General features: G+C 57.4%; 58 protein-coding genes, 2 pseudogenes and 1 riboswitch (2 of these 61 running past the window's edge). Of the genes and pseudogenes, 28 read left to right on the top strand and 32 right to left on the bottom strand.

Annotated features, from left to right (window positions below):
• From nhaB to DTA24_RS11150, 3 genes are all read left to right on the top strand, one after another.
• A protein-coding gene (gene nhaB / locus DTA24_RS11160; RefSeq protein ID WP_012541276.1) for a sodium/proton antiporter NhaB crosses the window boundary here: on the top strand, nt 1–387 show its end. 1164 nt of this gene lie to the left of the window's left edge; 387 of the gene's 1551 nt are visible here — the last part of the coding sequence; the start codon falls outside the window, past its left edge; it ends in the stop codon at nt 385–387.
• 128 nt (nt 388–515) lie between these two features.
• The gene (gene dsbB / locus DTA24_RS11155) at nt 516–1046 is read left to right on the top strand and encodes a disulfide bond formation protein DsbB (protein WP_008804305.1); all 531 of its coding nucleotides are present in this window, start codon (nt 516–518) and stop codon (nt 1044–1046) included.
• A gap of 150 nt (nt 1047–1196) precedes the next feature.
• The gene (locus DTA24_RS11150) at nt 1197–1541 is read left to right on the top strand and encodes a DUF1971 domain-containing protein (protein ID WP_012541275.1); all 345 of its coding nucleotides are present in this window, start codon (nt 1197–1199) and stop codon (nt 1539–1541) included.
• Nucleotides 1542–1549: 8 nt separating this feature from the next.
• Here DTA24_RS11150 and DTA24_RS11145 read toward each other — a convergent pair whose 3' ends face one another.
• The 3 genes from DTA24_RS11145 to DTA24_RS11135 form a co-directional block, all read right to left on the bottom strand.
• Nucleotides 1550–1996, bottom strand: coding sequence for a YcgN family cysteine cluster protein (locus tag DTA24_RS11145; RefSeq protein WP_008804304.1), 447 nt, complete (start codon nt 1994–1996; stop codon nt 1550–1552).
• 94 nt (nt 1997–2090) lie between these two features.
• Nucleotides 2091–2750 carry a fumarylacetoacetate hydrolase family protein gene (locus DTA24_RS11140; protein WP_012967776.1) on the bottom strand — a complete coding sequence of 220 codons (660 nt, stop codon included), beginning with the start codon at nt 2748–2750 and terminating at the stop codon, nt 2091–2093.
• Between the two features lie 16 nt (nt 2751–2766).
• The gene (locus tag DTA24_RS11135) at nt 2767–3048 is read right to left on the bottom strand and encodes a YcgL domain-containing protein (RefSeq protein ID WP_004203320.1); all 282 of its coding nucleotides are present in this window, start codon (nt 3046–3048) and stop codon (nt 2767–2769) included.
• Between the two features lie 126 nt (nt 3049–3174).
• Here DTA24_RS11135 and minC point away from each other — a divergent pair, with 126 nt between their 5' ends.
• Genes minC through minE form a run of 3 tightly spaced genes read left to right on the top strand, consistent with a single transcriptional unit; the run spans nt 3175 to nt 4985 of the window.
• Nucleotides 3175–3876 carry a septum site-determining protein MinC gene (gene minC / locus DTA24_RS11130; protein ID WP_008804301.1) on the top strand — a complete coding sequence of 234 codons (702 nt, stop codon included), beginning with the start codon at nt 3175–3177 and terminating at the stop codon, nt 3874–3876.
• Nucleotides 3877–3899: 23 nt separating this feature from the next.
• Nucleotides 3900–4712 carry a septum site-determining protein MinD gene (gene minD / locus DTA24_RS11125; RefSeq protein WP_008804300.1) on the top strand — a complete coding sequence of 271 codons (813 nt, stop codon included), beginning with the start codon at nt 3900–3902 and terminating at the stop codon, nt 4710–4712.
• 3 nt (nt 4713–4715) lie between these two features.
• Nucleotides 4716–4985, top strand: a complete 270-nt coding sequence (gene minE / locus DTA24_RS11120) for a cell division topological specificity factor MinE (protein WP_004103270.1) — start codon at nt 4716–4718, stop codon at nt 4983–4985.
• A gap of 77 nt (nt 4986–5062) precedes the next feature.
• Here minE and rnd read toward each other — a convergent pair whose 3' ends face one another.
• The 5 genes from rnd to DTA24_RS11095 all read right to left on the bottom strand — a co-directional run bounded on the left by rnd (nt 5063) and on the right by DTA24_RS11095 (nt 11522).
• Nucleotides 5063–6178, bottom strand: a complete 1116-nt coding sequence (gene rnd / locus DTA24_RS11115) for a ribonuclease D (RefSeq protein WP_023340393.1) — start codon at nt 6176–6178, stop codon at nt 5063–5065.
• Between the two features lie 81 nt (nt 6179–6259).
• On the bottom strand, nt 6260–7945 hold the full coding sequence (gene fadD / locus DTA24_RS11110; protein ID WP_123836824.1) for a long-chain-fatty-acid--CoA ligase FadD: 1686 nt from the start codon (nt 7943–7945) through the stop codon (nt 6260–6262).
• Between the two features lie 205 nt (nt 7946–8150).
• Nucleotides 8151–8732, bottom strand: coding sequence for a Slp family lipoprotein (locus tag DTA24_RS11105; protein ID WP_008804297.1), 582 nt, complete (start codon nt 8730–8732; stop codon nt 8151–8153).
• 38 nt (nt 8733–8770) lie between these two features.
• Nucleotides 8771–9466: a tRNA (adenosine(37)-N6)-threonylcarbamoyltransferase complex dimerization subunit type 1 TsaB gene (gene tsaB, locus DTA24_RS11100; protein WP_023340395.1), complete on the bottom strand. Its 696-nt coding sequence runs from the start codon at nt 9464–9466 to the stop codon at nt 8771–8773.
• A 145-nt stretch (nt 9467–9611) separates the two neighbouring features.
• On the bottom strand, nt 9612–11522 hold the full coding sequence (locus DTA24_RS11095; RefSeq protein WP_008804295.1) for an ATP-dependent DNA helicase: 1911 nt from the start codon (nt 11520–11522) through the stop codon (nt 9612–9614).
• 131 nt (nt 11523–11653) lie between these two features.
• Here DTA24_RS11095 and DTA24_RS11090 point away from each other — a divergent pair, with 131 nt between their 5' ends.
• Nucleotides 11654–11998, top strand: coding sequence for a RidA family protein (locus tag DTA24_RS11090; RefSeq protein ID WP_002910910.1), 345 nt, complete (start codon nt 11654–11656; stop codon nt 11996–11998).
• On the opposite strand, the gene DTA24_RS11085 is transcribed toward DTA24_RS11090, so the two are convergent.
• Nucleotides 11999–12202: a YoaH family protein gene (locus DTA24_RS11085; RefSeq protein WP_008804294.1), complete on the bottom strand. Its 204-nt coding sequence runs from the start codon at nt 12200–12202 to the stop codon at nt 11999–12001. It lies immediately after the preceding gene.
• Between the two features lie 88 nt (nt 12203–12290).
• On the opposite strand from DTA24_RS11085, the gene pabB reads away from it, so the two are divergent.
• From pabB to DTA24_RS11065, 4 genes are all read left to right on the top strand, one after another.
• Nucleotides 12291–13646: an aminodeoxychorismate synthase component 1 gene (pabB, locus tag DTA24_RS11080; protein ID WP_049009285.1), complete on the top strand. Its 1356-nt coding sequence runs from the start codon at nt 12291–12293 to the stop codon at nt 13644–13646.
• 3 nt (nt 13647–13649) lie between these two features.
• Nucleotides 13650–14228, top strand: a complete 579-nt coding sequence (locus DTA24_RS11075) for a CoA pyrophosphatase (protein WP_008804292.1) — start codon at nt 13650–13652, stop codon at nt 14226–14228.
• 162 nt (nt 14229–14390) lie between these two features.
• Complete coding sequence (gene sdaA, locus DTA24_RS11070) at nt 14391–15755, top strand: L-serine ammonia-lyase (protein WP_004151445.1); 1365 nt, start codon at nt 14391–14393, stop codon at nt 15753–15755.
• Between the two features lie 182 nt (nt 15756–15937).
• The gene (locus DTA24_RS11065) at nt 15938–17509 is read left to right on the top strand and encodes an EAL domain-containing protein (protein WP_039103957.1); all 1572 of its coding nucleotides are present in this window, start codon (nt 15938–15940) and stop codon (nt 17507–17509) included.
• Nucleotides 17510–17542: 33 nt separating this feature from the next.
• Here DTA24_RS11065 and yoaE read toward each other — a convergent pair whose 3' ends face one another.
• Nucleotides 17543–19102, bottom strand: a complete 1560-nt coding sequence (gene yoaE, locus DTA24_RS11060; protein WP_123836823.1) for a CNNM family cation transport protein YoaE — start codon at nt 19100–19102, stop codon at nt 17543–17545.
• A gap of 446 nt (nt 19103–19548) precedes the next feature.
• Here yoaE and manX point away from each other — a divergent pair, with 446 nt between their 5' ends.
• The 5 genes from manX to mntP all read left to right on the top strand — a co-directional run bounded on the left by manX (nt 19549) and on the right by mntP (nt 23748).
• Entirely contained in the window at nt 19549–20520 is a 972-nt protein-coding gene (gene manX / locus DTA24_RS11055; RefSeq protein WP_008804289.1) for a PTS mannose transporter subunit IIAB, read from the top strand.
• 56 nt (nt 20521–20576) lie between these two features.
• On the top strand, nt 20577–21377 hold the full coding sequence (locus DTA24_RS11050; protein WP_004203359.1) for a PTS mannose/fructose/sorbose transporter subunit IIC: 801 nt from the start codon (nt 20577–20579) through the stop codon (nt 21375–21377).
• 12 nt (nt 21378–21389) lie between these two features.
• The gene (locus DTA24_RS11045) at nt 21390–22241 is read left to right on the top strand and encodes a PTS mannose transporter subunit IID (protein WP_004145526.1); all 852 of its coding nucleotides are present in this window, start codon (nt 21390–21392) and stop codon (nt 22239–22241) included.
• 62 nt (nt 22242–22303) lie between these two features.
• Entirely contained in the window at nt 22304–22762 is a 459-nt protein-coding gene (locus DTA24_RS11040; RefSeq protein ID WP_008804288.1) for a DUF986 family protein, read from the top strand.
• 199 nt (nt 22763–22961) lie between these two features.
• Nucleotides 22962–23064: riboswitch (yybP-ykoY riboswitch) on the top strand.
• A gap of 117 nt (nt 23065–23181) precedes the next feature.
• On the top strand, nt 23182–23748 hold the full coding sequence (mntP, locus tag DTA24_RS11035) for a manganese efflux pump MntP (RefSeq protein WP_008804287.1): 567 nt from the start codon (nt 23182–23184) through the stop codon (nt 23746–23748).
• Nucleotides 23749–23751: 3 nt separating this feature from the next.
• Here mntP and rlmA read toward each other — a convergent pair whose 3' ends face one another.
• The 7 genes and pseudogenes from rlmA to mgrB form a co-directional block, all read right to left on the bottom strand.
• On the bottom strand, nt 23752–24546 hold the full coding sequence (gene rlmA, locus DTA24_RS11030; RefSeq protein ID WP_023297873.1) for a 23S rRNA (guanine(745)-N(1))-methyltransferase: 795 nt from the start codon (nt 24544–24546) through the stop codon (nt 23752–23754).
• 60 nt (nt 24547–24606) lie between these two features.
• Complete coding sequence (gene ftsI, locus DTA24_RS11025) at nt 24607–26355, bottom strand: peptidoglycan glycosyltransferase FtsI (RefSeq protein WP_008804285.1); 1749 nt, start codon at nt 26353–26355, stop codon at nt 24607–24609.
• Between the two features lie 187 nt (nt 26356–26542).
• Nucleotides 26543–26752, bottom strand: a complete 210-nt coding sequence (gene cspE / locus DTA24_RS11020) for a transcription antiterminator/RNA stability regulator CspE (RefSeq protein WP_001062678.1) — start codon at nt 26750–26752, stop codon at nt 26543–26545.
• An 85-nt stretch (nt 26753–26837) separates the two neighbouring features.
• Nucleotides 26838–26909 (bottom strand): annotated as a pseudogene (locus tag DTA24_RS11015) (DUF2627 domain-containing protein); the annotation flags it as partial.
• 97 nt (nt 26910–27006) lie between these two features.
• Nucleotides 27007–27216 (bottom strand): hypothetical protein, encoded by a 210-nt coding sequence (locus tag DTA24_RS28085; RefSeq protein WP_153242727.1) that lies wholly within the window; start codon nt 27214–27216, stop codon nt 27007–27009.
• A 284-nt stretch (nt 27217–27500) separates the two neighbouring features.
• Complete coding sequence (locus DTA24_RS11000; RefSeq protein ID WP_002911374.1) at nt 27501–27791, bottom strand: YebO family protein; 291 nt, start codon at nt 27789–27791, stop codon at nt 27501–27503.
• Nucleotides 27792–27865: 74 nt separating this feature from the next.
• On the bottom strand, nt 27866–28009 hold the full coding sequence (gene mgrB / locus DTA24_RS10995) for a PhoP/PhoQ regulator MgrB (protein WP_002911375.1): 144 nt from the start codon (nt 28007–28009) through the stop codon (nt 27866–27868).
• Between the two features lie 159 nt (nt 28010–28168).
• On the opposite strand from mgrB, the gene DTA24_RS10990 reads away from it, so the two are divergent.
• Nucleotides 28169–28408 carry a YobH family protein gene (locus DTA24_RS10990; protein ID WP_023322887.1) on the top strand — a complete coding sequence of 80 codons (240 nt, stop codon included), beginning with the start codon at nt 28169–28171 and terminating at the stop codon, nt 28406–28408.
• Between the two features lie 58 nt (nt 28409–28466).
• Here the strand turns inward: DTA24_RS10990 and kdgR are convergent, their stop codons facing one another.
• Nucleotides 28467–29258 (bottom strand): DNA-binding transcriptional regulator KdgR, encoded by a 792-nt coding sequence (gene kdgR / locus DTA24_RS10985; RefSeq protein ID WP_008804282.1) that lies wholly within the window; start codon nt 29256–29258, stop codon nt 28467–28469.
• A gap of 177 nt (nt 29259–29435) precedes the next feature.
• Between kdgR and DTA24_RS10975 the strand changes: the two genes are divergently transcribed.
• Nucleotides 29436–30806 (top strand): MFS transporter, encoded by a 1371-nt coding sequence (locus DTA24_RS10975; protein ID WP_032731027.1) that lies wholly within the window; start codon nt 29436–29438, stop codon nt 30804–30806.
• A 69-nt stretch (nt 30807–30875) separates the two neighbouring features.
• On the opposite strand, the gene htpX is transcribed toward DTA24_RS10975, so the two are convergent.
• From htpX to DTA24_RS10955, 4 genes and pseudogenes are all read right to left on the bottom strand, one after another.
• Nucleotides 30876–31760, bottom strand: a complete 885-nt coding sequence (htpX, locus tag DTA24_RS10970; protein ID WP_008804280.1) for a protease HtpX — start codon at nt 31758–31760, stop codon at nt 30876–30878.
• A 235-nt stretch (nt 31761–31995) separates the two neighbouring features.
• A complete protein-coding gene (prc, locus tag DTA24_RS10965; RefSeq protein WP_008804279.1) occupies nt 31996–34044 on the bottom strand; it encodes a carboxy terminal-processing peptidase in 2049 nt (682 codons plus the stop codon).
• A 19-nt stretch (nt 34045–34063) separates the two neighbouring features.
• Nucleotides 34064–34741, bottom strand: a complete 678-nt coding sequence (gene proQ / locus DTA24_RS10960; protein ID WP_008804278.1) for an RNA chaperone ProQ — start codon at nt 34739–34741, stop codon at nt 34064–34066.
• A gap of 81 nt (nt 34742–34822) precedes the next feature.
• A pseudogene (locus DTA24_RS10955) lies at nt 34823–35336 on the bottom strand (GAF domain-containing protein).
• Between the two features lie 132 nt (nt 35337–35468).
• Between DTA24_RS10955 and yebS the strand changes: the two are divergent.
• From yebS to DTA24_RS10930, 5 genes are all read left to right on the top strand, one after another.
• On the top strand, nt 35469–36752 hold the full coding sequence (gene yebS, locus DTA24_RS10950; protein WP_008804276.1) for a membrane integrity lipid transport subunit YebS: 1284 nt from the start codon (nt 35469–35471) through the stop codon (nt 36750–36752).
• Nucleotides 36721–39354 (top strand): PqiB family protein, encoded by a 2634-nt coding sequence (locus tag DTA24_RS10945; RefSeq protein ID WP_050887357.1) that lies wholly within the window; start codon nt 36721–36723, stop codon nt 39352–39354. The genes yebS and DTA24_RS10945 overlap by 32 nt, the downstream gene beginning before the upstream one ends.
• A 129-nt stretch (nt 39355–39483) precedes the next feature.
• On the top strand, nt 39484–40917 hold the full coding sequence (gene rsmF / locus DTA24_RS10940) for a 16S rRNA (cytosine(1407)-C(5))-methyltransferase RsmF (RefSeq protein ID WP_008804274.1): 1434 nt from the start codon (nt 39484–39486) through the stop codon (nt 40915–40917).
• Nucleotides 40918–41032: 115 nt separating this feature from the next.
• Nucleotides 41033–41272 (top strand): YebV family protein, encoded by a 240-nt coding sequence (locus tag DTA24_RS10935; protein ID WP_002911393.1) that lies wholly within the window; start codon nt 41033–41035, stop codon nt 41270–41272.
• Between the two features lie 97 nt (nt 41273–41369).
• Nucleotides 41370–41561: a YebW family protein gene (locus DTA24_RS10930; protein WP_002911395.1), complete on the top strand. Its 192-nt coding sequence runs from the start codon at nt 41370–41372 to the stop codon at nt 41559–41561.
• On the opposite strand, the gene pphA is transcribed toward DTA24_RS10930, so the two are convergent.
• Complete coding sequence (gene pphA / locus DTA24_RS10925; RefSeq protein WP_022066249.1) at nt 41558–42211, bottom strand: protein-serine/threonine phosphatase; 654 nt, start codon at nt 42209–42211, stop codon at nt 41558–41560. The two genes, DTA24_RS10930 and pphA, sit on opposite strands and share 4 nt — an antisense overlap.
• Before the next feature lie 156 nt (nt 42212–42367).
• Between pphA and DTA24_RS10920 the strand changes: the two genes are divergently transcribed.
• Nucleotides 42368–43336, top strand: coding sequence for a VirK/YbjX family protein (locus tag DTA24_RS10920; protein ID WP_162493241.1), 969 nt, complete (start codon nt 42368–42370; stop codon nt 43334–43336).
• Nucleotides 43337–43439: 103 nt separating this feature from the next.
• On the top strand, nt 43440–43583 hold the full coding sequence (locus DTA24_RS28080; RefSeq protein ID WP_048268691.1) for an Ecr family regulatory small membrane protein: 144 nt from the start codon (nt 43440–43442) through the stop codon (nt 43581–43583).
• Nucleotides 43584–44227: 644 nt separating this feature from the next.
• Here DTA24_RS28080 and DTA24_RS10910 read toward each other — a convergent pair.
• Genes DTA24_RS10910 through yobA form a run of 3 tightly spaced genes read right to left on the bottom strand, consistent with a single transcriptional unit; the run spans nt 44228 to nt 45830 of the window.
• On the bottom strand, nt 44228–44566 hold the full coding sequence (locus tag DTA24_RS10910; protein WP_008804271.1) for a YebY family protein: 339 nt from the start codon (nt 44564–44566) through the stop codon (nt 44228–44230).
• A gap of 16 nt (nt 44567–44582) precedes the next feature.
• Complete coding sequence (gene copD, locus DTA24_RS10905; RefSeq protein ID WP_012541262.1) at nt 44583–45452, bottom strand: copper homeostasis membrane protein CopD; 870 nt, start codon at nt 45450–45452, stop codon at nt 44583–44585.
• A gap of 3 nt (nt 45453–45455) precedes the next feature.
• A complete protein-coding gene (yobA, locus tag DTA24_RS10900; RefSeq protein ID WP_016161388.1) occupies nt 45456–45830 on the bottom strand; it encodes a CopC domain-containing protein YobA in 375 nt (124 codons plus the stop codon).
• A 113-nt stretch (nt 45831–45943) separates the two neighbouring features.
• Between yobA and DTA24_RS10895 the strand changes: the two genes are divergently transcribed.
• Both DTA24_RS10895 and exoX read left to right on the top strand, forming a co-directional pair.
• Nucleotides 45944–46174, top strand: a complete 231-nt coding sequence (locus DTA24_RS10895) for a DNA polymerase III subunit theta (RefSeq protein ID WP_012541260.1) — start codon at nt 45944–45946, stop codon at nt 46172–46174.
• A gap of 78 nt (nt 46175–46252) precedes the next feature.
• Nucleotides 46253–46912, top strand: a complete 660-nt coding sequence (gene exoX / locus DTA24_RS10890; protein WP_012541259.1) for an exodeoxyribonuclease X — start codon at nt 46253–46255, stop codon at nt 46910–46912.
• A 3-nt stretch (nt 46913–46915) separates the two neighbouring features.
• On the opposite strand, the gene ptrB is transcribed toward exoX, so the two are convergent.
• The 3 genes from ptrB to DTA24_RS10875 all read right to left on the bottom strand — a co-directional run bounded on the left by ptrB (nt 46916) and on the right by DTA24_RS10875 (nt 50248).
• Nucleotides 46916–48976, bottom strand: a complete 2061-nt coding sequence (ptrB, locus tag DTA24_RS10885) for an oligopeptidase B (RefSeq protein WP_032746815.1) — start codon at nt 48974–48976, stop codon at nt 46916–46918.
• A gap of 120 nt (nt 48977–49096) precedes the next feature.
• The gene (locus DTA24_RS10880; RefSeq protein WP_048964807.1) at nt 49097–49759 is read right to left on the bottom strand and encodes a tellurite resistance TerB family protein; all 663 of its coding nucleotides are present in this window, start codon (nt 49757–49759) and stop codon (nt 49097–49099) included.
• Between the two features lie 141 nt (nt 49760–49900).
• Entirely contained in the window at nt 49901–50248 is a 348-nt protein-coding gene (locus DTA24_RS10875; RefSeq protein ID WP_048964808.1) for a YebG family protein, read from the bottom strand.
• A gap of 135 nt (nt 50249–50383) precedes the next feature.
• On the opposite strand from DTA24_RS10875, the gene purT reads away from it, so the two are divergent.
• On the top strand, nt 50384–51562 hold the full coding sequence (gene purT / locus DTA24_RS10870; protein WP_012541255.1) for a formate-dependent phosphoribosylglycinamide formyltransferase: 1179 nt from the start codon (nt 50384–50386) through the stop codon (nt 51560–51562).
• A 56-nt stretch (nt 51563–51618) separates the two neighbouring features.
• Here purT and DTA24_RS10865 read toward each other — a convergent pair whose 3' ends face one another.
• The 3 genes from DTA24_RS10865 to zwf all read right to left on the bottom strand — a co-directional run.
• A complete protein-coding gene (locus DTA24_RS10865; protein ID WP_002911423.1) occupies nt 51619–52260 on the bottom strand; it encodes a bifunctional 4-hydroxy-2-oxoglutarate aldolase/2-dehydro-3-deoxy-phosphogluconate aldolase in 642 nt (213 codons plus the stop codon).
• A gap of 38 nt (nt 52261–52298) precedes the next feature.
• Nucleotides 52299–54110 (bottom strand): phosphogluconate dehydratase, encoded by a 1812-nt coding sequence (edd, locus tag DTA24_RS10860; protein ID WP_123836822.1) that lies wholly within the window; start codon nt 54108–54110, stop codon nt 52299–52301.
• Between the two features lie 222 nt (nt 54111–54332).
• On the bottom strand, nt 54333–55653 hold the 3' portion of the coding sequence (zwf, locus tag DTA24_RS10855) for a glucose-6-phosphate dehydrogenase (RefSeq protein ID WP_008804260.1). It continues 155 nt past the right edge of the window; only the last 1321 of its 1476 coding nucleotides appear in the window; its start codon lies beyond the right edge, outside the window — the gene reads right to left on this strand; it ends in the stop codon at nt 54333–54335.

Here is a 55653-nt window from a genome sequence, read left to right as displayed (position 1 = left end):
CTGTCGCTCTTTTACCTGTTTAACGGCCTGCTGTCGTCCATTTCGGATAACGTTTTTGTCGGCACGGTCTACATTAACGAAGCGAAAACCGCCCTCGAACATGGCGTTATCAGCCTGCCGCAGTTTGAGATGCTGGCGGTGGCGATCAATACCGGCACCAACCTGCCGTCGGTCGCCACGCCCAACGGCCAGGCGGCATTCCTGTTCCTGCTGACCTCCGCGCTGGCGCCGCTTATCCGACTCTCCTATGGCCGCATGGTATGGATGGCGCTGCCCTACACTCTCGTACTGACGCTGGTCGGCCTGCTGTGCGTCGAGTTCACCTTGATGCCGGTCACCAACTGGCTGCTGGCGCACGGCTGGGTGACCACGCCCACGCTGCCCTGACCCGATCCTGGCCCGGATCCATCCGGGCCATTCAATAACCCGTTACGTAATATTTTCTGCCGGGCCGCTGGCGTCGGTTCGGTTTTCGTTTACACTGCCATGATTTAGCATCTTCCAGGGAAATGATTATGTTGCAATATTTAAACCAGTGCTCAAGGGGACGCGGTGCCTGGCTCCTGATGGCATTAACCGCTTTTATTCTCGAACTCGTTGCGCTGTGGTTCCAGCATGTGATGCTGCTGCAGCCGTGTGTGATGTGTATTTACGAACGCTGCGCACTGTTCGGCATCATGGGCGCGGGGCTGGTCGGCGCCATCGCCCCCAAAACGCCGCTGCGCTATGTCGCCATGGTGATCTGGTTGTACAGCGCAATACGTGGACTGCAGCTGGCGTGGGAGCATACGATGATCCAGCTGCACCCTTCGCCGTTCCAGACCTGTGATTTCGCCGCCCGCTTCCCAACCTGGCTGCCGCTGGATAAATGGCTGCCGCAGGTTTTCGTCGCGTCCGGCGACTGTTCAGTGCGTCAGTGGCAATTTCTGTCGCTGGAGATGCCGCAATGGCTGGTCGGTATTTTTGCTGCCTATCTGCTGGTCGCCATCCTGGTGATCATTGCTCAGCCTTTCAAAGCGAAAAAACGCGATCTGTTTGGCCGCTAAGCCGCTGCGAGTACCGCACACAATGAAACGCCCTGCGGGGCGTTTTTTTATGTCTGCTGCGCATCGTTGCATCGTTTCCTGCCTGTGGTTGACCACAGCCCCTAAAAGGTGCATATTAAATACATCTTTTAAAGCCCCACAGGAGCTCACATGTCATCTTTACTGATCCCCGCAGACTGGAAAGTTAAACGCTCCACCCCGTTCTTTACTAAAGAGAACGTGCCCGCCGCCCTGCTGAGCCATCACAACACCGCGGCCGGCGTCTTCGGTCAGCTGTGCGTCATGGAGGGAACGGTCACCTATTACGGTTTTGCCAATGCGCAGGCGACGGAGCCGGAAAAGAAAGTGGTCATTCATGCCGGACAGTTTGCCACCAGTCCGCCGCAGTACTGGCACCGCGTCGAACTCAGTGACGACGCCCGCTTCAATATTCACTTCTGGGTGGCCGAAGAAACCGACGGTGAAAACGGGCTGTTTCACGCGAAGAAAGCGTGATCCGGCGCTTAACGCGCCCTGTCAGGCAGATTGAGGATATGATCCTGCCAGTCGACGACGGTGGACTCGGGCACCGCAATATGGCGAACAGAGATGCGTTCGCCATGCATCGCCGCTTTTGAGCCGGTCAGCAGCGGATGCCAGGCCGGCAGCGATTTGCCCTCCGCCAGCAGGCGATAGGCGCAGGTCGGCGGCAGCCATTCGAAGGTTGGCAGGTTTTCGCGGGTAAGCTTGATGCAGTCTGGCTCGTACTCGAAGCGACGTTCGTAGTTACGGCACTGGCAGGTTTTGATATTAAGCTGACGGCAGGCGACGTTGGTGAAGTAGATCTCATCGGTGTCTTCATCCATCAGCTTGTGCAGGCAACACTGGCCGCAGCCGTCACACAGCGATTCCCACTCCGCGTCGGTCATTTCATCCAGTGTTTTTTGTTGCCAGAAAGGTTGTTCGCTCATCGGAGTGTCCGTCGTTGCCAGTTAAGGGTGCACCTTATAACCAGTCTGGCACGCCGATGCAAGTTTTGCCGCCCCAAAAGGCGGCAAGCAGCGCTTACAGCACGCGGGTGGTGAGCGACAGGCCGTTGAAGCCAACTTCCAGTTCGTCACCGCTGTGCAGCGGCCCCACCCCTTCCGGGGTGCCGGTGAGGATCACATCCCCGGCTTTGAGGGTAAAGAAGCGCGACATATAGGCGATCAGCGGCACAATCTTATGGATCATGTCGGCTGTGGTTCCCTGCTGGCGCACTTCACCGTTAATCTTCAGGCTTAACGGCGTATTCTGTGGGTCGCCGTGGAACTCAGCGGCCGGGATAAAGCCGGAGATTGGACTGGCGTTATCGAAGCCTTTCGCCTTCTCCCACGGTTGCCCGGCCTTTTTCATCTTAGCCTGCAGGTCGCGCAGGGTGAGATCCAGCGCGACGCCATAGCCGGCGATCCCTTTCTGCACATGCTCTTCCGTCGCCTGACGCAGCGTGCTGCCGATCAGCACCGCCAGCTCGACTTCGTGGTGCACTGAGCCCAGCCCTTCAGGAAGCACCAACGGCTGACGGAGATCGCACAGCGCGGTCTCAGGTTTAATAAACAGCACCGGCTCTTCCGGCGTCGCACTGCCCATTTCCTTGATGTGTTTTGCATAATTACTGCCGACGCAAACCACTTTGCTCACTGGATAATCCAGAAGCGCACCCTGCCAGTTATGATGTTGGTACATTATTTTCCCTCGTGGGTTAATCGGATTGTTTCCCCTGTTCCGCCAGGTGTTTCTTTAGTAGATTTTCAGATGGCGGGGGAAGTTGCAGGTAATAGCCCTGCTCGCTCAACGCCTGTTTCACTTTTTCCAGGTCGGCGTTAACCAGCTTTTTGCGCCCATCCAGCGGCAGCAGCATCGCCATTTGCGGCGTGCCGAAGCCGCGCATTAGCTCGTCAGGAACGCGTGAGAAATCGTCTTTTTTTTCGACGTATAAATAGGTTTGTTCACGTTTAGTACTTCGATAGATCACACAAAACATAGTTTTACTCGGAATTAGACCCGTGGTCACTTGCCTCAATATATGAGTGACTATAACATGCCTTTTAGTCTTCGGAATATCACCGCACTTCTGCGGTTGATAAACAGCAAATTGAGTAAGGCCAGGATGTCAAATACGCCAATCGAACTTAAAGGCAGTAGCTTCACGTTATCTGTCGTTCATTTGCACGATGCAAATCCCGAGGTTATTCGTCAGGCGTTAGAAGACAAAATCGCCCAGGCTCCCGCCTTTTTACGCCATGCGCCGGTGGTGGTGAATATCGCCAGCGTGGAGGAGGAGGTCGAATGGCGCGCCATTAACGAGGCCATCGCCGCGACCGGTTTACGCATTATGGGCGTCAGCGGATGCAAAATCCCGCGCCTGAAAACCGAAATCGATCGCGCCGGGATCCCGTTATTAACCGAAGGGAAAGAGAAAGCCCCTCGTCCGGCACCGTCCGAACCCACCCCTCCGCCGCCGCCAGTTGCTAACCAGATCACAAAAACGCGTTTGATTGATCAGCCGGTACGTTCCGGTCAGCGCATTTATGCGCCACACTGTGATCTTATTGTTACAAATCATGTGAGTGCCGGTGCGGAACTTATCGCTGACGGCAATATCCATGTATATGGCATGATGCGAGGACGCGCGCTGGCAGGCGCCGGTGGCGACAGAGACGCCCAGATATTTTGTACCCACCTTGCGGCGGAGCTGGTCTCCATCGCCGGGGAATATTGGCTGAGCGATAACATCCCGGCCGAATTTTATGGCAAAGCGGCACGCCTGCGTTTAGGTGAAAGCGCTTTGACAGTTCAACCGTTGAATTAATCCCTTTTTAACAAGGAATTTCTATGGCACGCATTATTGTTGTGACTTCGGGTAAAGGGGGCGTTGGCAAGACCACCTCCAGCGCGGCCATCGCTACAGGTTTGGCCCAGAAGGGAAAGAAAACCGTCGTTATCGACTTCGACATCGGCCTGCGTAACCTCGATCTGATTATGGGCTGCGAACGTCGCGTCGTTTATGATTTTGTCAACGTCATCCAGGGCGATGCCACGTTGAACCAGGCGCTGATCAAAGATAAGCGCACGGAAAATCTCTACATTCTCCCGGCCTCTCAGACCCGGGATAAAGACGCCCTGACCCGCGAAGGCGTCGACAAAGTTCTCGAAGAACTGAAGAAAATGGACTTCGATTTCATCGTCTGTGATTCACCGGCAGGTATCGAAACCGGTGCGCTGATGGCGCTCTATTTTGCTGATGAAGCCATCATCACCACCAACCCGGAAGTCTCCTCCGTTCGCGACTCCGACCGTATCCTTGGCATTCTCGCTTCGAAATCCCGTCGTGCGGAAAATGGCGAAGAGCCGATCAAAGAGCATTTACTGCTGACCCGCTACAATCCAGGGCGCGTCAATAAAGGCGATATGCTGAGCATGGAAGACGTGCTGGAAATTCTGCGCATCAACCTGGTGGGCGTGATCCCGGAAGACCAGTCAGTTCTGCGCGCATCCAACCAGGGTGAGCCCGTGATTCTGGATGCCGCGTCGGACGCAGGCAAAGCCTATGCCGATACCGTTGAACGTCTGCTCGGAGAAGAACGCCCTTTCCGCTTCATTGAAGAAGAGAAGAAAGGATTCCTCAAACGCCTGTTCGGAGGATAAATTATGGCTTTACTCGACTTTTTTCTCTCGCGAAAAAAGAACACGGCTAATATTGCGAAAGAACGCCTGCAAATCATCGTCGCCGAGCGTCGCCGCGGCGACGCGGAGCCGCACTACCTGCCGCAGTTGCGCAAAGATATTCTGGAAGTGATCTGTAAATACGTGCAGATCGACCCGGAGATGGTCAGCGTGCAGCTGGAGCAGCGGGATGGTGATATTTCGATTCTTGAGCTGAACGTGACCCTACCCGAAACGGAAGAGTCGAAACCCTGACCCTGTTGTTCCGCCCCGAAAAAAACCGGCAACGCCCTGCGCTGCCGGTTTTTTAATGGCCTGAACCAGACCGCCCGCTAGCGCGGATAGTCGTTTAACAGCGACTTCAGCCGCTCGGCCATCAGTTCGCCACGCCAGCCGGAAATCAGCTCAGGCTCACCGGCTTGCGTTTTCAACTGCCAGTGCCAGTTCAGCAACTGGTTGATCTGCCGACGCGAGGCCAGCAGTTCCGCGCTCACGCCCTTGTCGGCGCTCACTTCCTGCACCAGCGCTTTAATATCTTTAAAGGCTTTACGGTATCCCGGCATGTCAATGAGGTTCTGCAGCGGCGCCGGCAGGGCCGATTCCGGCAGCGCCTGGGCTTTCTCGACCAGGCTAATCAACGTTTTGCCGTGGAAGCGAATTTCACTGCCGGACAACCCGAGGCTGTCGAGCTCGCCGAGGCTGGTGGGCATATAGCGCGCCACGCTCCACAGATGCTCTTCCCGCACCACAAAGTTCACAGCCAGGTCGCGCTCACGCGCTTTGCGCAGACGCCACTCTGCCAGCAGCTGCAGGCAGCCCAGCTGGCGGGTACGCAGCTGCCAGGCGTTGCCGATGTCGCGCCAGGCCTCGGCCGGGTCGACCACTTCCTGACGGCGCTGCTGCATCAGACGACATTCGTCCAGCGCCGCCGACAGCCAGCCTGCGCGGTCGGTCTCCGCCATTAATTGGCTGGCGATCGGCAACAGGTACCAGACGTCAGCTGCGGCGTATTCACACTGACGCTCGGTCAGCGGGCGCGCCAGCCAGTCGGTGCGGGATTCACTTTTATCCAGCGCCACTCCGGAATATTCTTCCACCATAGAGGCAAAGCCCCAGGACATCGGGCGGCCGCAGAACGCCGCCAGGATCTGGGTGTCAATCAGCGGCTGCGGCATCAGGCTGAACGCGTTGAGGAAGACTTCTAAATCTTCGCTGCCGGCATGCAGGTATTTAGTCACATCCTGGTTGAGCAGCAGCTCACGCATCGGCGCCCAGTCGCTAATCGTCAAGGGATCGATCAGAGAGACCTGGGTGCCGTCGAACAGCTGCAGCAGGCCCAGCTGCGGATAGTAGGTACGGGTACGGACAAATTCCGTATCCAGAGCGACGGCGGAGGCCGCGCTTGCCGCTTCGCACACAGCGCGCAGGCCATCATCGGTGGTGATCATCTGATAGTTCAAAGCATACTCTCTTAACTTGCGCCCATAAAAAACGCCGGCGTAGCCGGCGTCAGGCGACTCATTCGTTACTTAGCCTTTATTGTCCACTTTAGCGCGCGCTTCGTCACGCAGTTCTCGCCGCAAAATTTTCCCGACGTTGGATTTCGGCAGTTCGTCACGGAATTCCACCAGCTTCGGCACTTTGTAGCCGGTGAGATGGCGGCGGCAGAACGTAATCAGCGCCTCTTCGGTTAATGCGGCCTCTTTCTTGACCACGAAAATCTTCACCGCTTCACCGCTGCTGCCGGACGGCACGCCGATGGCCGCCACTTCGAGGACGCCGCTGTGCTGCATAACCACATCTTCGATTTCATTCGGATAGACGTTAAACCCCGACACCAGGATCATATCTTTTTTCCGGTCAACGATGCGCAGGAATCCCTCTTCATCCATCACCGCGATATCCCCGGTGTGCAACCAGCCGTCTTTGATAATCTCATCCGTCGCGTCAGGACGCTGCCAGTAGCCCAGCATCACCTGCGGCCCCTTGATACAGAGCTCGCCCGGCTGACCCGGCGCCACTTCGTTATCGTCGTCGTCCACCAGTTTGGCTTCAGTGGAAGGCACCGGCAGGCCAATGCTGCCGCTGTGGTAGTCGATATCGTGCGGATTGACGCTGACCAGCGGCGAACACTCGGTCAGGCCGTAGCCCTCCAGCAGATATTGTCCGGTCAGTTTTACCCAGCGCTCGGCCACCGCCTGCTGCACCTGCATCCCACCGCCGGCGGAGAGGTGCAGCGAGGAGAAATCAAGCTGCTGGAACTCTTTGTTGTTCAGCAAGGCGTTGAACAGGGTATTGACCCCGGTCATGGCGGTAAAGGGATATTTCGCCAGCTCCTTCACCAGCCCGGGAATGTCGCGTGGGTTGGTGATCAGCAAATTTTGCCCGCCCAGTTCGATAAACAGCAGGCAGTTCATGGTCAGGGCGAAAATGTGATACAGCGGCAGCGCGGTCACCACGAACTCTTTGCCGCGATGCAGCAGCGGGCCGTAGGTGGCATTGACCTGCTCGAGGTTCGCCAGCATGTTGCGGTGGGTCAGCATCGCCCCTTTGGCCACGCCGGTGGTGCCCCCGGTGTACTGCAGAAACGCCAGATCTTCTGGAACGATCTCCGGCTTCACGTACTGCATGCGGTAGCCATGCTGCAGCGCGCTGCGAAACGAGATGGCATCCGGCAGGTGGTACTTCGGCACCAGGCGCTTGATGTACTTGACCACAAAGTTCACCAGCGTGCCTTTGGCGGTGGAGAGCTGATCGCCCATGCGCGTCAGGATCACGTGCTTAACCTGAGTTTTCGCCACCACTTTTTCCAGGGTATGGGCAAAGTTGGAGACGATGACGATCGCCGCCGCGCCGCTGTCGTTGAGCTGATGCTCCAGTTCACGCGGGGTATACAAGGGGTTGACGTTGACCACGATCATCCCGGCGCGCAGGATGCCAAACAGAGCCACCGGATACTGCAGCAGGTTAGGCATCATCAGGGCCACGCGATCGCCCTTCTGTAATCCTAACCCCTCCTGAAGGTAAGCGGCAAAGGCGCGACTACGCTCTTCCAGCTTACGGTAGGTCATCACTTCACCCATATTGATAAACGCCGGTTGGTCAGCGTAGCGGGTGGTGGCATGCTCAAACAGTTCAACCAGGGATTGATAGCGGTCAGGGTTTATCTCCGCAGGAACATCTGCGGGATAACGGTTTAGCCAAACCTTTTTCACTGCATCACCTCTGAAATAGTTATTCGTCGTCATCACAGCCCCTGGTAAATACATTTTGTTAACATTATATTAACTCAGCGTACCAGTTTATTAATTAGGCAATGAGCAGGTTGCGAAGCGCGTCACTATTTTTTTTCTTATTCGACTGAAAACAAAGAAACAGCGGACCGGCCGCTGTTTCTTTGAACTAACATAAACAACAAAATCATTCGGTTACGACGTTTCTCACCTCAGCAGGGCCGGGGTTGTACCAGCCCCAGCCGCCATAGCCGTAACCCCAGGGGCGCGGACCCAGCATCCACGGATCGATGGGCTGCGGGGGCATCACCACCTGCTGCACCACGTTCCAGCGTTTGTAACCGATGGCGTTCATCAGCATAAATTTATACGGCGTGCTGCCCACTTTGCCGTCGACCACGCCGGCAATCGGCCCGACCACGGTGACCAGCTGGCCGCGGTAGTCGACCGGATCGAGGAAGCCGTTAACGTCGGCATAGATGCGCCCACGAGACGGTTCGCCCAGCACAGGCCGTGCGCCGCTGTCCAGCGGTACGGTGGCGATTTCTAAGCGGGTTTTACCCTGCTGGTTCTGCACATTGACCACTTTGCCGCCAAAGCGTGCTTCCTGGCCAACGTACAGCTGCGGCGCGTTCATCACCCGCACTAAATCCTGCTGCGGCGTAGGGCTGGTGCCTTTGATGGCATCCGGCACTGACACGCAGCCGCTTAGCGCAACGGCAACCGCCGCGGCTAACAGCCAGCGAACGCCCTGTTTTTGACCCGCCATGATGCGACTCCTTTTCTCAGTCTTCTTGTTACTGAGATTCACTCGCGGCCTGGAAGTTTCTTCCACGCCACCTCGTTTCGCAAATAAACCGGCTCCGCTTTCTCCACGGCCACGGTTTTCCCCGCCGCCAGCAGGTAACAGGCTAACGGCAGCATATCCTCCGCCGCCGGCAATTCAATTTCGCCGCTGCTTAAGGTCAGTCCGCTCGCTTTCGCCAGATCCGGCCACGCCTGCCAGCCGGTGCCGACGGTGGCCCATTCGCCGGAAAGCTGTGCCAGCCGTTCGGCTACCGCTTCCGGTTTGAGCACCGCTTCCGTCTCTTCGCCATGCCAGATGCCCTGCTCGTCGCGCTGGTACTCGGCCCAGTAGACTTCGCCCATCCGCGCGTCAATAGCCGCCAGCACGCGGGTGGCGCCAGTTTTGCGCCAGGCGCCCTGCGCCATGGTGGCCAGCGTCGAAACGCCGATCATTGGCAGCTCAGCGCCCAGCGCCAGCCCCTGAGCGATACCGATGCCGATGCGCACGCCGGTAAAGCTACCCGGACCGCGGCCAAAGGCCAGCGCGTCCAGCTCGGTCAGCGTGGCGCCGCTCTCGGTGAGGACCTCCTGCACCAGCGGCAGGATACGTTGGGTATGTTCGCGGGGACAAATTTCGAAATGAGCACTAAGGGTGCCATCATTCCACAGCGCCGCGGAGCAGGCCTCTGTGGCGGTATCGATAGCCAAAATTCGCATGGGTGGTCACGCTCTCGTTACATAGTTCAGGCCTTCAGGCAGCCTGTTTTCCGGCAAACGGCCAACCCGCCGCCATGCCGCCCGAAGTCTATTGGGAACCGCTAATTAACAAAATGGCGCGCAGCTTAACACATTTTAGTGCGGATTACCTTGCCGGCGGCACGGCGAGGAAGCGCACCGCCCGGCGGATATCGCGGGTCCGCGGCGCGGGCGGCAGGCTGGCCAGGAACACCGCGCCGTAGGGGCGCATCACCAGCCGGTTGTCGCAGATCACCAGCACCCCGCGATCGTCGATATCGCGGATCAGACGCCCCACCCCCTGTTTGAGGGTGATGACGGCTTCCGGGAGCTGTACTTCATCGAACGGATCGCCGCCGCGCAGCCGACAATCTTCCATGCGCGCTTTCAGCAGCGGGTCGTCCGGCGAAGTAAACGGCAGCTTATCGATAATCACCAGCGACAGCGCATCACCGCGCACGTCGACCCCTTCCCAGAAGCTGCTGGTGGCCACCAGCAGGGCGTTGCCGGCGCTGACGAATTGCTGCAGCAGTTGGCCTTTGCTGGTTTCCCCCTGTAGCAACACCGGTAGCGTCATGGTGGCGCGGAACTGCTCCGCCAGATCGCGCATCATGGCGTGCGAGGTACACAGCATAAAGCAGCGACCGTCGTTGGCCTCGATCAGCGGCTTGAGCATCGCCGCCAGGTGGCGCGCCGCGCCAGGCTGGTTCGGCAGCGGCAGATTGCGCGGCACGCAGAGCAGCGCCTGATGTTGATAATCAAAGGGGCTCGGCAGCAACAGGGACTGCGCCTCGTCGATCCCCAGCCGGGCAGTGAAGTGATGCAGATCGTCGTTGACTGACAGCGTCGCCGAGGTAAAGATCCAGCTCCCCGACTTCTGCGCCATCACCTCTTTAAACTTCTCGGCCACGGTCAACGGCGTCAGGGCGAGAGTAAAGTGGCGCGAGGTGCACTCATACCAGTAACTGTAGCCCGGCTGGTTAATCTCTTTCAGCCGCTTTAAGCGCCCGCGATAGAGGGTGGCGCGCTCAAAGGCGGCATCGAGCAGCGCCGAGCGGCCCAGCGAAAGTTTGGCGACGTCATAGCATAGCTCGAGCGCGTCATCGAGCAGCAGCAGCGCGCGCTGAATGTGGCTATCCGCCAGCAGTTCGCGCAGGTTGCCGCGATAGCCGGGATCCCCCAGCTGCAGGCGAAAATCCTGAGCGCTTTGCGCCAGGCGGTCGGCGCATTTTTGCAACTGCTGGGTGTCTTTCAGTTCGGTGCGGTAGGCAATGGTGATGTCTTTCGCCAGATCCAGCAGCTGGCGGCTGGAGAGCGACTGACCAAAGTACTGACTGGCGATATCCGGCAACTGATGGGCTTCATCGAAGATCATCACTTCCGCCTCGGGGATCAGCTCGGCAAAGCCGCTCTCTTTGACCACCATATCGGCCAGGAACAGGTGATGGTTGACCACCACCACGTCGGCGTCCATCGCTTTTTTACGCGCCTTCACCACGAAGCAATCTTTATACAGTGGGCAGTCGCTACCGAGACAGTTATCGTTGGTGCTGGTGACCAGCGGCCAGGCCTGGGAGTCTTCCGCGACGCTGGCGCAAGTGCTGATATCGCCATCCTGGGTTTGATTCGACCAGGAGCGCAGGAGGATCACATCGCTGAGGGTTTGTACCGGCAGATCGCCGCCCGCCAGCGCCTGCTGCTCAAGACGTTCAAGGCACAGGTAGTTGGAGCGCCCTTTAAGCAGCGCCAGTTTACCGGTGAATTTGAGCGCCTTGGCGACGGTGGGCAGATCGCGGCTGTAGAGCTGATCCTGCAGCGCTTTCGAGCCGGTGGAGATAATCACCTTTTTTTTCGCCCGCAGCGCAGGCGCCAGGTAAGCGTAGGTTTTACCGGTTCCGGTCCCCGCTTCCACCACCAGCGGTCGGGAGGCCTCAATCGCTTCGCTCACCGCTTTCGCCATCTGGCGCTGCGGCTCGCGCGGCTTAAATCCCGGTATGGCTTTGGCTAACTGGCCGTCTGCTGCAAAATCGTCGATCACATTGCCCCCTGGTTATTTGGACAGTGATTATGTCAGGGAGGACGGCGTTTCGCCAGTCCAGGTAGTGACGCGAGCGGAACATTATGGCAGTCTTGCCGCAGCCGAATGGAATGCTCAAAGAGGAAAAAGAAATGACAATTACGCGTATTGATGCCGAAGCCCGTTGGTCAGACGTGGTGATCCACAACCAGACCCTGTACTACACCGGCGTGCCGGCAAATCTTGATGCCGACGCCTTCGAGCAGACCGCCAATACCCTGGCGCAGATTGACGCGGTGCTGGAAAAACAGGGCAGCGACAAGTCGCGTATTCTTGACGCCACCATCTTCCTCGCCGATAAAAGCGACTTTGCGGCGATGAATAAAGCCTGGGACGCGTGGGTGGTGGCCGGTCACGCCCCGGTGCGCTGCACGGTGGAAGCGACGCTGATGAACCCGCAGTATAAAGTTGAGATCAAAATTATCGCCGCGGTGTAATTAGTCGTCCTCATCTTCGTCTTGATCTTCATCCTCATCTTCAAAGCGCGCGACGATCTGCTCGCCGGTATGCGTTGCGCGCAGCTCTTCCGCCACCAGGGCAATCGCCTGGCCGCTGCTCATCCCCTGGGCCATTAGCTCATGGATACGTTCGACCGCTTTTTGCTGTTGCTCGTGGCTCAGCGAAGGTAAACCTGCAAACATCTTTTACTCCTGCTACATTGTGGGGCGTAATTATTTCACGCCGTCCCCGCCTACGCCAGAGGGACGGCAACGTTCAGGATCGAGAAAGATGTTGTCCCCCGCGATTATTACCCTGCCCTGGCGCCCGGATGCGGCCGAACACTATTTTGCGCCGTTAAGCGCCCTGCCCTGGGCGATGCTGCTGCATTCCGGCTTTGCCGACCATCCGCATAACCGCTTTGATATTCTGGTGGCTGCCCCGCGCGCCACGCTGCTGACGCGCGGTGAACAGACGTGGGTCGATGACGGCGAAACCGCTTTTGTCTCCGCGGAAGATCCGCTGCAACTGCTTCAACAGCAGTTGGATCGTCAGCCGTTCACGCCGCAGCCCCATGACGATCTGCCGTTTCTTGGCGGCGCGCTGGGACTATTCGGGTACGATCTGGGCCGTCGCTTTGAGCGTCTCCCTTCGCACGCCCAGGCCGATATCGCGCTGCCGGATATGGCGGTGGGGATCTATGACTGGGCGCTGATTGTCGACCATCAGCGCCAGCAAATTTCGCTGCTCAGCTATGACGATCCGCAGCAGCGCCTGCAGTGGCTGCAGGCGCAATCCCGTCCGGCGATGAAACCTTTCGCCCTGACCTCTGCCTGGCAGTCAAATATGAGCCGCCAGCAGTACGGCGAGAAATTTCGCCAGGTGCAGGCCTATCTGCACAGCGGCGACTGCTATCAGGTCAACCTCGCCCAGCGTTTGCAGGCCCGCTACGTCGGTGATGAATGGCAGGCCTTCCGCCAGCTGAACGTTGCCAACCGCGCCCCCTTTAGCGCCTTTATTCGCCTCGAGGAAGGGGCGATTTTAAGCCTGTCGCCGGAGCGATTTATTCAGTTGCGCCAGGGAGAGATCCAGACGCGCCCGATAAAAGGTACTCTGCCGCGGCTCGATTCGCCGCAGGAAGATGCGCGGCAGGCTGAGAAGCTGGCGAACTCCCCGAAAGACCGCGCCGAGAATTTAATGATTGTCGACCTGATGCGCAACGACATCGGCCGCGTCGCCGTGCCGGGCAGCGTGCGGGTCCCCGAGCTGTTCGTGGTGGAGCCGTTCCCGGCGGTCCATCATCTGGTCAGCACCATCACCGCCCGCTTACCGGCGACGCTGCACGCCAGCGATCTGCTGCGCGCCGCCTTCCCCGGGGGGTCTATCACTGGCGCCCCGAAGGTCCGGGCGATGGAGATTATCGATGAACTGGAACCTCAGCGACGTAACGCCTGGTGCGGGAGCATTGGCTACCTGAGCTATTGCGGCAATATGGATACCAGCATCACCATTCGCACCCTGACGGCCTGGCAGGGGCAACTGTATTGCTCCGCTGGAGGCGGTATCGTCGCGGACAGCGAGGAAGATGCGGAATATCAGGAAACTTTTGATAAAGTTAATCGTATCCTGCACCAACTGGAGAACTAGACCATGGCGGACCACGCCCTCAATCTGGATGATTTTCTGTCCCGCTTCCAGCTGCTGCGCCCCCAGCCTTCGCGCCATGCGCTCAATCAGCGGCAGGCGGCGGTGCTGGTGCCGATCGTGCGCCGGCCGCAGCCCGGCCTGCTGCTGACCCAGCGTTCGCCGTTGCTGCGCAAGCACGCCGGTCAGGTCGCCTTTCCCGGCGGCGCGGTAGATAATACCGATGCGACGCTTATCGCCGCCGCCCTGCGCGAAGCCCAGGAAGAAGTCGCGATCCCGCCGGAAGCCGTCGAGGTGATCGGCGTTCTGCCGCCAGTGGACAGCGTCACCGGTTTTCAGGTGACGCCGGTGGTGGGTATTATCCCCCCCAATCTGCACTATCATGCCAGCCAGGACGAAGTCTCCGCAGTATTTGAGATGCCCCTCGCCGAAGCCCTGCGTCTGGGGCGCTACCATCCGCTCGACATCCACCGTCGGGGCAACGATCACCGCGTCTGGCTCTCCTGGTACCAGCATTATTTTGTCTGGGGAATGACCGCCGGGATCATTCGCGAGCTGGCGTTGCAGATAGGCGCTCGACCTTAGCTATACTGATTATGAGAGGGCGCTCTCACTATTAGTAAAATCGCGGTTATCCATTAGTTTAATTCATGTGAATAGTTCAACTGGCAGCGCGCTTCCCTCTTACACTATGCGCAGTTATTACATCGTTACCGCACCCGCGGTAACCCTGTCAGGAGTATTATCGTGATTAGTCTATTCGACATGTTCAAGGTGGGGATTGGTCCCTCATCTTCCCACACTGTTGGCCCGATGAAGGCCGGTAAACAGTTCGTCGATGACCTGGTCGAAAAAGGATTGCTTAATGCGGTGACCCGTGTGGCGGTTGACGTCTACGGCTCGCTGTCATTAACCGGCAAAGGCCACCATACGGACATCGCCATTATCATGGGACTGGCGGGCAATCAGCCCGATACGGTCGATATTGACGCGATCCCGGCATTTATCCGTGACGTCGAGGCGCGCGGCCGACTGCTGCTGGCCAACGGCCAGCACGAGGTCGACTTCCCGGCGGATGACGGCATGCGTTTTCGCAGCGACAACCTGCCGCTGCACGAAAACGGCATGACCATTCATGCCTGGGCCGGCGAGAAAGAGATCTACTGCAAGACCTATTACTCGATTGGCGGCGGCTTTATCGTCGATGAAGAGCACTTCGGCAAAGAAAACGCCAATGAATTGCAGGTGCCCTACCCGTTTAAATCGGCGCAGGAAATGTTGGCGTATTGTAAAGAGACCGGCCTGTCGCTCTCCGGGATGGTGATGCAAAACGAGCTGGCGCTGCACAGCAAAAAAGAGATCGAGGACTATTTCGCCAACGTCTGGCAGACCATGCGCGCCTGTATCGACCGCGGGATGAACACCGAAGGCGTGCTGCCTGGTCCGCTGCGCGTGCCGCGTCGCGCCTCGGCGTTGCGTCGTCTGCTGGTGGCCAGCGATAAGCTCTCCAGCGATCCAATGAATGTCGTTGACTGGGTCAATATGTTCGCACTGGCGGTCAATGAAGAGAACGCCGCCGGCGGTCGCGTGGTGACCGCGCCGACCAACGGCGCCTGCGGCATCGTTCCAGCGGTACTCGCCTATTACGACCACTTTATCGAATCCGTCAGCCCGGAAATTTATATCCGCTACTTTATGGCCTGCGGGGCGATCGGCGCGCTGTACAAGATGAATGCCTCCATTTCCGGGGCGGAAGTCGGCTGTCAGGGTGAAGTGGGCGTTGCCTGCTCGATGGCGGCGGCGGGCCTGGCTGAACTGCTCGGCGCCAGCCCGGAACAGGTTTGCGTGGCGGCGGAGATCGGCATGGAACACAACCTCGGCCTGACCTGCGACCCGGTCGCCGGCCAGGTGCAGGTGCCATGCATTGAACGTAACGCCATCGCCTCCGTCAAGGCAATCAACGCCGCGCGAATGGCGATGCGCCGTACCAGCGAACCGCGCGTCTCGCTCGACAAAGTGATCGAGACCATGTACGAAACCGGTAAAGACATGAACGCCAAGTACCGCGAAACCTCCCGCGGCGGCCTGGCGATTAAAGTTCAGTGTGACTAAACTGTTCGTCCCCCCCTGCGCTCGCAAAGCGCGCAGGGGGATAACCCTGGTGACTGAAATCTCCCTGATGCGCCTTCAACGGCGCATTTTCTTTTTTCTATACCTGGCGATATTCTGCCACTACAATTGCTCTATTAAATAAGCCACGCTTAACCACTCGTCCTGTCGACAGGGTGTCGCACATGCAGACTGCACAAAAAGTCATTACGGCCTATCGTCGCAAACGCATTATTGTCTGCCTGCTGGTAGCCCTGCTAACCCTGGGTACCACCTTAGCTATCCGATTTATTTCACAGCGTAGCGTAAATGAAGAGTACATTCGCACTGCCGCCAGCCAGCGGGTCACGGCGCTGGATAACATCCTGCGTCCGCTGAGCGCAGAGCGGGCGACGCTACTCTCCCTGGTCGACAAACCCTGCATGGATATTCATCTCACACTGCGCAAAATGGCGGCCTCGCTGCAGACGGTCCGCTCCGTCGCGCTGGTGGCGTCAGGGATGATCTACTGTTCCAGTATCTTTGGGCAACGGCAGGCGGATCTGCACCAGCTGCAGCCCGCGCTTCCGGCTCACCACCCCTTACTGCTCTTTTCTACCGACAACTCACTGCTCAAAGGCACACCGGTGCTGATCCAGTGGTATCCAGCCTCGGAAAGCGACTTCGACGGCGTGATGTTAATTGTCAATATCGAACTGCTGGGGACCTTAATTCTCAAAGAAAAATCGCCCCTGATCAGCGACGTCAGCCTGCAGGTCGGCGACCATTATTTTATCAGCGGCCTCGGCCTGATTGACAAAGCGCACGCCCCGCAGGCGTCAGTGATTTATCGCCAGCGTTCCACAGAATTTCCCTTTACCATCAACATTAACGGTCCGGGTGCCGCGACTATCGCGCTGGAGGAGCTGCCCGGTGAGCTGCCGCTGGCCCTCATCTTCAGCCTGTTGATGACCGGCATCGCCTGGCTGGCCACCGCCGGCAGAATGAGTTTCTCGCGAGAGATAAGTCTCGGCATCACGGCCCGGGAATTTACCCTCTGGTGCCAGCCGCTGCAGGATGCGCGCAGCGGACGCTGCTGCGGGGTGGAGATCCTGCTGCGCTGGAACAACCCCCGCCGCGGCGAGATTTCGCCCGAGGTATTTATTCCCATCGCCGAAGGGGACAATCTGATTATTCCCCTCACCCGCTATGTGATCGCCGAAACCGCCCGCCGCCTGGATGCCTTCCCCAGCGAGCCGCATTTTCATATCGCGATTAATGTCGCTGCCCGTCACTTTGCCCACGGTTTGCTGCTGCATGACCTGCACAATTACTGGTTTAGCGTCAATCCGGTACAACAGCTGGTGGTTGAACTCACCGAACGCGATGTCCTGCAGGATGGCGACCAGCACATGGCCGAACATTTGCATTTAAAAGGGGTCCAGCTGGCGATAGATGATTTTGGCACCGGTAACAGCTCGCTCTCGTGGCTGGAAAAACTGCGGCCGGACGTGCTGAAGATCGACCGCTCGTTTACCAGTTCCGTCGGGATAGACAGCGTCAATGCCACGGTGACGGATATTATTATAGCCCTCGCCGACCGTCTGAATATCGTTACCGTGGCCGAAGGGGTGGAGACGCTGGAGCAGGAAAGCTATCTCCGGGGCCACGGCGTCGATGTGCTGCAGGGATTTTATTATGCCCGGCCGATGCCGATAGAGGCGTTTCCGGCGTGGCTGGCAGACAGAGAGGGGCAGAAAAGCGAGGGGGGAGAATAGCTCGCCGGCCACAGGGGCCGACGAGCAGGGCAATTACTCTTCTTCGTCGCTCAGCGGACGGGTGACCACCGCGCGGACCAGGTCGACCCGGTAATCATTCGCTTCCACCACGGTAAACTGCAGCGGCGGTAGCGACACGGTGTCGCCAATGCGCGGGATATGGCCATTGACAGCGATCACCAACCCGGCCACCGTGGCAATATCCTCATCTTCATTGACCAGCGCATCCAGTCCAAGCGCCTGCTGCAGCGCATGCAGGTCGGTCGAGCCTTTGATCAGCCAGCCATCGCCGTCAATGACGATCTCCGGCGTCTCATCGGCATCCGGGAATTCACCGGCGATGGCTTCCAGGACGTCCAGCGGCGTCACCAGCCCCTGTACCATGCCAAACTCGTTGGTCACGATGACAAAGCTGCCGCGCGCGCGGCGCAGAACGCCGAGCAGATTGATCGGGTCCAGCGTTTCCGGGACGACAATCGCCGGGGAGGCAGAGGCCAGCGCCGCAACGTTTTCTCCCGCCTCAAGGGCCACCAGCAACTCTTTCGCCCGCACGATACCGATGATTTCATCCAGCTCTCCGCGGCAGACCGGGAACAGACTGTGCGGCGACGAGAGCAGCTGACGACGAATTTCGTCATCACTCTGTTCGGCGTCGACCCAGCTGATTTCACCGCGCGGGGTCATAATACCGCGCAGGGAGCGCTGGGCCAGCGTCAGCACGCCGTTAATCATGTAACGTTCTTCTTCGGCAAACGCCCCTTCCGGCACCGGTATGGCTGCCGGGCTGTCGGCGTCATGGCTGACGGAGGTCTGTTTCCGGCCGCCCATCAGGCGCAGGATCGCATCCGCGGTACGGGCACGCAGCGGCAGCGTCGACTGATGTCGGAGAAAGTTGCGTCGCGCCACCTGGTTAAAGAACTCGATGATGATCGAGAAACCGATCGCCGCGTACAGATACCCTTTCGGAATATGGAAGCCAAACCCTTCCGCCACCAGGCTCAGGCCGATCATCAACAGGAAGCTCAGACAGAGCACCACCACCGTTGGGTGCTGGTTGACAAAGCGCGTCAATGGCTTCGACGCCAGCAGCATCATGATCATGGCGATCACCACCGCCGCCATCATCACCGGCAGATGGTTAACCATCCCGACCGCCGTGATCACCGCATCCAGAGAGAAGACGGCGTCCAGCACCACGATCTGCAGTACCACCACCCAGAAACTGGCATACCCTTTACCGTGACCGCTATCGTGCTGGCGGTTTTCCAGCCGCTCATGCAGTTCAGTCGTCGCCTTAAACAGCAAGAAGATCCCGCCGAGCAGCATGATAAGGTCGCGCCCGGAAAAGGAGAAATCAGCGATAGTAATCAGCGGCTTCGTCAGGGTCACCATCCAGGAGATCACCGACAGCAGCCCCAGGCGCATCACCAGCGCCAGCGAAAGGCCGATCAGTCGCGCTTTATCGCGCTGCTTCGGCGGCAGTTTGTCCGCCAGGATGGCAATAAACACCAGGTTGTCGATACCGAGCACAATCTCCAGAACGATAAGCGTCAACAGGCCAGCCCAGATTGAGGGATCCATTAACAATTCCATGTACGACTCCGGTTAGCGGCAAGCTGAGTCATCGCCATGTCATGCATGGGCGCGACAATAGGTGCTGAGAGAAAAGCGTGATGCGTGGAGGTGGCAACCAGGTGCCAGAAAGTGAAAAGACGTCGATGACGGTCCATACTGCGGGCTATGCCCTATACTCCTGAGTAATTAAACGGAAGTTAAACATAGCAAAATATAGATCGAAATTGGAAAAAATTTACCTGAATTTGCAATAACTAAGGCTATTTTTTGCGCTGCAAAATTATTACCAGGCGATGCCTGATTAACGGATCTTCATCACATTAATTATTTTTTCACTGTCTAAAATAATTCGCGGTAGTAACTATTTTCTATCTTACACCCTAACTGAATCGATTTTGTCCTCAAGAGTGATTCAGGATGTATCAAAGCAGATGATGCATTCACGATAATAAAGGAGGTAGCAAGTGACGATTGCTATTGTAATAGGCACACATGGTTGGGCTGCAGAACAGCTGCTGAAAACAGCAGAGATGCTGTTGGGCGAGCAGGAAAACGTTGGCTGGATCGATTTCGTTCCGGGTGAAAACGCCGAAACGCTGATCGAGAAATACAATGCCCAGTTGGCAAAACTGGATACCAGTAAAGGCGTGCTATTTCTCGTCGATACATGGGGAGGCAGCCCGTTCAACGCTGCGAGCCGCATTGTCGTCGATAAAGAGCATTACGAAGTTATCGCTGGCGTCAACATCCCGATGCTGGTGGAAACCTTCATGGCCCGCGATGATGACCCTTCGTTTGATGAACTGGTCGCCTTAGCGGTGGAGACCGGTAGCGAAGGCGTGAAAGCGCTGAAGGCCAAACCGGTGGAAAAAGCGGCTCCCGCGCCAGCCCCTGCCGCGGCGCCAAAAGCCGCCGCGCCGGCCAAACCGATGGGCCCGAACGACTACATGGTGATTGGCCTCGCGCGCATTGACGACCGCCTGATCCATGGTCAGGTCGCCACCCGCTGGACCAAAGAGACCAACGTCACCCGCATCATCGTCGTCAGCGACGAAGTGGCCGCGGATACGGTGCGCAAAACCCTGCTGACCCAGGTTGCACCACCGGGCGTCACCGCCCACGTGGTGGACGTCGCCAAAATGATCCGCGTTTACAACAACCCGATGTACGCCGGGCAGCGCGTCATGCTGCTGTTTACTAACCCGACCGACGTTGAGCGTATCGTCGAGGGCGGCGTGAAAATCACCAGCGTCAACATCGGTGGTATGGCGTTCCGCCAGGGCAAAACCCAGGTTAACAACGCGATTTCGGTCGATGCCAAAGATATTGAGGCGTTTAACAAGCTGAACGCACGCGGTATCGAGCTGGAGGCACGTAAAGTGTCCACCGACCCGAAACTGAAAATGATGGATCTGATCGCCAAGGTTGATAAATAACCCGGCCGATCGCGCCCCAGTTTTCACTTTAAGACTTAATCAACAGGAGAAGTACAATGGAGATTACCCTTCTTCAGATTGTGCTGGTGTTCATCGTCGCGTGTATTGCGGGTATGGAGTCGGTGCTTGATGAATTTCAGTTCCACCGTCCTCTGGTCGCTTGTACGCTGATCGGTGCCGTTCTCGGCGATATGAAAACCGGTATTATCATCGGCGGTACGCTGGAAATGATCGCTCTGGGTTGGATGAACATCGGTGCGGCGGTTGCACCTGATGCCGCGCTGGCGTCCATTATTTCCACCGTTCTGGTTATTGCCGGCCATCAGAGCATCGGTGCCGGTATCGCGCTGGCTATCCCGCTGGCGGCGGCAGGCCAGGTGCTGACCATTATCGTTCGTACCATCACCGTAGCCTTCCAGCACGCGGCAGATAAAGCGGCGGAGAATGGCAACCTGACCGCCCTGTCGTGGTTGCACGTCTCGTCCTTGTTCCTGCAGGCGATGCGTATCGCTATCCCGGCCGTCATCGTCGCCATTTCCGTCGGTACCAGCGAAGTCCAGGGCCTGCTGAACGCGATCCCTGAAGTGGTCACCAGCGGTCTGAACATCGCCGGCGGTATGATCGTGGTTGTCGGTTATGCGATGGTCATCAACATGATGCGCGCAGGCTACCTGATGCCGTTCTTCTACCTCGGCTTCGTCACCGCCGCCTTCACCAACTTCAACCTGGTAGCCCTGGGTGTGATTGGTGCGGTCATGGCTATCCTCTACATCCAGCTGAGCCCGAAATATAACCGCGTCGCCGGTGCGCCGGCTCAGGCGGCTGGTAACAACGATCTCGATAACGAACTGGACTAACAGGTGAGCGAAATGGTTGATATGACTAAAAATACCACCGAGAAAAAACTCACTCAGAGTGATATTCGTGGCGTGTTCATTCGTTCTAACCTGTTCCAGGGGTCATGGAACTTCGAACGTATGCAGGCGCTGGGCTTCTGCTTCTCTATGGTTCCGGCAATCCGTCGCCTGTACCCGGAGAACAATGATGCGCGTAAGCAGGCGATTAAACGTCACCTTGAGTTCTTCAACACCCATCCTTACGTTGCCGCTCCGGTACTGGGCGTAACCCTGGCGATGGAAGAGCAGCGCGCCAATGGCGCAGAGATTGACGATGGCGCCATCAACGGCATCAAAGTCGGTCTGATGGGGCCGCTGGCCGGCGTCGGCGACCCGATCTTCTGGGGTACCGTGCGTCCTGTGTTCGCGGCCTTAGGCGCTGGGATCGCGATGAGCGGTAGCCTGCTCGGTCCTCTGCTGTTCTTTATCCTGTTCAACGCAGTGCGTCTGCTGACCCGTTACTATGGCGTCGCCTATGGTTACCGCAAAGGCGTGGACATCGTTAAAGATATGGGCGGCGGTTTCCTGCAGAAACTGACTGAGGGGGCGTCAATCCTCGGCCTGTTTGTCATGGGGGCGCTGGTTAACAAGTGGACGCACGTGAATATTCCGATGGTGGTGTCAAAAATCACCGGTTCTGACGGACAGGTTCACGTCACCACGGTGCAAACCATCCTCGACCAGTTGATGCCGGGCCTGGTACCGCTGCTGTTGACCTTCGCCTGTATGTGGCTGCTGCGCAAGAAAGTTAACCCACTGTGGATCATCGTTGGCTTCTTCGTCATCGGTATCGCAGGCTACGCTGTCGGCCTGCTGGGTCTGTAATTTCCAGGTTGTACGCCGGGGGCTTGCCCCCGGCTTTTTTTTATCAGGAGGAACGCAAAGCAATGACATTCACGGACCTGGTGATCATCCTGTTTATCCTTGCGCTACTGGCCTACGCGGTGTATGACCAGTTCATTATGCCGAGGCGGAACGGCCCGGTGCTGCTGGCCATCCCCCTGCTTCGCCGCAGCCGCGTTGACGGTCTGATCTTTGTCGGCCTCACCGCCATTCTGATCTATAACAACATTACCCAGCACGGCACCCCGATCACCACCTGGCTATTATCTGCCCTGGCGCTGATGGGTCTCTATTTATTCTGGATCCGTACGCCGAAAATCATTTTTAAACCGCGCGGCTTTTTCTTCGCCAACGTGTGGATAGAATATCAGCGAATTAAAGAGATGAATTTATCCGAGGATGGCGTGCTGGTGATGCAATTAGAGCAACGGCGGCTGCTTATTCGCGTACGAAATATCGATGACCTGGAGAAAATCTACAAACTTCTCGTTTCAACTCAATAATTTATAAACATAGCCAGCGCTATATCTTCCAGTTTTTCTCTGGAAAAACATATAGCCATGGCTATATTTCCCCTGCCTCCTCTTCCCTTTTTTATTAACTATTTATTTACTTATAAATTCAAATGAAAATCGTTATCATTTGGTTATTAAAATAGCCGTCTTCTGTTATTGTTTTATATTCTAAAAATATGTTAAGGTTGCGCCCGTCGTTGGGGAGTAGCCGATTTCCTGTTTGCCAGGAAATGTACGTGTCAACATACTCGTTGCAAAACGTGGCACGTACGGGTTGAAGTGATTCAATCAGGCGAGACCATAGATACATCACTGCTGTACGTATTGCTCAGCCATTGAGCGGCTCCGCGTATATTTACTGGGGGCAGCGATGTGTCATATGGATTATCCCCGGTCAGGACACGCACATGAATTTATCCGCTACCATTCTTCTCGCCTTCGGCATGTCTATGGACGCCTTTGCAGCCTCTATCGGCAAGGGTGCCACCCTGCACAAACCTAAATTCTCAGAAGCCGTCCGCACCGGGCTGATTTTTGGCGTGATTGAAACCCTGACCCCGCTGGTTGGCTGGGGACTCGGCATGTTGGCCAGCCAGTTTGTCCTCGAGTGGAACCACTGGATTGCCTTTATTCTGCTGGTGTTTCTCGGCGGGCGAATGATCGTGGAAGGTGTTCGCGGCGACAGCGACGAGGCGTGCGACGCGCCTCGCCGTCATGGTTTCTGGCTGCTGGTCACCACCGCCTTCGCCACCAGCCTTGACGCGATGGCCGTTGGTGTGGGTCTGGCCTTCCTGCAGGTCAGCATTGTGACCACCGCACTGGCGATCGGCTGCGCGACGTTTCTTATGTCGACGCTGGGGATCATGGTCGGTCGCTTTATTGGCCCGCTGTTGGGCAAACGGGCCGAAATCCTCGGCGGTATTGTGCTGATTGGCATCGGCAGCGAAATCCTCTGGAGCCATTTCGCCGGTTAAGCCTTACGCCTCGCGCTGCCAGCAATGGATCATGAAGTCGGTCTGGCAGCCAAACGTCGCCTGCTGACGCAGCGCGGCGTGCACCTCAGGCTTAGCCCGCCACGCGAACGGCGTCATCTGCAGCAGCGCCTGCGCTTCACTTCCCGTCAGGGTCATCGGATAAGCCAGCTGCTGCTGAGCGTCCAGGCGGAATCCCGGCATCGCTTCCGTCTTCAGCTCATGCAGGCGTACCTCATCGTAAATCAGCCCTTTTAGCTCCAGCAGATGGCGGGGTCCCGGCGTGGCGGTGATCACCCATCCGCCAGGCCGCACCACCCGCGCCAGCTCTTCGGTGTTGCAGGGGGCGTAAATGCGCACTACCGCATCGAAGCTGTTATCGGAGAACGGCAGACGCTGGCTGGAGGCGACGCAAAAACTGACCTGCGGGTAGCGTTTTGCCGCCGCGCGGATCGCTGGCTTCGACACGTCCAGCCCCCAGCTATGGCTGGCGATGGTGGCAAACGCGTGGGTGTAATACCCTTCGCCACAGCCGATATCCAGTAAATCCGCAGGGGCGTAGTGCCGCAGCCGTTCGGCGATCGCCTCCCGTAGCGGCTGATAATGACCCGCATCCAGAAACGCCCGCCGGGCCTGCATCATCTCAGCGCTATCGCCGGGATCGCGCGACCGCTTGAACTGCACCGGTAGCAGATTGACGTACCCCTCTTTCGCCAGATCGAACTGGTGCCGCTGCGGGCAGGAATAGTGGTTGTCGCCGCGGCTTAACGGCGCGTGGCAAAGGGGGCAACTGTATGACATGACGGCTCCGGTGTTGCTAAAGGGCGAAAGTGTAGCGCTATTCGCCCCTGCAGACCACTGTTACAGCGCCGGCGCCAGCGGATGGCTGTCGTGCATCACGATCAGATTCTCTGCCCCTTGCGGCATGCCGTCCGGCATGACGTTCTCCAGCCGCAGGACATCCCCCATGATCTGGCTGAAGACCGGCGCGGACACCGCCCCGCCGTAATAGGAACCATTACTCGGATCGTTCATCACCACCACCAGCGCAAACTGTGGACGACTGGCGGGCGCCACGCCGGCGGTGTAGGCCACATATTTATCGATATATTTGCCGTCCGGACCGATTTTCTTCGCCGTCCCGGTTTTTACCGCCACCCGGTAGTCGCGCACTGCCGCTTTGGTACCGCCTCCCCCCGGGAGCGCCACGCTCTCCATCATATGCTCTACGCTGTGCACGATGTTCTCCGGCATCACCCGCGTACCTATCACCGGCGGATCGATGCGGGTTATCGACAACGGTCGTTCAATACCGAAACCGCCGATAGTCGCGTAGACGTGCGCCAGCTGGAGCGGCGTCACCATTAACCCATAGCCGAACGCGAAGGTAGCGCGATCCAGCTGCCCCCAGTAGCGACGATGCGGCATCAGCCCGGCGCTTTCCCCGGTCAATCCCAATCCGGTCGGCTCGCCGAAACCAAATGCCTGATAGGTATCAAGCAGATGCTGCACCGGCATAGCAAGCGAGAGATGCGACACGCCGGTATCACTGGATTTTTGCAGGATCCCGGTCAGACTCAGCTCCGGATAATAGCCAACATCGCGGATGCGGTGGCCGTCGAGGACAAACGGATGGGTGTCCACCACGCTATCCGGCTGGACAATCCCCTGCTGGAGCGCGGTCATGATCACCAGCGGTTTGACGGTCGATCCGGGTTCGAAGGTGTCGCTGATGGCGCGGTTGCGGAAATCATCCAGCGTCGCGCTGTCGCGATTGTTCGGATTGAAGTCCGGGTAGCTGGCCATCGCCAGAATCTCACCGGTATCAATTTTGATCAATACCGCCGCCCCGGATTCCGCCTTATTCCAGCGAACGGCATTATCCAGCGCATCTTCGGTCACCGTCTGCAGACGTTCATCAATACTCAGCTGCAGATTATGCGCCGGGACTGGCGGCACTTCGGTAATATTTTCAATAACATTGCCATGTTTATCTTTGCGCACCAGGCGTCGTCCGGGTTTGCCGGTCAGCTGGGCATTAAAGCTTTTCTCCACCCCTTCGATGCCCTGATTATCGACGTTGGTAAAGCCCAGCAGATTGGCAGCCACATGACCAGCCGGATAGAAACGTCGCGATTCATCGCGCAGATAGACGCCCGGGAGATGCAGTTTATCAATCCACTCCGCCTGCTCCGGATTGATCTGACGCGCCAGATAGAGAAAACGGGCGTGAGGATGACTTTGTACCCGTTGGGCCAGCTCCCCGAGGTTGAGATGCAGTGCTTCGGCCATTGCCTGCCAGCGAGGACCATAACCAACCCCACCCTTCTCCATGGTGGTCTGCGGGTCGATCCAGATAGCGCTGACCGGTACGCTCACCGCCAGCGGTCGTCCTTCGCGGTCGCTAATCATGCCGCGCTCCACCGCCACAGGCTCTTCGCGCAGAGAACGCATGTCTTCTTGTTTTACCAGGTTATCGGGAGAGACAATTTGCAGCCAGCCCACGCGGGCCAACAGCAGTCCCAGACAACCAAGAATGGCCACACAGAGTAACCCGAAGCGAATCGGGGTAAAGCTGGCGGCGGACTTCATTTTTTTCTTTAGCACCATAGCTCCGGCATCATTTTGCAACCATCTGATTTAACAGAAAATTAGCAAAACAGACTGCTACACAATGCTAATAAAGTTGACTATTTGCAACAAGACGCGACGGAAGGGGGTAAAATGACATGCTTTGCAATAAAAACGCAAAAGCCCCGCGCAGGCGAGGCTTTTATACAAGAAGAGTGGTCTTGTATCAGATAGCAGTTACGTTAACTGCAGCCGGACCTTTCTGGCCGTCCTGAATTTCGAACTCAACGTTCTGGCCTTCAGCCAGAGTTTTGAAGCCGTTACCCTGGATAGCGGAGAAGTGTACGAACACGTCTTTGCTGCCATCAGCCGGAGTAATGAAACCAAAACCTTTAGACTCGTTGAACCACTTAACTTGACCTTTAATCTTTGCCATTTGCAAAATTCCTTAGACTGTTTTCTTCGCCTGCTGGCGTTTACATAGATAAAACTGACACATAACTGCATGAGGCACTAATTTAAGGTTCGGCAGAGAAGCGGTATTCAACGACAACGTGTTTACTCAGGACTTCTTTACTGAAAATGCCACACATAAACAGAACTGTACCTCGTTTAACCCGAAACGTGTTATCACATACTACGTAAATAATGGCAAGCCATTTTTAAACGTGTCACGATCGTTCGCACAAATTATAAGGTAATCATTTGATCGCCTGCACATTTATGCGTCTTTGCCGCTCCTGGCAAGGCGTTATAGCATTCGCTAATATCACCTGGTTGCTGCCTCATTACTGCAACTTTTTTACCATAGCTCAACAACTTCGCTTCGTCCAGGTATGTACGTATACGAACCGCCATGCTGACGGCGCTTCGCTGAAGGCGATGAATATTGATGCGCATAATTACTCATAACAGCAGACGAAAAATCGCTAAAGCCGTACCAGTGTAGTGATAATAAAACCTGTTAGTCGTCACGCTAAAAATAGAGCTAATTCTGCACCTTAATAATGAAAAAATGATGACAGTGTCACATTCCAGGGCAATAAACGCGGCGGGAATGACTTTATTTACAGCGTGTAAAAAAGGGAATAATGCGCGGGGAAAGGAATAATGGAATAAGAATAAGCTATTACTGCCAGCTATCATGCAGGTGCGCATCTTATGATGCACACCTGTGGAGGTACTTAGCGCTCTGCCACCAGGCGGATAAACTCATCCTCTCCTTTCGCCTTGCCTGCGACGGTCGGCTCGGCCACGTCCTCTTTTTCCGGCGCATTAGCTTCGCAAAGGCGACGTAACAGCGCATTCTGCCGCTTTTGCTGATCCAGCAGCGCTTGCAGCAGTTCTATCTGCTCGTTCGCCCGCGAACTGGCGCGGTTGACGAAGAACCATAACAACAGACCGACAAGCAGCAACGCGACGGATACAGCCAGCGAAGCCAGATTTAAGATCCCAGGATTTAGTAACTCACTCATTTCACCACCTCAAAGAGAAGGCGTTCATTCTACCACCCACACCGCAGAAGGAAATCAGTCGTCAGAAAAATGTCTTACCACGGGATGAATTTATTGATAGTGCAAATGCCGCTGAAAAACTGAACATCCTGGTCGCACATTACGTTAAGCATCTGAGTCCACAGCAACAGGCAGCCTGCTATGATGACTATCAGTAAAACCCACCGTAATTTTTTCACTCCACTCTCCGCATTAGTACTTTATCTCACCAGGATAACACGGCCTTCTTAAACCGCGGCTAACTGTAATACGAACGGCAAGTTTAGGAATCATCGACTTGTTTCAAAACGTGTTCGTGTCAAAATCACGGCAAGGATCATACAAATAATGAGGCATCAATGCGATTAATCATTCGTACTATTGTCGTCGTGGCTATCTTATGGATTGGCGTATTATTAAGCGGCTATGGCGTATTATTCCACAGTGAAGAAAACGTCGGTGGTCTGGGTCTTAAGTGTCAGTATCTCACCGCCCGCGGGGTCAGTACCGCACTTTATGTGCATTCCAATAGCGGTGTGATCGGCGTCAGTAACTGTCCGGTTCTGCGCAAAAGCGCAACCGTGGTTGATAACGGTTAAAATCAATCCGGCGAGCGCGACAATAGCACCGCGCTCGCCGGATGTTTCAGCTACCGCGTCAGAACGGGTAGTCGTTGTATCCCATTTGCTCAGAAATCTTGCGCGCCGCCTGATGCAGCATCGCCACATATTCATGCAAACGTTCTTCTGAGAAACGTAGCGTCGGGAAAGAGATGCTCAGTCCGGCGATAACCACGCCGAAACGATCGAACACCGGTACCCCGATGCAGCGTAGTCCCTCTTCCTGCTCTTCGTTATCTTCGCCATATCCCTGCTCGCGTACGCCATCCAGCACCTTCAGCAGCGCTTCCGTGCTGGTGATGGTCCGCTCGGTGCTGCGTTTATACTCCACGCCCTCGAGGATCTGCTCCACTTCGCTGCGATCGCGCCACGCCAGCAGTACCTTACCAATCGCGGTACTGTACAGCGGATTGCGACGGCCGATACGCGAGTACATCCGCAGATTGTACATCGAGTCAATCTTGTGGATGTAGACGATGCTGTCTTCATCCAGCGCCCCGAGGTGAATAGTCTCTTTCGTCAGCCGGGAGAGTTCGCGCATCTGAATATCGGCGCTGCGTACCAGGTCGACGTTCTGCAGCGCACGAGCGCCCAGCTCGAACAGCTTGAGCGTGAGGGAGTATTTCTCTGACTCGCCTTCCTGCGCCACATAGCCCAGTGATTTCATGGTCTGTAAAAAGCGATAAACGGTGCTTTTCGACATCATGACGCGCTGGGACAGTTCGGTAATGCCAATTTCACGCTCTTCACCCAGCGCCTGTAAGATGCCAAAAACCTTCAATACCGAAGAGACAGAATCTGGCTGTTTATCCAAATCTGCACCTGCCATTTATCACCTCGCCGTAACTGTTTTATAAAATTTAGAACCGGTTTTTATTATAAATTCGCCGCCTCTGCGCCGCAATCATTCTTCTGCCACTTCGTTACAAATCTGCGACATACTGCGGAATAATCAATGCTAAACTCATCATTCAAAAAACCGTTTCATTTAAGACTTATATTCACCATGGATAAAAATTCTTCCGATGGCGTGCCGCTGCCGCAACGCTATGGCGCCATTCTGACCATCGTGCTGGGGCTGACCATGGCCGTGCTCGACGGGGCTATCGCCAACGTCGCGCTCCCGACCATCGCCAGCGATCTTAACGCCTCGCCGGCGGCCTCAATCTGGATCGTTAACGCCTACCAAATCGCCATTGTCATCGCCCTGCTACCGCTCTCTTTCCTCGGCGATATGGTCGGCTATCGCCGAATCTATAAGATAGGCCTGGTGGTGTTTATCTTTACCTCGCTGGCCTGCGCCCTGTCGCGCAGTCTCGACATGCTGACCTTCGCCCGCGTCGCCCAGGGGCTGGGCGGCGCCGCGCTGATGAGCGTGAACACCGCGTTGATCCGCCTGATTTATCCGCAGCGCTTTCTCGGCCGCGGCATGGGCATCAACTCCTTTGTCGTCGCCGTCTCTTCGGCAGCAGGCCCGACGATCGCCGCGGCGATCCTCTCCCTTGCCTCATGGCAATGGCTGTTTTTAATTAACGTTCCCCTCGGGATCGTCGCTTTTGTTCTGGCCATGCGCTTTCTGCCACCCAACAGCGCGCGCAGCAAAATCATCCGCTTCGATCTGCCGAGCGCCATCATGAACGCCCTCACCTTCGGGCTGCTGATCACTGCGCTCAGCGGGTTCGCCCAGGGACAGTCTGTTCAGCTGGTGCTGGCGGAAGTGGCCGCCATGCTGGTGGTGGGCTTTTTCTTCGTTCGCCGCCAGCTCAGCATGCCCGTCCCCCTGCTGCCGGTCGACCTGCTGCGCATCCCGCTCTTCTCACTCTCTATCTGCACCTCCATCTGCTCCTTCTGTGCGCAGATGCTGGCGATGGTCTCCCTGCCCTTCTTCCTGCAGACGATGATGGGGCGCAGCGAAGTGGAGACCGGCCTGCTGCTGACGCCGTGGCCGCTGGCGACCATGGTGATGGCGCCGCTGGCCGGTTATTTGATTGAGAAATGCCATGCGGGACTGCTGGGGGCCATTGGGCTGCTGGTTATGGCCTGCGGCCTGTTCGGCCTGGCGCTGCTGCCCGAGTCGCCTTCCGATCTGGATATTATCTGGCGTATGGCGCTGTGCGGCGCCGGTTTCGGGCTGTTTCAGTCGCCGAATAACCACACTATTGTCGCCTCGGCTCCGAGCCATCGTAGCGGTGGCGCCAGCGGGATGCTGGGTACCGCTCGCCTGCTCGGTCAGAGCACTGGCGCGGCGCTGGTCGCCCTGCTGTTCAACCTGCTCGGCAACAGCGGCACCCATACCGCCCTGCTGCTGGCCGGCATTCTGGCGACCGTTGCCGCACTGATTAGCGGTCTGCGCGTCACCCAGCCGCGCGCGGCCTGATAAACGGCGGCAAAAAAAATCCGCAGCTTTCGGGCTGCGGATTTTTATTTTTAGCGTCGAACCGACGGATTACTTCAGATACTCACCGCTACGCAGGGCTTCAATACGTTTATCCAGCGGCGGGTGAGTCATAAACAGCTCGCTCATGGATTTCGCTTTACCATTGATGCAGAACGCCATCATGCTGCTGGCTTCCTGTGGCTCATAGCTGGTTTTCAGACGCTGCAGGGCAGCAATCATCTTCTCGCGGCCCACCAGTCGCGCCGAGCCGGCGTCAGCGTGGAACTCGCGATGACGAGAGAACCACATGGTAATAATGCTGGCCAGAATACCGAACACCAGTTCCAGCACCGTGGCAACAGCGAAGTAGATCAGCGGGTTACCATTGCTGCTCTCCCCTTCATCTTCCCGGTTGCCGCCGAGGAAACCGGCCGCAATCTGGGCAATCACGCGCGAGATAAAGATAACGAAGGTGTTCACCACCCCCTGAATCAGCGTCATGGTCACCATATCGCCATTAGCGATGTGGCTGATTTCATGGGCAATGACCGCTTCCGCTTCATCACGGCTCATGTTTTGTAGCAGCCCGGTGCTGACGGCGACCAGCGAGGCGTCGCGACGCGCGCCGGTAGCAAAAGCGTTGATATCAGGCGCGTGATAGATAGCCACCTGCGGCATGGCAATGCCCGCCTGCTGCGCCTGTTGGGCGACGGTGTGCATCAGCCAGCGTTCCGTTTCGTTGCGCGGCTGCTCGATCACTTCCCCACCCACAGACTTCAGGGCCATCCATTTCGACATCATCAGCGAAACGATAGAACCACCGAAGCCGAACAGCAGGGCCATAATCAACAGACCGGTCATGCTGCTGGATTGGATCCCCGTGAGGCTTAACACCAGCCCGAACACGACCATTACTGCCAGGTTCGTCAGCAGGAAAAGCGCGATTCGCATCATAATTTTCTTTTTACCTCAATTTAACAAAACGCACTATGCGATTACCCACATCGTATGGGTCAGGCTGCAATTTTCAACCATCAACCCCCGCTAAGTCACGATAAAAACACAACTTTACATTTTGTAGCATCTTGCTGACAGCGGCCGGGCAGGTTGACATTTTGTTAGTTGAGCTGAAAGGTGATGACAAAAGCACAAAATAAAACGGGCACCCTCTGAGGTGCCCGTTTGTTATTTATTTACTGGCTGGCGGTTCCACCGCCGGGCGCGCTTTTTCAAGATGCGCCAGGTCTACCGCGATATGGACCGTTTCATCAAGATACGGATCCGGCTCCTGGTAATCCTTCGGCAGGTCATCCAGTTTTTTCAGCAGCGGTTTGCCTTCGCGTTTCAGGCGATCGTTAATCCGCGCCAGACGAATCGCATCATCCTCTTCGTTCTCTTTCTCACGCTGGGCGTAGTTCAGAGAGACGATGTTACGCTTGTCCTTCATCGCGTTATAACGGGCAATATCCTTCATGATGTACTGGAACTCTGGATCCTGCGCGATACGCTCATCATGGCGCTTGAGCAGTTCCGGTCCAAACGGGGTCAGATCCCCGGACTTCACGTAGGTGGCTGCGTTGATGCTATCCCACGGCAGCGCGTTGTCTTCATACTGCTCGCCGGTCTCACGATCTTCATTACCGGTTGGCATCATGATATCCGGCGTCACGCCTTTACGCTGCGTACTGCCGCCGTTAATACGGTAGAACTTCTGGATGGTGTACTGGACGGAACCTAACGCCGGCCAGTCCGGACGCAGCATCTGATCGTAGATACGATTCAACGAGCGATACTGCTGTACCGTCCCTTTACCGAAGGTCGGCTCGCCAACGATCAGCGCGCGGCCATAATCCTGCATCGCCGCGGCGAAGATCTCAGACGCCGAGGCGCTAAAGCGGTCAACCAGCACCACCAGCGGCCCTTTGTAATAGACCACGCCATCGTTGTCGCTGTCTTCGCGGACCTTGCCATTGTTATCACGTACCTGCACTACCGGGCCGGACGGAATAAACAGACCCGAGAGCGATACCGCCTCGGTCAGCGCCCCGCCGCCGTTGCTGCGCAGATCAATGACGATGCTGCTGACGTTCTGTTTTTCCAGCTTCTGCAGTTGCACCTTCACATCATCGGTGAGACCAACGTAAAAGCCCGGAATATCCAGCACGCCGACTTTTTCTTTACCAACGGTTTTCACCGACATCTTCACCGCACGGTCTTCCAGACGGATCCGCTCGCGGGTCAGGGTCACGATACGCGTCTTGGCCCCTTTGCCTGCCGGCAGGATCTCAAGGCGCACTTTGCTGCCCTTCGGTCCTTTAATCAGCGCGACCACGTCATCCAGACGCCAGCCGATGACATCAACCATCGGCTTCCCGGTCTGGCCAACGCCAACGATACGGTCGCCGACGCTGATCGCTTTGCTCTTCGCGGCCGGACCGCCCGCCACCAGCGAATTGATGACGGTGTAGTCATCATCCATTTGCAGGACAGCGCCGATCCCCTCAAGAGAGAGGCTCATCTCCGTGTTGAACTGCTCGGTATTACGTGGAGACAGGTAGTTGGTGTGCGGGTCGATTTCGCGAGCGAAGGCGGTCATCGCCAGCGAGAAGACATCTTCGCTGTTGGTTTGCGCCAGACGACGGATCGCGAACTTATAGCGACGCGTTAAGGTGTCGCGGATCTCTTTATCGTCTTTGCCCGCCAGCTTCAGGCTTAACTGGTCAAACTTCACCTTGGCGTCCCACAGCGTGTTCAGCTCGGCCTCATCTTTTGGCCACGGCGCTTTGGAGCGATCAAGGTTAAAATTATCGTTGCCGGTAAAGTCCATCGGACGTTCCAGCACCTTCAGCGCATACTGATAGCGCTCAAAGCGACGCTGCTGCGCCAGGTTGTAGAGGTCGTAGAAGACGTCCAGTTTCCCTGTGCGCAGTTCGTCGCCGATTTGGTCTTTTTTGGCCGCGAACTTCGCCACATCGCTGGCCAGCAGCACATTGTGGCTGTAGTCCAGCAGGTTCAGATAACGGTCAAAAATCTTTGCCGAGAAGGCGTTGTCGAGATCAAACTGACGGTAGTGAGAACGGGTAAAGCGCGACGTCACGCGCTCGCTCACCGTCGCGTGCTGCGGCTCTTCTTTCAGCACGGGTATTTGATCTGCACGGGTTATTTCATCAACAGCGAAAGCATGGCCTGCTATTGCCAGCAGGCCCGCAAGCGCGGTGATTTTAAAAAATGTGTTCATGCCTGGCCCGGCCTCCGTTTCAGAACACCAGGTGTTCTGCGCGTACAATCATTGACATACCAGAAGTCAGCTGTACACGAACGCCATCTTTGGTGATTTCCAGAACGGTGGCGTCCATTGCGTTATTGCCTGCTTTTACCTTCAGCGCCTGGCCGACGGTCAGAACGGAAACATCCGAAACCGGAGTATGACGCTCTTCACGCGGGGCTTTGGCCGCAACAGGACGCGGTTTACGCTGTTCAGCGCCTTCTTTACGACGCGGCTGCTGAGGACGTGGTTTACGCTCGCGGCGAACCCCTTCATCCTGCTGACCTGCGGCGGCGGCGGCTTCGCGTTTTTTCGCCTGCTGGGCAGCGCGCTGCGTCTGAACGCGAGCTTTCGCTTCTTCCAGCTGCTGGCGCGCATGGGCAATGTGCTGTTCTTCCAGTTCGCCGCACGGGTTGCCGTCCAGGTCAACGCGGATAGCGCCGGCTTTCACGCCGTACAGATAACGCCAGCTGGACGTGTAGAGACGTAATGCAGCGCGAAGCTGGGTTTTGCTGAGATTCATCTCACCACCCACTCGCTCAACGAGATCCTGAAAAATACCAATTTTCAGGGGGCGCGCTTCGCCTTCAGCGCTAAAGCACTGCGGGAAACGTTCGGCCAGAAAGGCGATAACTTCTTTACTGCTATTCAACTTAGGTTGATTTTCCATGAAATTTCCTGATTACAACGGACGTAGCCAACAAGCCGCAGGCATGAACAGGCGACATTATAATGACGTCCTCGCTAAATGCTACGTTATCCGTTGATTATCCCACGACACGGGTAAAGATTTTTTGATAATCAGTGGCCGCGATAAGTTTTTCCAGTTGCTCGACCAGCGTGCGCAACCCCTGCTCATCTTCAGCTGTGAAGCGGCCATACGCCGGGCTGTCGATATCCAGCACGCCGATAATCTGGTCGTTCACGCGCAGGGGAAAGACAATTTCTGAATTACTGGCGGCATCGCAGGCAATGTGACCATCAAACGCATGCACGTCCTCTACGCGCTGGACCTGGGCTTGCGCCACCGCGGCGCCGCAGACGCCGCGACCAACCGGAATGCGCACACAGGCCAGTTTGCCCTGGAACGGCCCCAGTACCAGGGTATCGCCTTCCAGAAGATAGAAACCGGCCCAGTTGACCTCGCTCAGCCGCTCGAACAGCAGCGCGCTGGTATTGGCGATCATCGCCAGAAAACTGGTTTCACCTGCCATTAATGCCTGGAAATCGCGGTTCAGATCCGCGTAAAATTCTGTTTTGCTCATTATATCTTCACTTGGTTGTCTTACTGCCTGATACGTACAGCCTACTAAAATAAGCATTAAATGCGCTTAGGCTCAAGATGAATTCATTCATAGGTTAAGATAGTGGGATACATTCATTCCTGTACGTAATAAATGCCGATAAAAACACCAACGATTAAACCTGCGAAGAAGTTGGTCGTGCATGCCGTCAGCACACCGCTTCCCTATGCGCATTATCAGCGCTGTACGCAGTGTGACATGCTCTTTCGCTTACCGGTGCTTAAACGCAACCAAAGCGCCTGGTGCCCACGCTGCAACGCCAAGGTGCGCGATGGGCGCGACTGGTCGCTGACGCGTTTGGGCAGCATGGCCGTTGCGATGCTGCTGCTCATGCCTTTTGCCTGGTCGGAGCCTCTGCTGCGCCTGCACCTGCTGGGCGTGCGCATCGACGCCAACGTCCTGCAGGGGATCTGGCAGATGACCGCGCAGGGTGACCCGCTTACCGCCGCCATGGTGCTGTTTTGCGCGGTGGTCGCCCCGGTGCTGCTGGTGGTCTCGATTAGCTATCTCTGGCTGGGCAACGTGCTGGGGATGAACCTGCGCCCGGTGCTGCTGATGCTCGGCAAGCTCAAAGAGTGGGTGATGCTGGATATCTATCTGGTGGGTATTGGCGTCGCCTCCATCAAGGTGCAGGATTACGCCTTTCTGCAGCCCGGCATCGGCCTGGTGGCGTTTATCTCGCTGACGCTGCTGAGCATCCTGACGCTTATTCACATGAACGTCGAAGAGCTGTGGGAGCGTTTCTATCCTGAACGGCCGGCGACCCGCGCCGATAACAATTTACAGGTGTGCACCGGCTGCCACTATACCGGCTACCGCGACGCGCGTGGCCGTTGCCGACGCTGCCACTCCCCGCTGCATCATCGTCGGCCGCAGAGCCTGCAGCGCAGCTGGGCGGCGCTGATTGCCTCGCTGATATTTCTCTTACCAGCCAACCTGCTGCCGATCTCGATCATCTATGTTAACGGTGCGCGCCAGGACGATACGATCCTTTCCGGGATCATCTCCCTTGCCAGCAGCAATATCGCCATCGCCGGAGTGGTGTTTATCGCCAGTATTTTGGTGCCATTCACCAAAGTTATAGTGTTATTTACCCTATTGGTCAGCATACAATTCAAGTGCGAGCAAGGCTTGCGCACCCGCATCCTGCTGCTGCGGCTGATAACCTGGATTGGCCGCTGGTCGATGTTGGATCTGTTTGTTATTTCACTCACCATGTCGCTAATCAATCGCGATCAGCTCCTCGCTTTCACCATGGGGCCGGCGGCGGTTTACTTCGGCGGTGCGGTAATTTTAACTATTCTTGCAGTTGAATGGCTGGACAGCCGCTTACTTTGGGACGCACATGAGTCAGGAATCGCCCGCTTCGCAGACTGAAGCCAGAATAAAAACTAAACGCCGTATTTCGCCATTCTGGCTGTTGCCGGTCATCGCGCTGCTGATTGCCGCCTGGCTCATCTGGACCAGCTTTGACGACCGCGGATCGACGATTACCATCGATTTCCAGTCCGCTAACGGCATTGTGCCGGGGCGGACGCCTATCCGTTATCAGGGGGTCGAGGTCGGCACCGTCCAGGATATTAGCCTCAGTAAAGATCTGAGTAAGATTGAGGTTTCCGCCAGCATCAAACGCGATATGAAAGATGCGCTGCGCAAAGAGACCCAGTTCTGGCTGGTCACCCCAAAAGCCTCTCTGGCGGGAGTCTCCGGGCTGGATGCGCTGGTGGGCGGGAACTACATTGGCATGATGCCTGGCAAGGGTGAGCCCGAAGATCACTTCGTGGCCCTCGACACTCAGCCGAAATACCGCATCAACAACGGCGAGCTGATGATCCACCTGCAGGCGCCGGACCTTGGCTCCCTGAACAGCGGCTCGCTGGTCTATTTCCGCAAGATCCCGGTCGGGCGCGTGTATGATTTCACCCTGAATGCCAATAATCAGGGAGTCACCATCGATGTCCTGATCGAGCGCCGGTTTACCAACCTGGTGAAAAAAGGCAGCCGATTCTGGAACGTCTCCGGGATCAAAGCCGACGTCGGCCTGAGTGGGGCAAAAGTGCAGCTGGAGAACCTTTCTGCGCTGGTGAACGGCGCTATCGCCTTCGATTCACCTGCCGATTCGCAGGTTGCGGCGCAAAACGATGACTATCATCTGTACGAAGATCTGGCGCATAGCCAGCGCGGTGTGCTGGTCACCCTCGACCTGCCCGACGGCGATGGGCTGAAAGCAGGCTCGACGCCGCTGATGTATCAGGGGCTGGAAGTGGGTCAGTTAAGTAAGCTGAATCTTAACCCCGGCGGCAAAGTGACCGGCGAGATGACCGTCGACCCGAGCGTGGTGACGCTGCTGCGTGAGAAGACGCTGATTCAGATGAAGAAGCCGAAGATTTCCCTCGATAACCCCAGCGTCAGCGCCCTGCTCACCGGCAATACCTTTGAACTGGTACCCGGTGAAGGCGAGCCGCGCAACCACTTCTCCGTCATGCCAGCAGATAAAGCGCTGCTGGAGGAGCCCAACGTCGCCACCGTCACGCTCTCGGCGCCGGAAAGCTACGGGATTGACGGCGGCCAACCGCTGGTGCTGCACGGAGTAAAAGTCGGCCAGGTGCTGGAGCGCAAACTGACGGCCAAAGGGGTGACCTTCCAGGTCGCGATTGCCCCCGAATACCGCGATCTCATTCGCGGTGACAGTAAGTTTGTGGTTAACAGCCGTCTGGATGTCAAAGTCGGACTCGATGGCGTGCAGGTGCTGGGGGCCAGCGCCAGCGAATGGGTTAATGGCGGGATCCGGGTCATTCCGGGAGAAAAAGGCGAAATGCAGAGCAGCTACCCGCTGTACGCCAACCTCGAAAAGGCCCAAGAAAACAGCCTGAGCGAAGTGCCGACCACGACCTTAAGCCTCTCAGCCGAGACCCTGCCTGACGTTCAGGCCGGCTCGGTGGTGCTGTATCGTAAATTCGCCGTCGGCGAGATCATCGCCGTCAAACCGCGCAAAGACGCTTTCGATATCGATTTGCATATCAAGCCGGAGTACCGCTACCTGCTGACCAACAACAGCGTCTTCTGGGCCGAAGGGGGGGCGAAGGTCAAACTTGACGGCAACGGACTCACCGTTCAGGCCTCGCCGCTGGCGCGCGCCATTAAAGGGGCGATCAGTTTCGATAACCTCAATGGCAGCAGCGCCAACGCGCGGCTGAATAACAAACGTATCCTTTACGCTTCGGAAACGGCGGCGCGCGCCGTGGGCGGCCAGATAACCCTGCACGCGTTTGACGCCGGGAAGATGGCGGCCGGGATGCCGATTCGTTATCTCGGCATCGATATCGGTCAGATCCAGTCCCTGGAGCTGATCACCGCCAAAAACGAAGTGCAGGCGAAAGCGGTGCTCTACCCGGAATACGTCGGTACCTTTGCCCGGGCCGGGACCCGCTTCTCGGTGATCACCCCGCAAATCTCCGCCGCGGGCGTCGAGCATCTCGACACCCTGTTCCAGTCCTATATTAACGTTGAGCCGGGACGCGGGCCGGCGCGTCGCGACTTTGAGATCCAGGATACGACGATCAGCGACTCACGCTATATCGACGGCCTGAACATCGTGGTGGAAGCGCCGGAGGCGGGGTCGCTTGGCATCGGTACGCCGGTCCTGTTCCGCGGCCTTGAAGTGGGGACGGTCACTGGCCTGTCGCTGGGGTCAATGTCCGATCGGGTGATGGTGAAACTGCGTATCAGCAAGCGCTACCAGTATCTGGTACGCAATAACTCGGTGTTCTGGCTGGCCTCGGGTTACAGCCTCGACTTCGGCCTGGTTGGCGGCGTGGTGAAAACCGGGACCTTCAATCAGTTTATCCGCGGCGGGATCGCCTTTGCCACGCCGCCGGGTACGCCGCTGGCGCCGAAGGCCCAGGATGGCAAGCACTTCCTGCTGCTGGAGAGCGAGCCGAAAGAGTGGCGGGAATGGGGCACCGCCCTGCCACAGTAACCCTCACAACGCCTTCTCCCGCACCGGCCAACGCCGGGGGCGGGAAGATGACTCACCGCACGCCCCGGTGTCCTGCACCGGGGCGTTTGTGCTAAACTGCGCACCCTTTTTTTCTGTGGTGCGCTGCCTGTGGCTGAAAATACTGTCTATTTCCCTGAAGCGTTTCTCGCTCAAATGCGTGCGGCAATGCCCGCGCATCTCTCTTTCGACGACTTTATCGCCGCCTGCCAGCGCCCGCTACGCCGCAGTATTCGCGTCAACACGCTGAAAATCAGTGTGGCCGATTTTCTCTCTCTGGTCGCCCCGTATGGCTGGCAGCTGACGCCGGTCCCCTGGTGTGAAGAGGGATTCTGGATCGAACGGGACGGCGACGATGCCCTGCCGCTGGGCAGCACCGCCGAACATCTCAGCGGGCTGTTCTATATTCAGGAGGCAAGCTCGATGCTGCCGGTCGCCGCTCTGTTCGCCGATAACCCGCAGCCTGAACGGGTGATGGATGTTGCCGCCGCGCCGGGGTCTAAGACCACCCAGATTGCCGCCCGAATGGGTAACGCGGGCGGCATTCTGGCCAATGAGTTCTCCGCCAGCCGGGTGAAGGTGCTGCATGCCAACATTAGCCGCTGCGGCATCAGTAACGTCGCCCTGACTCACTTCGACGGCCGGGTTTTCGGCGCGGCGCTACCCGAAGCTTTCGATGCCATCCTGCTTGATGCCCCCTGTTCGGGCGAAGGCGTAGTGCGTAAAGATGCTGACGCACTGAAAAACTGGTCGCCGGAGAGCAACCTCGACATTGCCGCCACCCAGCGCGAACTTATCGACAGCGCCTTCCATGCCCTGCGTCCTGGCGGGACGTTGGTGTATTCGACCTGTACCCTGAATCGCGAGGAAAACCAGTCGGTTGTTCAGTGGTTACTGTCCCGTTATCCGCAGGCGGTGGAGATCCTGCCGCTGGGAGATCTGTTTTCCGGCGCGGCCGATGCCTTAACCGCAGAAGGATTTTTGCACGTATTCCCGCAGATCTACGATTGCGAAGGCTTCTTTGTCGCTCGCCTGCGCAAGACCGCGGCGATCGATCCGCTCCCGGCGCCAGGCTATAAGGTCGGCAAATTCCCGTTTACGCCGCTGAAGAGCCGGGAGGCCGCCGCGGTAACTGCCGCCGCCAGCGCTGTTGGCCTGGTGTGGGACGCAGGTCATACGCTGTGGCAGCGGGATAAAGAGCTGTGGCTGTTCCCGCAGGCTATGGAGCCCCTGTTTGGTCAGGTGCGTTTTTCACGCATCGGCGTACGCCTGGCAGAGGTGCACAATAAGGGGTACCGCTGGCAGCATGAGGCGGTTATCGCCTTTGCCGCGCCGCAGCGCGCCTTCGAGCTGACCCAGGAGGAAGCGGAGGAATGGTATCGCGGACGCGACGTCTATCCGCAGACCGCGCCGCAGCAGGATGAGGCCATCGTGACCTTCCAGGGTGTCCCGCTGGGTCTGGCCAAGCGCGTCGGCTCCCGTCTGAAGAATAGCTACCCGCGCGAACTGGTGCGCGATGGGAAACTTTTTGCCGGCAAGGTGTGACGCCGCGCAAAAAACGCGCACTTTTTGACTGGCGGTTTTCACCCCATTGACTACGCTGAAAAATGATGGCCTCAACTGGTCGTACCACAACTCAGCTGAAAAATGGGGTGAAGCGATGAGTAAAACCAATGTCCGCATCGGCGCGTTTGAGATAGACGATGCCGAACTGCACGGTGAACATCAGGGAGAGCGAACGTTAAGTATTCCCTGCAAATCCGATCCAGATTTATGTATGCAGCTTGACGCCTGGGATGCCGATACCAGCGTGCCCGCTATTCTCAATGGCGAACATTCCGTGCTCTACCGTAAACATTACGACCGCCAGTCTGATGCCTGGGTCATGCGCCTTGCCTGACTCAAATGAACCCGTCGCCTGAGACGGGTTATTTATTTCCCCGTCCCGCCGTCATCCCCTACACTAAAGAGTATGTGAACCCGAGCATGAGGCCAGGATGTTTGCCTTGGTGTTGTTTATTTGCTATCTGGATGGCGGCTGCGAGGACATTGTGGTTGACGTCTACCGCGAGGAAACGCAGTGCTTAGTGGCGATGGAGGATCAGCGGATCCGCCACGGCGGCTGCTATCCGATAGAAGATTTTATTGATGGCTTCTGGCAACCCGCCAGCGAATACAGCGATTTTTAACCTGCCGATTGTAGCGCCACCAGCGTCAGCGTTCCGCCAAACACGGCGCCCGTATCAATATAGTGTTGATTATCGCGTTCATAAGGCGTGCGAAGCGGCGTATGGCCAAACCAGAAATGGTCTGCTCCGGCGATGGCGCCATGACGTCCCGCCAGATGTTCGCTCAGGCGATGACGGCTCCATAACACCCGCTGGGGATCCACCGGCTGCTGCCAGCGATAGACTGGCGCCGGATAATCGGCATGGGCGATCACATGCCGGGCATCTGCACACCCAACTTCAATAATCAACGGTAGCCGCTGACAACGCGCTAACAGCCGGTCGGCTTCGGCCCGCTGCTGCGCGGTGCCCCGGCCATACCAGTCGCCGCCATTCATCTGCCAGAGTGCCATATCCCCGCTCTCCAGCGCCTCCAGCGCCATCTGTTCATGATTCCCCCGAACGGCCCTGAACCAGCGGCAGCGCAGCAGGCCGAGGCAGTCAGCGCTCTGCGGTCCGCGATCGATCAGATCGCCCACGGAAATGAGCAGATCGGCCCAGGGATCAAAGCGCAGCTGACGCAGGCGGTCCATCAGTAGCGCAAAGCAACCATGCAGATCGCCCATCAGCCAGATATTACGCCAGTCGCTACCATTAATACGTTGATACATATAATTACCTCTCTGCTGTAATTATAGGTAATTGCGCCGAATCCCCGGTGATTTTTATTTACACCTCAATCGATTTTAAACAAACGGGAAATATAGTCGGCCAGAGGATTAAGCTTATCAGAAGCTCGCTTTAAAATAGGAGGAAATAACAACGAGGTGTTTATCGTGACAGACAATAGCCTGCATTCAACCAGCGTGCTTGCGCCGCGCTCGCATCTTATTGCCGATCTGGTGATGGGCAGACTAATACCTGCACCTATCTGGCGGCAGAAAAATTTTCGCCTTAAATTTCTGCTGCGTACGGCGTTATTTTATAGCCCCACCAAAGCAATGCTTGAGTCGCTTAGCGCCCGTGACGATTTTAATCAGCTTCTGACCGCGCAGGCGACCTTGCCGGGAAAAGTGCACCGTCAGTACCTGACGCGCGATCTTAACGCCTGGCAGCGGGCGATGGCGGTGATAAGTCATTATCGCTACATCGATACCCTGCAAGGGTCGCTGCTGGCGCATGCCATGACCGCGGTGAGCGAGGTCCCGCTGCTGACGCTGAACGGAAAAGACGACAGCCCGTTCACTCTCTCCGCCTCCTCAGCCGGGAAGGCTGAGCGCGAGGGCGAAACCACATTATGGCTACGCGACGGCGATCACACCCTGTTGGCCAGCGCAACCTTTAGCGTGACCTGGGACGGTGAAGCCTGGCAACTTGTCATCGGCGGCCTGCAGGGGCCACGGCGCCACGTTTCCCATGAGGTGATTAAGCAGGCCACTCGCGCCTGCTTCGGCCTGTTCCCGAAGCGCCTGCTGCTGGAGTTCATTTGGCTGCTGGCCGCTCGCAGCGCTATCGAGTCGATTTATGGCGTCAGCGATAACGGCCATGTGTTCCGTGCCCTGCGCTATCGTCTGAGCAAGGGCCGCCATTTCCACGCCAGCTACGACGAGTTCTGGCAGTCCATCGATGGTAAGCCGGAAAGCGCATGGCGCTGGCGGCTGCCGCAGCGTCTGGAACGAAAATCACTGGAGAGTATCGCCAGCAAAAAACGGGCCGAATACCGGCGTCGGTTCCAGCTGCTGGATCAGCTGGCTGAGCAGGTGGACATCCTGACGCAACCGCGCCATGGTGCGTAAATTTCGCTGCGGATAGCGCCGCGCTGACACGCGGCGTTTGCTTATTCGGTCGTTATTTCGCTACTATCATGGCCCCTGGCGCCATTGGATAGTGGTTGGCATGATGAGTAAAACCGAAATTTTCCTGCTGATTCTTCTTGCGGTCATTCTGCTGGGCTGCGTATGGTTTATTTTTAGCGATGAAATTTGGCTTTTGCTCTGCTATCTCGAAAGTAAAATATATCCCACCTTTAGCGTCCCTGAATAATTTTAGCCGCTGTAAATAGCGGCGCATTCGCTTATTATTTTTAGCGATACGGTCGTTCATTGATAGCTAATCGCATGAATTGCCAAACCTATTAGACTTTGCTTATTTTATTTGTCATACAAATGTGTATACTAGCAGGCTTCCGATGTTGGCCCGCCAGTTAACCTGCACGCCGGGCCTGGTTAGGTGCAGGTTTTTTCTTTTCTCTTTCCACCCCAGCTTCAGATCTCTCCTTCCCGACGCCCCCCTTCCTCAGGATGCGATTTGTGTGTAAATGGATTGTGTATGCTAAAAACGGTGTGCTATAACGGGACATCCAGAGGCCAGCCTGGGGTTTGACTGACATGATGTCGCTGGCTATTGCGAAAGCAGAAGGTTACCGATAAAAAGAGACCGAATACGATTCCTGTATTCGGTCCAGGGAAATGGCTCTTGGGAGAGAGCCGTGCGCTAAAAGTTGGCATTAATGCAGGCTAAGTCGCCTTGCACTATAAGAATAGTTTAACGCGTCAGCTTTTCCAGTCCGTGGCCAATGTGGTCGTATAATTCCTGGGAAACGGCTGTCAGCCAGTAAAAAACCGCCACTGCCGTTATCCGGCAAGGGCGGTTTTTTTTATTCTATTACAGTAAGATAACGCGGAACGCTAGCAGAGCTTCTGCGCTCGCTCGATAAATGGCGCAAGGCTCATTTTTTGTCCCGGGTGCTGCGGATCGTCGATCTGGATCACCGAGATCGGCTGCGCGGTCGTCTTGCCGGCTTTAACCTGCTGTTCCGCGACGTCATTGAGCGGATACTGGACCAGCGTACTCGGGTTGATGGCGTAAAGCGCGTTACCCGGACGGCAGGTCAACATCACCTCTTCACGGTTGAACGCCCAACTCTCCTTCCCCACTTCAAAGCGGCTCACGGTGATAATTTGCGGCGCCGCCAGAGCAGCCCCGGAGCTTGCCAGTAACAACATGGTCAGAACAATTTTTTTCATGATTTTGCCAGTTAATTCAATAAGGTTCCCAGGTGGCAAACAGACTGACGGCCAGCAGCGCCAGCGCGCCCAGCCCTATCTCAGCCTGCGTGGTTCGCAGGATCAGGCTTTCCGCCCGCGAACCGCTTGCCGACATGCGCGGTACCAGAACATACCTGTTCACTAAGGCAATTACCACCATCCCGGCGACCAGCGCACATTTGATCAACAGCATGCGTCCCCAGGGCGAGGTTCCGATCACCGCCCCCTGGATCAACAGCGCATTGACCACGCCGCTGGCAAGGGTGCCGGCCACCGCCAGATGTCCATAACGCGAAAAGCGCGCCATGGTATAGACCGCAGCCTGACGCCAGCGCCCCTGCGCCAGACGCAGGCAGTAGATGAAGGGCAACAGGCCGCCGAACCAGCTGGCGACGCAGAAGAGGTGGACGGCATGATTAGTCCGCTGCAGGGCGCCGAGTAAGCCATCGTGCATAGCAGCATGCCCAACCCCGGCGGAAAGCAGCAGCTGGGCCGCCAGCAGGGCCATCAGTTGCCTGGCGCCGTGATGGGGGCGGATCCACACCACGGCGAGAGCAGTCAACGCCAGCAGGATCTGCCAGATCCACACCCCGCCGAAGCGGGTACCCGCTACCGCCTGCCAAACGGCGGGCTGCCAGACATCCGCCCAGCCGTCGCCCATTATCCCCCCCTGCAGCAGATACAGCGCCACGGTTGAGAGCGCGCCAATCAACATCAGGGGGCGTAATAGCGGATAAAAGCGGTGCATCAGCACGCGCCTCAGCGGTACCGGCGCCCACCAGGCGCCATACAGCACGCAGCCAAAAGCCAACATCAGGGTGATAAAGTGCCCAAAACGCAGCGTGATATAGAGCCCGGTCAACATCGATCACTTCACGCTAAAAGTGTATTGCCCTTTGGTTTTATGGCCGTCAACCGAGACCACATGCCATGCTACGGTGTACTCCCCCGGAGGCAACGTTTCCGCCAGGGGTAAGGTGACCTGAGCGGGGTTGTCAGCGCTGCGGGTCAGTTTACCGGCGGCTACCGCGTGCTGCTGCGGACCGGTGACGGTCACGCCGCTGAAGGCCGGTTCGATCCCTTCTGAGAAACTGAGCGTCAGCGTCTGAGGGGGCGCGGTCAGTTGGGCACCCGCGGCGGGGATCTGCTGTTGCAGGTGAGCATGGGCGAAGGCGCCTGCCGCGGTTAACATACCGGCAAACGCAACGGAGAGGCGCAACGCGCGTCCAGCGAGGAGTCGCATATTCGTCATTCCCTTTTGTTATGTCTGTAGGACAGAGAATAACCCTGTATAATGGCAGAGTCGAGCTAAGCGTCAGCGCCTCGACCGGGTTTACCAGCACACTGGAGTTAATAATGGAAAGAAATCTGGCCAAAATTTCGCAAGCTGAGATGGATAAGGTCAACGTCGATCTCGCCGCCGCCGGCGTCGCCTTTAAGGAGCGATACAACATGCCGGTGGTCGCTGATTTGGTCGAGCGTGAGCAGCCCGCCCATCTGCGCGACTGGTTCCGCGAACGACTGATCGCCCATCGGCTGGCCTCTGTCTCGCTTTCCCGACTGCCCTGGGAGCCGAAGCAGAAATAATGCGCGCCCGCCAGCTCCCCATCGGTTGGCAAGACCACCCAATTCCTTTACGCTTGTTGTTTTGCTCTGGAGCGAGCCATGCTGCGCGTCATTGATACCGAAACCTGCGGCCTGCAGGGGGGCATCGTCGAAATCGCCTCGGTCGATATTGTCGACGGGCGAATCACTAACCCGATGAGCCATCTGGTGCGTCCTGATCGGCCCATCACGCCGCAGGCGATGGCTATCCACCGTATAACGGAAGAGATGGTCGCCGATAAGCCGTGGATTGAAGAGATTATTCCGTATTATCTTGGCAGCCCCTGGTATGTCGCGCACAACGCCAGCTTTGACCGCCGGGTGTTACCGGAGATGAGCGGCGAGTGGATTTGTACCATGAAGCTGGCCCGCCGCCTGTGGCCGGGGATCAAATACAGCAATATGGGGTTATATAAATCACGTAAGCTGAATGTGGCGACCCCGCCGGGGCTGCATCACCACCGCGCGCTGTATGACTGCTATATCACCGCCGCGCTGCTGCTGGATATCATCAACGTTTCCGGCTGGACGCCTGACGAAATGGCCGATATCACCGGCCGCCCGGCGCTGCTCACCACCTTTACCTTCGGCAAATACCGGGGTAAAGCGGTGGCCGAAATTGCTGAAAACGACCCCGGCTACCTGCGCTGGTTATTCAACAATCTCGACCGGATGAGCCCCGAACTGCGTCTGACCCTCAAACACTACCTCGGGGAATAGTCGTCACACAGCCGCTTTTCCCGGCAGTGTCCCCTGCGCCAGGGCAATGAAAAAGGCATACTCCAGGGCCACCCCTTCATAGCTTTTAAAGCGCCCGGATTTGCCGCCATGGCCGGAATCCATATCGGTACAGAGCAGCAGCAGGTTATCGTCGGTTTTCAGTTCCCGCAGTTTGGCCACCCATTTCGCCGGCTCCCAGTATTGCACCTGGGAATCGTGCAGTCCGGTGGTGACCAGCATATGCGGATAAGCCTGCGCCCGGACGCCGTCGTAGGGGCTGTAGCTTTTCATGTAGTGGTAATAGGTTTCATCCTGTGGATTCCCCCACTCTTCAAATTCCCCGGTGGTCAGTGGAATAGATTCGTCCAGCATGGTGGTCACCACATCGACGAACGGCACCTGGGCTATCACGCCATGAAACAGCTCAGGACGTTCGTTAACGGCCACGCCCATCAGCATCCCGCCGGCGCTGCCCCCCATGCCATAGCAGAGCTGCGGATCGCCGTACCCCTGGGCCAGCAGCGCGTCACAGACGTCCAGATAGTCGTTGAAGGTATTTTTCTTACTCAGAAATTTGCCGTCCTCATACCACTGCTGCCCCAGCTCACCCCCGCCGCGGACATGGGCGATGGCGTAGACAAAGCCGCGGTTGAGCAGACTCAGCCGGCTGGCGCTGAAATCGGCATCGATACTCTCGCCATATGAGCCGTAGCCATAGACCAGCAGCGGATTGCTCCCTTTGCGGAAATGTTCGCGATGGTAGACCAGCGATACCGGAACCTCGACGCCATCGCGGGCGGTCACCCACAGGTGTTCGCTCTGGTACCAGCTCGTGTCCAGCCCCTTCACCTCCTGCTGCTTGATAACCCGCCGCTCGCCGGTATCCATGTCCAGTTCAAACAGGGTATCTGGCGTGGTCATGGAGGAATACCCGTAGCGCAGGCGCGACGTTTCGGGCTCCGGATTATAGGCAAGCCAGGTGACATAGGCCGGATCGTCAAAGGCGATCCCTACCACCTCCCGGGTCTTGCGGTTAATTTGCCGCAGGCTGGTCAGGCCGCGCTGGCGCTCCTCGACGACCAGCCAGTCAGTAAACAGGGTAAATCCTTCGAGCATCACGTCGTGACGCGGCGGGATCAGCGTGGTCCACTGATCTTCATCGCGCAGCACAGTACGGTAGAGGCCAAAATTCTTCCCCTCGCGGTTGGATCGCAGATAGAACGCGTGCTGATAGTGATCGAGGCTGTATTCGTGATCTTTCCGCCGCGGCAGGAAGCAGACCGGCTCGGCGTCAGGCAGTTCGGCGTTGAGCAGTAATGCTTCACTGGTGGTGGCGCTGGAGAGATAAATCACCACGAACTGCTGGGAAGTGGTCTTATGTACGCTGACGTAGAAGGTCTCATCTTTTTCTTCATAAACCAGCACATCACTCTGCGCCGCGGTACCCACCGTGTGGCGCCAGACCTGATAAGGCAGCAGCGTGGTGGGATGTTTACGCACGTACCACACAAAGCGGGAATCATTGCTCCAGGCAAAGCCGGAGGTGACATTTTCCAGGATCTCCGGGTACCACTCACCGCTGCTAAGGTTGCAGAAGCGCAGGCCATACTGGCGGCGGGAAAGATAATCCTCCGCCACCGCCATCAATTGGTTATTCGGCGCGACGCCCAGTCCGCCAAGGGTGTAGAACTCACTCTTCGCCGCCCGCTGGTTGCCGTCGAGCAGGATCTCCCACTCGTCCCACTCCTCTTTGAGCACCGACTGGCGCTGATAGATGGCGTATTCACAGCCCGGCTCGTAAACCTGACGGTAGCGAAAACCATTTTTACTGTAAGGGGCGGAGACTTCCCGTTGCGGAATGCGGTCGATAATTTCTTTCAGCAGACGTTCCTGCAGGCTGAGCTGCGAATCCATCACCCGCTTGCCATAGGCGTTCTCCGCGTGCAGGTACTCCAGCACGTCAGGTCGCGCGCGCTCATCGTCGCGCAGCCAGTAATAGTTATCGATGCGTGTATCGCCATGCAAGGTCATGGCGTGAGGGATCCGTTTGGCTTTAGGTGGCATGTTGTTCTTCTGCTGCTTTATCGTGACACAAGAGCATTCAGGTCACACGGCGGCGCCTGAATGATGACGTGTCTATAAGGGTGGCAAAAGACGCGGGCGATGCAAGCGAAACGTGATAATTTAGACGCTTAGCGCTTGTTTTTGTGACTGGATATCCTGTTCTATATCGGCCCGGACATCCTTTGGCAGTGACAAAGCGTCTCCCAGCGCGTTCAGATAGCTGCGTTCCATAAAGTGGTCGATATCAATGACCGCGCAGCTGACGTAGTAGATCTCCAGTGCCTCCTGCGGATCAACGATGCCCTCCGCCAGACGCTGAGGATCCAGCGGTTGGGCCAGCGCCTGGTCGATCAGCACCCGGGCCTGAACGTCGATATTGGTCGCCCGCAGCTGGGCTTCAATATTAGCCCGTTCGTGGTCATCTATATGACCATCGCTCCTGGCGGCAAAAACCAGCGCGGTGATCAGTCGCACGCTGCGCGGATCAACGTCCGCCGGCACGGCAGCCGGCGTGTTCGCCTCGGGGACAGGCGCGTTTTGAGCGCGCATCTTCTGCTGATACTTGTTCCATAACACCGTACCCGCCACCGCCCCACCGCCAGCCAGCAGCGCACTGGTGCCGTACTTCGCCAGCAGTTTGCGTGAGGATTTACTGGCCACCAGCAACCCGGCCAGCCCGCCAATCGCGCCGGGCAGCAGTGCGCTCCCTTTTGACGACTCGCCTGTCGATGACGCGCCCTGCTGCCCGAGCAGCGACTGCAGTTGATTAAGCCAGTTAGCCATGGTTTTCCTCTCAGGTGATAAAACACTGCTATCAGCCTAAACGACGCGATGTCAGGAAATGTTAGATCTGGCTAAAGATGCGCAAAGGTGGGCGCGGCAGACAAATCCCTGCCCAGCCAGGCCATAGCTCGCTGCCGCCAGTCAGGCCACTTTCGCCTTACGCGCTTTGGTCGCTGGCGCCGCGGCGTCTTCCGCTGAAGAAGCCTCTTCTGCCGCCGACGGCGCGGGTGAGTCGTGCGCGGACGCATCCTGCTCCGGCAATCGGCCGACGCGCAGGATATGCTGCAGCGCCTCTTTTCGCTCTGCCAGCCACATCGCCATGGTGTCACGCTGGGCGTCATCCATCTCCAGCGGCGATGCCACCAGCCAGTCATTCAGCACCTCTGCCAGATCGAGCATTTTGTCGTAAGCGTCGGCCTCTTTTTTGCTGGCAAAAGACATTTTTTCCTCACCTTCGCGGATCACAACATATTTAATTTCAACCGCCATGCTGCAGCCTCTCAGTACTGTATTTTTATACAGTATAACAAATTTCCTCTCCGGACTCAACTCACGCGCGTAAAGACAGACGCAAACGTTTTCGTTTATAATCGGCGGCATCTTTTTTTACTGCGGAAGAGAGTTATGACTGTATTAGGCACCGCGCTGCGCCCGGCAGCCACCAAAGTAATGCTGTTAGGTTCCGGCGAGCTGGGCAAAGAAGTCGCTATTGAATGTCAGCGTCTGGGCATTGAAACTATCGCCGTCGACCGCTACCCCGATGCCCCGGCGATGCAGGTCGCCCACCGCGCCCATGTCATCAATATGCTGCATGGCGAGAGCCTGCGCGCTCTGATTGAACAGGAAAAACCCGATTACATCGTGCCGGAGATCGAAGCTATTGCTACCGATACCCTGGTTGAACTGGAACAGGCCGGGCAGAAAGTAGTCCCCACGGCGCGGGCGGCTAAGCTCACCATGAACCGCGAAGGCATTCGCCGCCTGGCGGCAGAAGAGCTGCAGCTCCCCACCTCCAGCTATCGCTTTGCCGACAGCGAAGAAGGCTTCCGCGCGGCGGTCACCGACATCGGTTTGCCGTGCATCGTCAAACCAGTGATGAGCTCCTCCGGCAAAGGTCAGAGCTTTATCCGCTCGGCTGACCAGCTCAGCGAAGCCTGGCGCTATGCGCAGCAGGGCGGCCGCGCCGGCGCCGGGCGGGTGATCGTCGAGGGGGTGGTGAATTTCGATTTCGAAATCACCCTGCTCACCGTCAGCGCCGTCGACGGCGTGCATTTCTGCGCCCCGGTTGGCCATCGCCAGGAAGACGGCGATTACCGTGAGTCCTGGCAACCGCAGCAGATGAGCGACCTGGCCCTCGAACGTGCCCAGGCCATCGCCCGCAAGGTAGTGCTGGCGCTGGGGGGTCATGGCCTGTTTGGCGTGGAACTGTTCGTATGCGGCGACGAGGTGATCTTCAGCGAAGTTTCCCCGCGCCCACACGACACCGGCATGGTAACGCTGATCTCGCAGGATCTCTCGGAATTCGCCCTGCACGTTCGTGCCTTTCTTGGACTGCCCGTCGGCGCTATCCGCCAGTATGGTCCGGCCGCTTCCGCAGTGATCCTTCCGCAGCTGACCAGTCAGAACGTCAGCTTTGGCCAGCTGCAATCGGCCGTCGGGGCTGGCCTGCAGCTGCGACTGTTCGGCAAGCCCGAGATTGACGGTACCCGCCGCCTGGGGGTGACCCTCGCCGTTGCCGATTCGGTTGAAGAGGCCGTAGCGCGGGCTAAAACCGCCGCCGCGGCGGTCATCGTCGAAGGCTAAAGACAAAAAACCCGGTCGCGTTGCCGCTGACCGGGTTGTCGACCCTGAGGCGCGGTTTACTTCGCGCCTTCCACCGCTTCACGCGCCAGGGTGGTGATGCGATCGTAGTCGCCGGCCTCCAGCGCGTCGGCTGGCACCAGCCAGGAACCGCCGATGCACAGCACGCTATTCAGCGCCAGGTAGTCACGGTAGTTGGCCGGAGAAATACCGCCGGTCGGGCAGAAACGAATGTGGCCGAACGGACCAGCAATCGCCTGCAGGGCTTTCACGCCGCCGTTGGCTTCCGCCGGGAAGAATTTAAACTCTTTCAGACCATACTGCATACCCAGCATCAGCTCGGAAACCGTGCTGATCCCCGGGATCAGCGGAATGGTGCCGTCTTCGGTCGCCGCTTTCAGCAGGGATTCGGTCAGTCCCGGGCTGATAGCGAACTGCGCGCCAGCTTCCGTTACCGCTTTCAGTTGCTCGACGTTGGTGACCGTGCCCGCGCCGACAATCGCGTCCGGCACTTCTTTAGCAATCGCGCGGATCGCTTCCAGGGCGCACTCGGTGCGCAGGGTGACTTCCAGCACGCGCACGCCGCCCGCGACCAGCGCTTTCGCCATCGGTACCGCATGCTCCAGCTTTTTCACCACGATAACCGGGACAACCGGACCGGAGGTGAGGATTGCTTCTGCTGTTGTTTTCCAGTTTTTCATCAGGATTTTCTCTCGCCAGATCTAGAAATAAAATCGTCTTAAAAAGTGATGCAGGTTGCGCCCTGCTCCGCGCCAGAGAGCTTCTCACGCAGCGCCCCAAACATCTCCCTACCGGTTCCCACGCGCGACGCGCTGAGGTCAGGGATATGCGGCTGACGCGCCGCCAGTTCGGCATCGTCCACCAGCAGCGTCAGTTCTCCCGTCTGCCCGTTCACGCGAATCACATCGCCATCGCGCACCTTCGCCAGCAACCCACCATCATAGGCTTCAGGCGTGACATGGATTGCTGACGGGACTTTACCGGAGGCGCCAGAGAGTCGGCCATCGGTCACCAGCGCTATTTTGAAACGGCGGTCCAATAATACACCAAGTGGCGGCATAAGTTTATGTAATTCTGGCATCCCGTTCGCTTTTGGCCCCTGATGACGGACCACCACCACACAATCTTTATCCAGCAGGCCCGCTTCAAAGGCCGGCAATACGTCGTGTTGGCTCTCGAACACCACCGCCGGCGCTTCGATCACCTGATTCTCCACCGGGACCGCCGAGGTTTTCATTACCGCGCGCCCCAGGTTGCCGCTCAGCACCTTGGTGCCGCCGTGACGGGAGAACGGTTTCTCGAAGGTCGCGATGACCTGATCGTCAAGCGGCGCTGTCGCCCCTTCACGCCAGTCCAGCTCGCCGTTGTTGAGCCACGGCTCCAGGGTATAACGCGACAGACCAAAGCCAGCGACGGTGTGAACATCCTCATGCAGCAGGCCGCCTTTCAGCAGCTCGCGCACCAGTACCGGAACGCCGCCCGCCGCCTGGAAGTGGTTGATATCCGCCGGGCCGTTGGGATAGAGGCGCGCCAGCAGCGGCACCACGTCTGACAGGTCGGAGAAATCGTCCCAGTTAATGATGATCCCCGCCGCGCGGGCCATCGCCACCAGGTGCATGGTATGGTTGGTAGAGCCACCGGTCGCCAGCAGCGCCACGATGCCGTTGACCACCACTTTTTCGTCGAACATTTTCCCCAGCGGCATCCACTCGTTGCCATTGCCGGTCATGCGGGTGACCTGGCGCGCGGCGGCGGCGGTCAGCGCGTCCCGCAGCGGGGCATCCGGATGGACAAAAGAGGAGCCCGGCAGCTGCATGCCCATAAACTCAACCACCATCTGGTTGGTGTTCGCCGTCCCGTAGAAAGTACAGGTTCCCGGCGCGTGGTACGAGGCAGCTTCAGACTCCAGCAGGGCCATACGATCCACTTTACCTTCCGCGTACAGCTGGCGAATGCGGACCTTCTCTTTATTAGCCAGGCCGCTGGCCATTGGACCGGACGGAATAAAGACCGACGGCAGATGGCCGAAAGAGAGTGCCGCCATGGTCAGGCCAGGAACAATTTTATCGCACACCCCGAGGTACAGCGCGCCGTCGAACATGTTATGCGACAGACCGATAGCGGCGGACATGGCGATCACTTCGCGGCTCAGCAATGAGAGCTCCATACCGTCCTGCCCCTGGGTTACGCCGTCGCACATTGCCGGCACGCCGCCGGCCACCTGGCCGACCGCATTGGCGCTATGCAGCGCTTTACGGATGATGTCCGGATAGTGTTCGTAGGGCTGGTGAGCGGACAACATATCGTTGTAGGAGGTAATGATGGCGATATTGTTGCGCAACATGCTTTTCAGAGAGGCTTTGTCGTCAGCCTGACAGGCCGCGAAACCGTGAGCCAGATTGCCGCAGGCCAGTTGCGCACGATGCACGGTGTCGGTTTTGGTCTGGTTAATCCTTGCGAGGTAAGCCGCGCGGGTGTCACGCGACCGTTCGATAATGCGATTTGTTACCCGTAACATTGTCGAATTCATAAAGGCTCCTCAAATTTGTATCTGTCCGGCCGCTGCGTGATGACGTATTTTTGTGCTAAAGGCCACCAACACCAGCGCTCAGGGGCAAAATGTCTGAAAGCAGTGTAATAAAAAAAGCCCCGTGGGTGAATCCTCACGGGGCTTAAAAGATTAAAAAGCGTGCGACTTTCTGCGTCAGATCATGTTACCGGTAAAATAACCCTGACGGATTAGGCTGCGAGCTTACTCGAACTCGTTCCATGAGCGGCCGTCACGGGTGATCATCGCCACCGACGCAACCGGTCCCCAGGTCCCTGCCTGATACGGTTTCGGCGCATCGCGGTCGGCAGCCCAGGCTTCGGTGATGGAATCCACCCATTTCCACGCCTCTTCCACTTCATCACGGCGGACGAACAGCGCCTGGATACCGCGCATGGTCTCCAGCAGCAGACGCTCATAAGCATCGGCCAGGTGCGTCTGGTTGAAGGTCTCGGAGTAGCTCAGATCCAGCTTGGTGATCTGCAGATTATGCTTATGGTCGAGGCCCGGCACTTTGTTCAGCACCTGGATATCCACCCCTTCGTCCGGCTGCAGACGAATGGTCAGCTTGTTCTGCGGCAGCTCCTGCCAGGTCTCTTTAAACAGGTTCAGCTCCGGAGTTTTGAAGTAAACCACGACCTCAGAGCATTTGGTCGGTAGACGTTTGCCGGTGCGCAGATAGAACGGTACGCCGGCCCAGCGCCAGTTATCGATATCGACGCGGATAGCCACGAAGGTTTCGGTGTTACTGGTTTTGTTGGCGCCCTCTTCTTCCAGGTAGCCCGGCACTTTTTTGCCCTGGGCAAAGCCGGCGGTGTACTGGCCGCGAACGGTTTTCTCACGCACGTTGGAGCGATCAATGCGGCGCAGGGATTTCAGGACCTTGACCTTTTCATCACGGATGCTGTCGGCGCTGAGATCGGACGGCGGTGACATGGCAATCATGCAGAGGATCTGCAGCAGGTGGTTCTGGATCATGTCGCGCATCTGCCCGGCCTGGTCGAAGTAACCCCAGCGCCCTTCAATACCCACCTCTTCCGCGACGGTGATTTCGACATGGTCGATAGTGCGGCAGTCCCAATTATTGACGAACAGAGAGTTGGCAAAGCGCAGCGCCAGCAGGTTGAGGACCGTCTCTTTACCGAGGTAGTGGTCGATACGGTAGACCTGGCACTCTTCAAAAAACTCGCCGACCTGGTCGTTGATTTCACGCGAGGTTTCCAGCGAGGTACCCAGCGGTTTTTCCATCACCACGCGCGCAGGCTTGGCATTGAGCTTCGCTTCGCCCAGACCTTTGCAGATCGCGCCAAAGGTGCTCGGCGGCATGGCGAAATAGTTGATGGTGACACGGTTCTGTTGATCCAGCATCTCACCCAGACGCGTGAAGCCGCTGGTGTCATTGACGTCAAGATTACAGAACTCCAGGCGTCCGCTCAGGGAATCCCACAAACCCTCATCAATTTTTTCCTTCATGAAGGTTTCCAGCGCTTCGCGCACGACTTTGGTGTAAGCCGCTTTATCCCAA

The sequence above is a fragment of the Klebsiella sp. P1CD1 genome (genome assembly GCF_003790505.1).
Lineage (GTDB): Bacteria > Pseudomonadota > Gammaproteobacteria > Enterobacterales > Enterobacteriaceae > Klebsiella > Klebsiella variicola.
Note: the sequence above shows the minus strand (reverse complement) of the source record. Positions and strands in the feature narration are given on the sequence as shown.

What these genes read in the sequence shown, in the direction of transcription:
- dsbB (WP_008804305.1), top strand. Translation starts at nt 516, where the DNA reads ATGTTGCAATATTTAAACCAGTGCTCAAGGGGACGCGGTGCCTGGCTC.
- DTA24_RS11150 (WP_012541275.1), top strand. Translation starts at nt 1,197, where the DNA reads ATGTCATCTTTACTGATCCCCGCAGACTGGAAAGTTAAACGCTCCACC.
- DTA24_RS11145 (WP_008804304.1), bottom strand. Translation starts at nt 1,996, where the DNA reads ATGAGCGAACAACCTTTCTGGCAACAAAAAACACTGGATGAAATGACC.
- DTA24_RS11140 (WP_012967776.1), bottom strand. Translation starts at nt 2,750, where the DNA reads ATGTACCAACATCATAACTGGCAGGGTGCGCTTCTGGATTATCCAGTG.
- DTA24_RS11135 (WP_004203320.1), bottom strand. Translation starts at nt 3,048, where the DNA reads ATGTTTTGTGTGATCTATCGAAGTACTAAACGTGAACAAACCTATTTA.
- minC (WP_008804301.1), top strand. Translation starts at nt 3,175, where the DNA reads ATGTCAAATACGCCAATCGAACTTAAAGGCAGTAGCTTCACGTTATCT.
- minD (WP_008804300.1), top strand. Translation starts at nt 3,900, where the DNA reads ATGGCACGCATTATTGTTGTGACTTCGGGTAAAGGGGGCGTTGGCAAG.
- minE (WP_004103270.1), top strand. Translation starts at nt 4,716, where the DNA reads ATGGCTTTACTCGACTTTTTTCTCTCGCGAAAAAAGAACACGGCTAAT.
- rnd (WP_023340393.1), bottom strand. Translation starts at nt 6,178, where the DNA reads ATGATCACCACCGATGATGGCCTGCGCGCTGTGTGCGAAGCGGCAAGC.
- DTA24_RS11105 (WP_008804297.1), bottom strand. Translation starts at nt 8,732, where the DNA reads ATGGCGGGTCAAAAACAGGGCGTTCGCTGGCTGTTAGCCGCGGCGGTT.
- tsaB (WP_023340395.1), bottom strand. Translation starts at nt 9,466, where the DNA reads ATGCGAATTTTGGCTATCGATACCGCCACAGAGGCCTGCTCCGCGGCG.
- DTA24_RS11090 (WP_002910910.1), top strand. Translation starts at nt 11,654, where the DNA reads ATGACAATTACGCGTATTGATGCCGAAGCCCGTTGGTCAGACGTGGTG.
- DTA24_RS11085 (WP_008804294.1), bottom strand. Translation starts at nt 12,202, where the DNA reads ATGTTTGCAGGTTTACCTTCGCTGAGCCACGAGCAACAGCAAAAAGCG.
- pabB (WP_049009285.1), top strand. Translation starts at nt 12,291, where the DNA reads ATGTTGTCCCCCGCGATTATTACCCTGCCCTGGCGCCCGGATGCGGCC.
- DTA24_RS11075 (WP_008804292.1), top strand. Translation starts at nt 13,650, where the DNA reads ATGGCGGACCACGCCCTCAATCTGGATGATTTTCTGTCCCGCTTCCAG.
- DTA24_RS11065 (WP_039103957.1), top strand. Translation starts at nt 15,938, where the DNA reads ATGCAGACTGCACAAAAAGTCATTACGGCCTATCGTCGCAAACGCATT.
- yoaE (WP_123836823.1), bottom strand. Translation starts at nt 19,102, where the DNA reads ATGGAATTGTTAATGGATCCCTCAATCTGGGCTGGCCTGTTGACGCTT.
- DTA24_RS11050 (WP_004203359.1), top strand. Translation starts at nt 20,577, where the DNA reads ATGGAGATTACCCTTCTTCAGATTGTGCTGGTGTTCATCGTCGCGTGT.
- DTA24_RS11045 (WP_004145526.1), top strand. Translation starts at nt 21,390, where the DNA reads ATGGTTGATATGACTAAAAATACCACCGAGAAAAAACTCACTCAGAGT.
- DTA24_RS11040 (WP_008804288.1), top strand. Translation starts at nt 22,304, where the DNA reads ATGACATTCACGGACCTGGTGATCATCCTGTTTATCCTTGCGCTACTG.
- mntP (WP_008804287.1), top strand. Translation starts at nt 23,182, where the DNA reads ATGAATTTATCCGCTACCATTCTTCTCGCCTTCGGCATGTCTATGGAC.
- rlmA (WP_023297873.1), bottom strand. Translation starts at nt 24,546, where the DNA reads ATGTCATACAGTTGCCCCCTTTGCCACGCGCCGTTAAGCCGCGGCGAC.
- ftsI (WP_008804285.1), bottom strand. Translation starts at nt 26,355, where the DNA reads ATGGTGCTAAAGAAAAAAATGAAGTCCGCCGCCAGCTTTACCCCGATT.
- cspE (WP_001062678.1), bottom strand. Translation starts at nt 26,752, where the DNA reads ATGGCAAAGATTAAAGGTCAAGTTAAGTGGTTCAACGAGTCTAAAGGT.
- DTA24_RS28085 (WP_153242727.1), bottom strand. Translation starts at nt 27,216, where the DNA reads ATGCGCATCAATATTCATCGCCTTCAGCGAAGCGCCGTCAGCATGGCG.
- DTA24_RS11000 (WP_002911374.1), bottom strand. Translation starts at nt 27,791, where the DNA reads ATGAGTGAGTTACTAAATCCTGGGATCTTAAATCTGGCTTCGCTGGCT.
- DTA24_RS10990 (WP_023322887.1), top strand. Translation starts at nt 28,169, where the DNA reads ATGCGATTAATCATTCGTACTATTGTCGTCGTGGCTATCTTATGGATT.
- kdgR (WP_008804282.1), bottom strand. Translation starts at nt 29,258, where the DNA reads ATGGCAGGTGCAGATTTGGATAAACAGCCAGATTCTGTCTCTTCGGTA.
- DTA24_RS10975 (WP_032731027.1), top strand. Translation starts at nt 29,436, where the DNA reads ATGGATAAAAATTCTTCCGATGGCGTGCCGCTGCCGCAACGCTATGGC.
- htpX (WP_008804280.1), bottom strand. Translation starts at nt 31,760, where the DNA reads ATGATGCGAATCGCGCTTTTCCTGCTGACGAACCTGGCAGTAATGGTC.
- prc (WP_008804279.1), bottom strand. Translation starts at nt 34,044, where the DNA reads ATGAACACATTTTTTAAAATCACCGCGCTTGCGGGCCTGCTGGCAATA.
- proQ (WP_008804278.1), bottom strand. Translation starts at nt 34,741, where the DNA reads ATGGAAAATCAACCTAAGTTGAATAGCAGTAAAGAAGTTATCGCCTTT.
- yebS (WP_008804276.1), top strand. Translation starts at nt 35,469, where the DNA reads ATGCCGATAAAAACACCAACGATTAAACCTGCGAAGAAGTTGGTCGTG.
- DTA24_RS10945 (WP_050887357.1), top strand. Translation starts at nt 36,721, where the DNA reads ATGAGTCAGGAATCGCCCGCTTCGCAGACTGAAGCCAGAATAAAAACT.
- DTA24_RS10935 (WP_002911393.1), top strand. Translation starts at nt 41,033, where the DNA reads ATGAGTAAAACCAATGTCCGCATCGGCGCGTTTGAGATAGACGATGCC.
- DTA24_RS10930 (WP_002911395.1), top strand. Translation starts at nt 41,370, where the DNA reads ATGTTTGCCTTGGTGTTGTTTATTTGCTATCTGGATGGCGGCTGCGAG.
- pphA (WP_022066249.1), bottom strand. Translation starts at nt 42,211, where the DNA reads ATGTATCAACGTATTAATGGTAGCGACTGGCGTAATATCTGGCTGATG.
- DTA24_RS28080 (WP_048268691.1), top strand. Translation starts at nt 43,440, where the DNA reads ATGAGTAAAACCGAAATTTTCCTGCTGATTCTTCTTGCGGTCATTCTG.
- DTA24_RS10910 (WP_008804271.1), bottom strand. Translation starts at nt 44,566, where the DNA reads ATGAAAAAAATTGTTCTGACCATGTTGTTACTGGCAAGCTCCGGGGCT.
- copD (WP_012541262.1), bottom strand. Translation starts at nt 45,452, where the DNA reads ATGTTGACCGGGCTCTATATCACGCTGCGTTTTGGGCACTTTATCACC.
- yobA (WP_016161388.1), bottom strand. Translation starts at nt 45,830, where the DNA reads ATGCGACTCCTCGCTGGACGCGCGTTGCGCCTCTCCGTTGCGTTTGCC.
- DTA24_RS10895 (WP_012541260.1), top strand. Translation starts at nt 45,944, where the DNA reads ATGGAAAGAAATCTGGCCAAAATTTCGCAAGCTGAGATGGATAAGGTC.
- exoX (WP_012541259.1), top strand. Translation starts at nt 46,253, where the DNA reads ATGCTGCGCGTCATTGATACCGAAACCTGCGGCCTGCAGGGGGGCATC.
- ptrB (WP_032746815.1), bottom strand. Translation starts at nt 48,976, where the DNA reads ATGCCACCTAAAGCCAAACGGATCCCTCACGCCATGACCTTGCATGGC.
- DTA24_RS10880 (WP_048964807.1), bottom strand. Translation starts at nt 49,759, where the DNA reads ATGGCTAACTGGCTTAATCAACTGCAGTCGCTGCTCGGGCAGCAGGGC.
- DTA24_RS10875 (WP_048964808.1), bottom strand. Translation starts at nt 50,248, where the DNA reads ATGGCGGTTGAAATTAAATATGTTGTGATCCGCGAAGGTGAGGAAAAA.
- purT (WP_012541255.1), top strand. Translation starts at nt 50,384, where the DNA reads ATGACTGTATTAGGCACCGCGCTGCGCCCGGCAGCCACCAAAGTAATG.
- DTA24_RS10865 (WP_002911423.1), bottom strand. Translation starts at nt 52,260, where the DNA reads ATGAAAAACTGGAAAACAACAGCAGAAGCAATCCTCACCTCCGGTCCG.
- edd (WP_123836822.1), bottom strand. Translation starts at nt 54,110, where the DNA reads ATGAATTCGACAATGTTACGGGTAACAAATCGCATTATCGAACGGTCG.